The sequence below is a fragment of the Jiella mangrovi genome (assembly GCF_017815135.1).
In the GTDB taxonomy this organism is placed as follows: Bacteria; Pseudomonadota; Alphaproteobacteria; order Rhizobiales; family Rhizobiaceae; genus Jiella; species Jiella mangrovi.
Genome location: NZ_JAGJCF010000016.1, coordinates 57672 through 115342 on the forward strand (window position 1 = coordinate 57672; position 57671 = coordinate 115342).

The following is a 57671-nucleotide window of genomic DNA, read 5'->3' on the forward strand; positions in this document are numbered from 1 at the left end:
CGACTCCGCCCCTGTCCCGAACCGCAAGCGGGCGGCAAGCGCCGGAGACAGCGGCGAGCTGCCGGACCCCTATGATCCGCCGCCCGGCTGCCCCTTCGCGCCGCGATGCCCGCGGGCGGACGAGGACTGCCGCGCGGCGATGCCACGGCTGGAAGCGAAGGATCGCGGCAAGGAGCACCTCGCTGCGTGTTGCCATCCGACACCACGTCGCGCCTGAGTTGTCTCCGTTTGCCAATCACACCTAATACCACCTCTTAAAGTTGTGATTTGATATTCTTTCCTGCCTAAATTATCAGACGCGTGGGGCTGAAGTCGATCGAACCGGGAGGTTTACGCATGGCCGTGCTGTCAGCATTCGAGATTCTCGCCGAAACTCTCGTACCCGATGGCCTCCTGCCGCCTGGCGCGAGCAACCCGGTCATCATCCAGGGCTACTGGGTGCAGATTTCCGTTGCACAGGGCTATTCATCGGCGAATTTCAATCTCATTTTTCAGGAGACGACCGACTTCGATCAGGGCATTGGCAAGAAAGCTCTGAACGCCCAGATCATCGACGCCAAAGGCGAGGCCAACGTCTATCCACAGTCGTCGTTTTTCGCTTCGACCGGACGCGGCTTCCTCGGCCAGACGATCGTGGCGAACCAGACGCTGATCTTCGGCGTCCAGGCGCTTCCTTTCTCGCGCGGCGAGGAACTCGCCGCAATCCCTCAGAACGGTACCGGATGGCGCGGGACGGTGCGCATCGAAGGTCAGCAGCCAGGCTCGCTCATCGCGACGCCGACACAGCGGCTCATCTACTACCGCCAGAAGGACACGACCTTTTCGGACTTCGTCGATGCAACGGTCTACCCGGTTCCGACTGTTAGCGGCACGACGCAGATCTGATGGCGAAGGAACAATTCACCGCCTTCTGGCTGGGTTACCGGCCGTCCGGCCCCGGCAAGGCGCCGCCCCTTCAGGCGACGCCGGATTACATCGACGTTCTCGTCCTTGCCTTCTCCAACATCTTCCCAGGCAATACAACCTGCGAAGGTTTTCTGCAGAAGTCGCACACGGCCGATGAACTGCATGCCGGCATCGCTTCCCTCCGCCAGTCGAACCCGAACACGAAGATCCTCCTGTCGATCCAGGGCACGCCACAGCCTCCGGTCGGCTGGAATACCGGCATCACCGATCCACAGGCCTTCGGCGGATGGCTCGGATACATCATTGACACGTGGAATCTCGACGGATTCGACGTCGACAACGAAGACCTCGACAGCTTTCCGGGCCAGCAATTCGTCGATGCGGTGATCGGCATGCGCAAAGCGATGCCACAGGCGATCATCACGCTCGACACATACAAGTTCGATCGCGACAAGGAGGTCATCAAGGAGCTCGCGCCCTATCTCACGAGCATCAATACGATCGCATATTTCCTCGACTACGACGACATGACGTCGCTCGTCGAGCAGTATGCGACCGTCATCGATCACGCGAAGATTTCCATCGGCGTCAAATCCGCCGAGGTCGGCCCGATCAGCCAGGGAACCTCGGTGGACGATACGGCGAAACTCTGTACGTTCGAACCCTCGCAAGGCAGCAAGCTCGGCATGACGCTCTGGGACCTCAGTGAGGACATTACGAGCGTCACGGGCAAGCCGGACGGCACCTGGACGCGAACGATCCACGAGCATCTGCCATGACGAGCGCGGCGGCAGCCGTCGACGACGCGCAGCTGATGACCCTTGCCGGCATCGCCTATGGCGATCCGGCGCGCATTGCCGGATATCTCGCCGAGGCCACCGTGCTCGATGGGGCATGGTCGCTCGGCTGGCTTCCGGTTCCGCCCGATCCGCCGGTGAACTTTGCTTTCGCGGCACGCAACATGGAAGCGGACGTCGCCGTCGTCGCCATTCGCGGCACCTATCCCAACCCCCTGTCGCCCGCCTACTGGTCGGACGCATCGCAGGACAGCCCCTTCGGCCCGATGAGCCCCTGGCCCGGCTCGGGCGATGCCAAGATCGGCGGTGGAACGGCGGCCGGCCTCAAGGGGCTTCTCGAATTGACGGACGGCAGCGGCGCGGCGCTGCAATCCTTTGTCGGATCGCTCCCGCCCTCGACCACCCTTGTAGTGACAGGCCACAGCCTCGGTGGCACCCTGGCGCCCGTCCTGGCGCTCATACTCGCAGAGACCTTCCAGGATCGCCCCGTCGCCGCGACGAGCTATGCCGGCATGACGCCCGGAAACGCGGCCTTCGCGGCGCTCTTCGGGCCGGGATCGCGCCTCGATGGCAAGGTCCGCCGGGTGTACAACACACTCGATACGGTCGCCTATGGCTGGGACGCCGTCCTACAAACGCGCGGGTTCTACGATCCCGCGCCGAAGGGCGGCGCGGTCGTCGATGCCTTCCTGCTGGCGACTGCCGCCCGGCTCGATGCCGGCGGCTATGACTACGGCGCTGTCGGGACGCCTGTTCCGCTCGAGGGCACCCTTCGCCCCGAACAGCCAGACTGCACGCTGATCGCCTACATGCTGGAGAACCTCCACCAGCACCTGCCGGACACCTATCTGGCGCTGCTCGGTGCCCCGCCTCTGCCCTTCTCGATCCTGTTCGGAACGATCGTGGCGGACAAGCCGGCCACTGAACTGGCGAGGGCCGAAACGGGATTGCCCGTCGCTTACGCGAGCACCGCCTGACGTCGGCGTTCACGCAAGAAGACCTGTGGGCGGCCCCGCCCACCCCTGGTAAGAGGTGCGGGCGACGCCGGCAGCCAGCCGGTCGGTTCGATCACAGAGCGCCGCTGCGCTGCTGGATCATCATGAAGGTGTCGAAGTTGTATTCGGCGAGCTGCTCCCAGAGATAGCTCTCGCCGCGAAACTTGGTCTGGCTGTCATAGAGCGCCTTGAAGGTTTCGTTCTTCGCCGCGATGTCGTTCAAGACCTCCTTGGAGGCCTTGAAGCTCGCCTGCATGATCTCCTGGCTGAACGGGCGCAGCTGCGCCCCCTCGCCGACGAGGCGCTTGATCGCCTTCGGGTTCTCCCAGTCATAGGTGGCGAGCATGTGGCCGTTGGCCGCCGCGCAGGCGGCCTTGAGGATCGCCTGATAGGGCTTCGGCAAGCCGTTCCACTTGTCGAGATTGAACATCGCATGGGTCGCGGCGCCGCCTTCCCACCAGGCGGGATAATAGTAGTAGGGCGCGACCTTCACGAAGCCGAGCTTCTCGTCGTCATAGGGGCCGACGAACTCGACCGCGTCGAGGGTGCCCTTTTCCAGCGCGGCGTAGATGTCGCCGGCGGGGATCTGCTGGGGCACGACGCCGAGCTTGGCCATCACCTGGCCGGCGAGGCCCGCGATGCGCATCTTCAGCCCCTTCATGTCGTCGAGGGAGTTGATTTCCTTGCGGTACCAGCCGCCCATCTGGGCCCCGGTATTGCCGGCCGGCCGGGCGAAGATGCCCTGCTTTTCGAAGAATTTGTCGAGCAGCTCGTTGCCGCCGCCGACGTCGAACCAGGCGTTCTGCTGGCGGGCGTTCAGCATGAAGGGCACCGTCGTGCCGAAGGCGAAGGACGGGTCCTTGCCGACGTAGTAATACGAAGCGGTATGACCCATTTCGACCGTGTCGCCCTGCACAGCGTCTAGCACCTGACCGCCGGGGACGATCTCGCCGGCCGCAAAAGGCTGGATCTCGAACTGGCCGTCAGTCATCTCCTTCACGTAGTTCGAGATATATTCCGCTGCGCCGAAGAGCGCCGGCAGCGAGCGCGGGAAGGACGAGACGCAGCGCCACTGAAGATTCGGCTTGTCCTGGGCGATGGCTGGAGCTGCAAGGCTCGAAGCCGCACCGAGGCCGGCGGCGCCGGTGGCGACACCGCGGATGAATTTGCGTCTGTCCATGGAACTCTTTCCTACAAAACCGGCGCCGCCCACGAGGCAGCGCCCTGAAGCTCGTCGTCGGTCCGAAGCCGGACCGGTTGGCGGCGGGACCATAGGCCTGGCTGACGAAAATGCAACAGTTTGACGATGGTACCGGATCGCGTCGATCTGGAGGCAATTATGTCATCTCCGTGTCATCTGCCCCGCCTAGTCGCCGCGCAGTGACAGGGGGACAGATTCACATGACGAGACTCGTTGCAGGCGCCAGCCTCATTGCCATAGCCGTTTGCCTCGGCCTGCCGAATGCGGGCTCTGCAAGGGCGGACAGCTTCAGCATCGACAGCGGCACCGAGACGGAGGCGCAGACCGTCACGGGGACCGACACCGGCAGCGTCGCCGCCGGAGCAGCCCTCACCACCAAGAAGGACCCCGCCATCACCTGGACGGGCGTCTCCGACGACCAGGGTGTGGTCATCACCAATGCCGGAACGATCTCCTCCACGAAGGATCGCGGCATCGACACCGACGACGCCAGCGGTTCCTTTACCCTCGACAATCTTGAGGGCGCGACACTTTCGGCCGACGACGACGCCTTCCGCATCAAGGATGACGCCGACGTCACCGTGGTGATCAACAATGACGGCACCATCACCTCCGACACCGGCCAGGCGATCGACTTCGGCAAGCTGGAATCGGCCGATGCCTCCGTCACCATCAACAATGGCGCCACCGGCGTGATCGAAGCCCTCGACAACGACGCGATCCGCCCCGGCTCCGGCACGATCGTGATCGACAATGCCGGGCTGATCGACGCGACCGCCGGCACCGACCGCGGCATCAATGTCGAGAACTACACCTCGATCGTCTCGCTGATCATCACCAACGAGGAAGGCGGCACGATCAAGGCGACCGGCGATGCGATCCGCGTCACCGAGGACGACGACGACGCCGACCTCGATGCCGCCACCGGAACGTTCGTCATCGACAATGCCGGCACCATCGCCTCGACCGGCACGGGCGACGACAGCGGCCAGGCGATCGATCTGAACAATCTCGAATCGCCGTCGATCGGGGCGACGATCATCAATCGCGAGACGGGGGTGATCACCGCCGCCGACGCCGATGCGATCCGCCCGGGCACCAACGGCACCGTTTACAACTCCGGCACGATCTATGGCGGCACGGCCTCCGACGAAGGCAATGACGGCATCGACTTTCAGGACGATACCGGCGGCGTCGTCACCAACACTTCGACGGGCACGATCACCGGCACCCGCCACGGCATCACCGGCGACGAGGCGGTGACCGTCTATAATGACGGCACGATCACCGGCCTCGCCGGCTCGGGCATCAACATCGACAACGGCATCTACGATCCAGACAATGACGAGGCCGTCATCGCCTCCAACGGCACGGTGGTCGTCTACAATTCGGGAACCATCACCGGCACCGCCAATGGTGGCGACGGCGACGGCATCGATGTCGACGGCCTGCTCTATCTCGAAAACTCCGGCACCATCCAGGCGGTCGGCACCTCGGAAGACCAGATCAACGAGGGCCTTGCGATCGGCGGCGGCACCATCATCAACACCGAGACCGGCGTCATCACCGGCACCGGCCGCGCCATCACCGTCAATGACAGCGATCTCGGCGACGCGGTGGGCGCAACGACGATCACCAATGCCGGCTCGATCGTCGGCGGGACCGACGGGGCGATCAAGATCACCGGCCCCTATGCCGATACATTGACCAACAGCGGCACGATCAGCGGCGACGTCTGGCTCGGCGCCGGCGACGACACGCTGAACGCCTATACCGGCTCGAGCATCGACGGGACGGTCGACGGCGAGGACGGCGAAGACACCGTCAACCTCGAGGGAACCGGCACCGGCACCCTGTTCGACACGGTCGATTTCGAGGTTCTCAACGTCAATGGCGGCAGCTGGACGGTCGATACCGACCAGAGCTTTTCCAGCGGCACGACCATTGCCGACGCGGCGTCGCTTTACGCCGATGCCAACCTCGACAGCGTCGTCACGGTGAACAGCGGCGGCACGCTCGGCGGCACGGGCACCGTCTCCGGCCTCGATGTCTCCGGCACGGTCACGCCCGGCGACACTGACGGCGACGTCGCCAGTTTGACCGTCGCCGGCGACGCCGCTTTCCAATCCGGCTCCACCTACGCCGTCGACATCTCCGGCACGACAGCCGACAGCATCGCCGTTTCAGGCATCGCAACCCTTTCCGGCGGCACGGTCGTCGCCGGCGCTTTGACCAATCCAGACGCGACCTATGTGATCCTGACCGCAGACGGAGGCGTCACTGGCACCTTCGACGCGGTGACAGCCGACGAGGACTTCCTCTTCCTCGATCCCGCCCTCACCTATGCCGCGACCTCAGTATCCCTCGGCCTCGACCGCAACGCGGTGGCCTTCGCCGACCTTGCCGTCAGCGACAACGGCCGCAGCGTCGCCGCGGCGCTCGACACCGCCGCGTCCGGCGATCTCTACGACGCGCTGCTGGCTCAGACGACGGCCGCCGGTGCCTCACAGGCTTTCCAGCTCGCCTCGGGCGAAGTCTATGCGGGGATCGGCAGCGCGCTGATCGGCGCCGACCAGGCGAGCGGCGACCTGATCCTCTCGCATCTTCGCTCCATCAAGCCCGGCCAGGCATCCGGCCCGGCGGCGGCGCCGCTCGCCTATGACGAGGCGTCCGATGTGGATCGCCGGTTCTCGCGCTTCGGCTACCCGTCCCGGCCAAGCCTCGGCGGCGTCGAGATCTGGGGCACCGGCTATGGCGACTGGACGGACTATTCCGGCGACGACGTCGCCGATCTCGACACGAAGACCGGCGGCTTCCTGGTCGGTGTCGACGGTGCGATCGGCGACTGGACAGTCGGGCTTGCCGGTGGCTACGCCCATACGGACATCGACGCGGACAGCCTGGCGAGCAGCGCCGATGCCGACAGCTACCAGATCGCCGTCTATGGCGGCCGCAGCTTCGGCGCCGTCAATCTCGCCTTCGGCGGTTCCTATGCCTACCACGATATCGACGTTTCGCGCCGCGTCGTGTTTCCGGGCTTTTCGAACGACCTCTCGGCCAGTGTCGATGGCGACAGCGCGCGGCTCTTCGGCGAGGTCTCCTACGACCTCGCTTTAGGCGGCATCGCGGTCCAGCCCTTCGCCGGCCTCTCCTATACGCATTTCTCCCTCGACGATTTCACCGAGACCGGCGGCTCCGCCGCGCTGGAGAGCGACGGCTACGACCAGAATGTCGGGGCATCGACGCTCGGGCTGCGCCTTGCCACGAGCTTTTCGGCCGGCGAAATGACGTTGAAGCCGCGGGCGATGATCGGCTGGCGTCACGGCTTCGGCGATGTCGACCCGGACGTGACGCTTTCCTTCGCCGATACTGGCGCAGACTTCAGCGTCTCCGGTTCGCCGATCGCCCGCAATGCGGCTCTCGTCGAGGCGGGGCTGGACGTCGAGATCGCGCCGAACGCCACGCTCGGCCTCTCCTATCGCGGCAGCTTCGCCAGCGACGCCACCAGCAACGGCGTGACCGGCCGCTTCGCCGTCAAGTTCTGACAGGGACGGCGGGCCGCCATGAGCACCCCTGCCGGAAGCTGCCGGGGGAAGTCGATAGGGACTTTCGGAAAGGGTGCAAGCGATCCGCCTTGAGGCCCGATGGCCTGTCGTAACGCTCTGCGGCCGACATGTTTCGACTCCGCTTGCGAGCCCCCGCATCGGCCGATGCAGCGTTGCAGCACGAGCGACCACACCACCACTTCGTCATCCCGGCCCCCGCGCCGGGATCCATTCCAAATCATCGATCCCGTAAGAGCGGCTGACCGCTACCACCTTGTTTCAGCTACGGTGAAAGCTTTTTTCCGGTCGAGGGGATAGGTTTTCCACGGCTGAGGAATGGGTCCCGGGTCAAGCCCGGGATGACGAGGCTGAGATGTTGCCGCTCATGCTGGTGACGATGTCATCGGACAAGTCGGTGTTTCAGATTCGCGCAGCTGTATATGAGAAACGTGTCGAGACACAGCCGAGACAGCGCTGAATTCCGGGGGCCTCGCCCGCAATGGCATGGGTGCGGCCAGTCTTCACGACAGTCTCGTCGAACGGCGCATATCGAGTGCCTGACACTTTGGGATCAGGCGTCCGCTTTTATCGCAACCGTCATGCTCGGGCCCCGTCCCGAGCATCCAGTGCGCTGAGTAAACTTCTGCTTTGTCGAACATTTCTGGATTCGCGGGACAGGGTCCGAGAATGACGAAGCGTCGAATGGCGCGCCTTCTCGATCGAGTCGTGGCCGGCTCTCGACGATCGTGTCCTGCAGACTGGGTGAAGCCCCGAAAGCGCCGTTGCCCTACAACGCGAAACAGGCCGCCCTCGCGGGCGGCCTGTCGTCGTCTTCCCTTGAATGTCCATACGGGCCAAATCCGCCCGCCCAGGACGCCTGGATGATCAGAGCGTGCCGTTGCGCTGCTGGATCATCATGAAGGTGTCGAAGGTGTATTCCGACAGCTGGGCCCAGAGATAGGCGTCCTTCTTGAAGGCGAGCTGGTTGTCGTAGATCTCCTTGAACGACGCATTCTTCGACGAGATATCGGCATAGACCTCCTTGGCGGAATTGTAGGAGGCCTGCATGATCTCCTGGCTGAAGGCCCGAAGCTGCGCGCCCTGATCGACGAGGCGGCGGATCGCCGATGGGTTCTTGTAGTCGTAGGAGGCCAGCATATCGCCGTTGGCCGCCTGGCATGCCGTCCTCAGGAGAGACTGATACCGGCCCGGCAAACCGTCGAATTTCTCCTTGTTGATGAAGGCAGCAACCGTCGGGCCGCCCTCCCACCAGCCGGGATAGTAGTAGTAGGGCGCGACCTTTACGAAGCCGAGCTTCTCGTCGTCATAGGGCCCGACCCACTCGGCGCCGTCGATGACGCCCTTTTCGAGCGAGGGGTAGATGTCGCCGCCGGCAATCTGCTGCGGCACGACGCCGAGCTTCGACAGGATCTGGCCGGCGAGCCCTGCGATGCGGAACTTCAGGCCCTTGAGATCGTCAAGCGTATTGATCTCCTTGCGGAACCAGCCGCCCATCTGGACGCCCGTATTGCCCGCCGGAAAGCCGACGAAGCCCTGCGTGGCATAGAACTTGTTCATCAGGTCGATGCCGCCGCCATAGTAGTGCCAGGCATTGGTCTGGCGGGCGTTGAGGCCGAAGGGAATGGCCGCGCCCATGGCGTAGGTGACGTCCTTGCCGACGTAGTAATAGGGCACCGTGTGGCACATCTCGACGGTGCCCGAAGACACCGCGTCGGCGGCCTGCAGACCGGGAACGATCTCGCCGGCGGCAAAAACCTGAATGTCGAAGTTCCCGTCGGTCGCCTCGCGCACATATTTCGCGATGGTCTCGCCGCCGCCATAGATCGTGTCGAGCGACTTCGGGAACGACGAGGTCATGCGCCAGGAGATCTTCTGGTTCTCCTGGGCGATGGCCGGAGCGGCAAGTGTCGAGGCGGCGGCAGCGCCGGCGCCGATGCCCGCCTTGGTGATGAATGAACGACGATCCAAAATGATACTCCTCCCAGATGGATTCTGCCTGTGTGTCAGGGCCGGGCTTTCCGCCCGCAGCGGATTGCCTCCCGATCCGACCGCAACGCCTTTTTATTTAAAGCATCGGCAGGGAAAGTGGAATTGGCATTTGGAATGACAGCGCCGGTTGCATCGCGCCTCTCCGTCGCGGCCAAATGCGATCGACCATCGGTGGCATCGAAAACGAGTGGGCACCCCCGTGCCCAAAGCCGCGGCCACTCCAGATAAAAATGCTCTCTAAGGGACCCCTGGAGTTTGCGCCCGGCGCCGACCGCTCAAGCGGGACGACGGCCACTTTAACGGCCGGTCCGACTGTGTCATCGGTGGACCGTCCCGGTCGCCCGCGGGCGGCGGCGGTTTTTGAAGGTTGCCATGTCCTCTCCCATCCTCGTCGCCGTGCCGGCCGATGTCCACGACCATTCGAACTATCGCTGGCACGCCAGCCCCGACACCTATCTCAAGGCCTTGATCCGCGTCGCCGGCGCGACCCCCGTCATCGTGCCCGCGCTGACGGACGAGATGGATCTTTCCGTGATCCTCGAACGCGTCGACGGCGTCCTGACGACGGGCGCCGCCTCGAACGTTCACCCGGAGCGCTTCGGCGTTTCGCCGAGCCCGTCCTTCGAACCCTATGATCGCGATCGTGACCGGCTGACCGAGCGCCTGATCGGCGAAAGCATCGAGCGCGGCTTGCCGCTTCTCGCCATCTGCCGCGGCCACCAGGAGCTCAACGTCGCCCATCACGGCACGCTGGCGACAGAGATCCAGGAAATCCCCGGCCGCATGGACCACCGCGCGATCACCCATGAGGACCAGCGCGAGCGCTATGCCACCCGCCACGACGTCGCGGTCACCGAAGGAGGGCTGCTCGCATCGATCGTCGGCCCGGGGCCGATCCGGGTGAACTCGCTGCACCGCCAGGCCATCGACCGGCTCGGCGACGGTCTGGTCGTGGAGGCCAGCGCCCCGGACGGCACGATCGAAGCCGTCTCCGTCGCGGGCGCGAAAGCCTTCGCCCTCGGGCTTCAGTGGCATCCGGAATTCTGGGCGGAAAGCGACGCGCCATCGGCGGCGATCTTCGAGGCCTTCGGCGCCGCCTGTCGGGCCTATCGCGAGCAGCGGGGCTGAAGGCGGCGATCGGCAGATACGGGGGACCTCGTCAGAGCGTCGACAGTGCCCCGCCGAGAAGACCGACGCCGATGAAGGTCAGCAGCGCGGCGCCCGAGATTTCGAGCCCGACGCCGACGAGAGCGGCGCGGCGGGCATGGCGCCCCGCCCGCTCGACCGCGCCTCTGGCGACCACGGCAAGGGTCGCCAGAGCCGAGACCGTGATTGCCGTTCCGGCCGCCATGGCAAAGACCGAGACGAGGCCGCCGAGATAGAGCTCGTTCAAAAGAGCAAATGTCAGGACGACGATCGCACCCGCGCAGGGCCGCAGGCCGACCGAGGCGATGAGGGCGAGCGCCGTGCGGATCGTGAGCGGCCGTCGCAGGGTCTCGGGGCTGGCGATATGCTGGCGGCCGCATCCGCAGTCGTCCAACGCTTCCTCGCAGACGACGTCTTTCGGCAACGCCTCGGCACGCGGCATCAATGGCCCGCGAGCCGATTGGGACGGCGTGGAAAAAGCCAGCGCCCCAACCACGCCGCCGCTATGCACGCGCGGCGCAGGCGACAGCGCCCAGCGGCGAAGGCCGGGTTGCCATCGTCGCCAGATCTTGGTGACGGCACGCGCAAGCAAAGCGACACCGAACAGGGTGACGAGAGCGTAGGAGGCGATTTCCAGCCAGTCGGTGGCATCGCTCATCGCGATCCCGGTGCCGCGCAAGAGATACCAGCCGGCGCCGACGACCAAGATCGCCGTTCCCGCCTGCATGGCCGAGGACGCGAAGGCCAGCATGATCCCGCGCCTCAGCTCCGCCCGGCTCGCCAGCATGTAGGACGATATCACCGCCTTGCCGTGACCCGGGCCCGCCGCATGGAAGACGCCGTAGGCGAACGAGATGCCGACGAGGAAGAGCAACGCGCCCTCATCGGCCTTCAGCCCGACGAGGGCCTTGCGAAGCGCCGAAAAGAACTCGCGCTGGCGGGCGGCGATCTCGATGAACAAGGCCGAGAACATGCCGTTGCCAGGCGCCGTGATCGCATCCGAGGTCCCGATGCCGATCGATGATCTGGCCAATGCCGGCTCTGCCGAAAGCCAGACGAGAACCATCGCCAGACAACAGCCGGCTCCGAGCCGCGCGACACCACTCGCGCCGGGAGCCCCTGCTGCCGACGAGCCATGCCCGCCCGCCATGAACCTCGCCGGGCTAGGCGCCTGATCGAAGGTCAGCTCGGGCGCAGGCATGCGACCTCCAGCCTCGTTGCGAGAATGTCGGCATAGGCGTTCGCCTGGTCCTGCGGCACCTCTTCATCGGTGCCGAGGCCGGCGATCGTGTTCATCCACTGCTTGGCCGCATCATCCTCGTCGGGGACGTTCAGCTTCTTGGTGCAACCGGCCGGCAGGTCGATCAGCTGGAAATCATCGGCGTTCTTGAAGTCGAAGGCGACGAAGAAACTGTCGTCGAAATTCGACACCTTGACCTTGTGCTGCGTCAGGTCGATCGGCTCCTTCACCGGCATCTCGAAGAAGAAGATCAGCTGGCCGTTCTCGAAGAGCGTGTGGAGTTTGGTCGGCGCCACGAGCTTGACGTCCTCGCTGCCGATCTCGGCGAAGGTATAGAAATTCCACTCGGCGATCGACTGGCGCACCGTCTCGCCGACGGCGTCGAGTTCGTCCGGATCGAGAATACCGTTGGCGTTAGCGTCGAAATCCACGACGACCGAGGAGGAGAACAACTCGTCCATCCGCCAGACGTTACGAATGGCGGTGAACTGGCCTTTCGCGTTGCCGACGATCTCGACATGGGGTTCGACGAAGACATGCGGATGGGCGAAGGCGACCGCCGGCATGGCGATCAGACCACCGAGGCTCGCAAAAAATGCCCCAAGACGATTTCCCACCGGCACTCCCCTCTCTGCATCCCCGGAAGATGCCAAAGCCGAGAAGAATGGCCGAAGTTTGAATTCGGCCGCTCTTCGCGGTGAGTTATCGAGGAAAGCTTGCGCCGGGCAAAAACCGGCTGACGGCGAGAGATCGACCTGCGACGGGCCTTCTCGAGCATCGGTCCGAAAATCGGATTCGATTTTCGGAAAGCACGGCGCGGTGATTCAAGAAGTCAGAGCGTCCTTTGTGCGTCCATTCGCACGAACGCCCATCTAGCGCTCGACATAGACCTGCGCGCCGACATGAACGCGCTCGTAGAGATCCTTGACGTCGGCGTTTCGCATGCGGAAGCAGCCCGAGGAGGCGGCGCGGCCGATCGAACGGGGCGAGTTCGTCCCGTGAATGCGATAGGTCGACCAGCCGAGATTGATCGCCCGCTGGCCGAGCGGATTCTTCGGGCCGGGGCCGACGAACTGCGGCAGGCTGGGATTCTTCGCCCGCATGTCCGGCGTCGGGATCCAGGTCGGCTTCGGCCGTTTCATCGAAATCCAGCTCGTGCCGAACCACTGCTCGCTCGGCTTGCCGACGGCGATGTCATATTGTAGCGCCCGACCGTTGCCGGTCAGGAGATAGAGCTTTCGCTCCGAGGTCTTGATGACGATCGAGCCAGGGGCGCCCGCCGCGTCGATGGTGGTTTCGCGTGGCCCGCTTTTGGCGAGCACCGGTGCTGCGGCCGCCGTCGAAAGGGCGAGGGCAAGGATGGCGGAGGCGAGAAACTGACGCATGAAACAACTCTGGCACACTCGAACTGAACGCCGCGTTAAACGACGGCACCCAGCCGGAATTCAGCCATGTTTTCGCAATGCCTTCAATCGCCGCCGGATCCCTCCCCCGCTTTTGATCGTCACGTGATGCCGGGAAGAGACGGCGGTCCGGCTTCGTGCACGATCGCCTCGTCGCTGCAACAGCATCGGCTTGCCCACACACCTAATGGCGTGACGGCCGCGCCTACTCGATCTTCGCCATGGCCAGCGGCACGGCGAATTCCTCGCACCAGATCCAGACCTCGTCATAGGCGGCGACATCGAGCCTTGCGGGAACGTCGTAGGACTGCCCGCCATTGTCGGCTTTGAGCGGGCCCATCAGCGTCGCCGGGTCGTAGCCGGCCTTGCCGAGGGCGATCTTCGGGTCCGGGGCACCGTCGAAGGAAAAATCCGGGCCGAAGCGCAGAACTGTCCGGTTCCCCTCACGCTCGATGATGACGCTGCCCGAGACCGCATGACCGCTGGCACCGGCAAAGCGCCCGCTCTTCAGCGTCTCGGCAAAGCTTGCGCCTGCCCCGGAACCGACGATGAATGTTGCTATGACACCCGCTGCGGCGGTACGTGATAGACGATGGCGAAATGTCGAGACCATCACGATGTTGCTCCTGACCTTGTTGCCCCAAGGTCAGATTCGCATCTCGGCTGCTTTTTGAAACAGGGTCGGCGTGTTTTTTAGGGGCCGCGTTCAGGCGACGCGGTCAGATTGCGCCGGCTCGGTTTCGCCGGATTTCCGTGGCGCCTCGCCCATCTGGCGCCGGTTGCACTTCTTGAACCACTCGGCGAGGAAATCGACGAAGACGCGCACCCGCGCCGGCAGGTGGCGGCGATGGGGGAACACCGCATAGATGCCCGCCTCGCTCGACATGTATTCGTCGAGCACCGTCACCAGCCGGCCGTTCTCCAGATCCTCGCGCACGACGAAGGACGGGCTGAGCGCAAAGCCGAGACCGGCAAGCGCGGCGGCCCGCACCGTGACCGGGCTATTGGCCGTGAACTGGCCGGACACGGCGACGGCGATCTGCTCCAGGCTCTGGGGATCCCTGAACATCCAGTTGGAAAACATGCGGGAATTGGAATCGATCACCGCCGGATAGTCGACGATGTCGCTGGGATGAGTCGGGCGGCCGAGCCGTTCGACGAGATCGGGGCTGGCGACGATGACGAAATCGAGCGAGGCGAGGCGCCGGGCGATCATCGCCGAATCGTTCAGCCGCGTCATGCGGATGGCGACGTCGAAGCCTTCCTCGACCAGATTGACGAAATTGTCGTCGAGATGGATGTCGAGCGCGATCTCGGGAAAGGCCTTGGCGAAATCGACGAGGCTGTGGCCGAGTTCGGCATCGCCGAAGGTGCGCGCTGCCGAAACGCGGATGCGGCCCTTGGCCTCGCCGGTCGCCTCGCGAGCCTCCTCGTTCAAACTTTCGAGATCGGACAGAATCACGCCCGCCCGCCTGACATAGACCTCGCCGGCGGCGGTCAATGCGATCTGGCGAGTCGTGCGATTGATCAGGAGGACGCCCAGCTCGTCCTCGAGCTCGCGCACATATTTCGACAGGAGCGCCTTCGAGCGCCCGGTCTTGCGGGCCGCGGCCGAAAAGCCCTCATTCTCGATGACGGCGAGAAAGGCCCGCATTCTGGTCAGTGTGTCCATGGCGTAAAGCTTGCTCCAACCTGACCCGATGTGGCGGCGTTGCCGCAGCCGTCTCCCTTCCTTCAACGCCAGCGTCAAAAAATCAACCAGGGGCGGCTTTGGGTCTTGTGTATGACGAAAACTCGGCATACATCGCCGCTTGCCCCATGTCGCACGTGCCTGTGGGCGTCCACCGGTCCTCAGATGCGAGGGTAGCCGGTACGGTACCTGGACGTAACACACCCAGTCGATTTCGCGAGCCGCGCGATGTCGAGGACGCCTTGAAGCAACGACGGTCCGGGCCTTTCTGGTCTCTCCTGGTCTCCAAAGCCGGGAATACTGCAGAGGCACACCATCCTTGCCTGAAGTGCGGCGGGTTCAAGCCCTCCAAGCCATGGCAGACGAAAGCGGAATGCTCGCGTTTTGTCGCGCGGGTTTCCGACCAAGTCGCGTCGCGAAACTGCGTCTTCCGTTAGGCCTCAAGCCGCTCGGGAGCGAGTTCGCGCACGCTCCCTGTCGACCCTTTTCTGGTCCCGCGGAGGCACCCATGGTCACCCAGCGCATCAGCGACTTCCTCGCCACCCGCCGTCCCGACGGCCCCTGCCTCGTCGTCGATCTCGACGTCGTCGAGGAGAACTTCCGCGCCTTCCGGCGCGCGCTTCCCGACTCCGCGATCTTCTACGCGGTGAAGGCCAATCCGGCCCCGGAGATCCTCAAGCTTCTGGCCTCGCTCGGCTCGAACTTCGACTGCGCCTCGGTCGCCGAGATCGAGATGGCGCTCGACGCCGGCGTGACGCCGCAGCGCATCTCCTACGGCAACACCATCAAGAAGGAGCGCGACGTCGCCAAAGCCCATGCGCTCGGCGTCTCGCTCTTTGCCGTCGACTGCGTCGAGGAGGTCGAGAAGATCGCGCGTTCGGCCCCAGGCGCCCGCGTCTTCTGCCGCGTCCTCACCAATGGCGAGGGCGCCGAGTGGCCGCTGTCGCGCAAGTTCGGCTGCGTTCCGGCGATGGCGGTCGACGTCCTCGTCGCGGCGAACCGGCTCGGCCTCAAGGCGACCGGCGTCTCCTTCCATGTCGGCTCGCAGCAGACCGACACCAATGCCTGGGACGCGGCGATCGCCGATGCCAAGTTCGTCTTCGACGCCTTGGCCGAGAAGGGCATTGTCCTCACCCTCGTCAATATGGGCGGCGGTTTCCCGACCCGCTACCTCAAGGACGTTCCGGCCTCGTCCGCCTATGGCCAGGCGATCTTCCAGAGCCTGACCAAGCATTTCGGCAACCAGCTGCCCGAGACGATCATCGAGCCCGGTCGCGGCATGGTGGGCGACGCCGGCGTCATCAAGACCGAGGTCGTCCTCGTCTCGAAGAAGTCGGCAACCGACGAGAACCGCTGGGTCTTCCTCGACATCGGCAAGTTCGGCGGTCTCGCCGAGACGATGGACGAGGCGATCCGCTATCCGATCGTCACGCCGCGCGACGGCGACGCGATGGAGCCCTGCGTGCTGGCCGGCCCGACCTGCGATTCGGCCGACGTGATGTATGAAAAGACGCCCTACCCGCTGCCGGTCTCGCTGACCGTCGGCGACGAGCTTCTGATCGAGGGCACCGGTGCCTACACGACCACCTACGCCTCGGTCGCCTTCAACGGCTTCGAGCCGCTCCGGTCCTACGTGATCTGAGGATGGCGATGACGGCCGCAACCATCATCCGACGACGGGACGGGCGACGAACGCCCTTCCAGCTCCGGCGCGGAACGCCCCTCTAAGCCCCGGCCCATCGGGGCAATCAGGGGCAAAGGCGCCGGGCCAGTCCGCCCGCGCGCCAGAACCCTCACGGCACGCGTCTCATCAACCTCCTCTTTTCCGTTTCCGGGAGGTTTTCATGACCGCATTCGCTTCCGCCACCGCCTTTGCCGACGCCGTCCCCTTCGCCGCCATCGTCGAGGAGACGGCCGCCCACGTCCCGGCGCGCGAGGCCCTTCTCGACGCCGCCATGGGGCCGGGCCGCACCCGCAAGTCTTCAGAAGCGATCCGCGCCGGCCGCCTGCCCGCCGAGGGCCTCGCCTTCTCGGCCATGCGCCCGGACGGCTCGCTGGTCGGCACCGTCCGCCTGTGGAATATCACCGCCGGCTCCAAAGACGGCGCGACCGTCCCCGCCCTCCTCCTCGGCCCCCTCGCCGTCGCCCCCGACACGCAGGGCACCGGCCTCGGCAGCCTGTTGATGCGCCACGCCATCGCCGAAGCCGCCGCGCACGGCCACGGCGCGATCATCCTCGTCGGCGACCCGGAATATTACGCCCGCTTCGGATTTTTGGCAGAAAAGACCGCCGGTCTCGCCATGCCGGGCCCGTTCGAGCCGCGGCGGCTCGTTGCGCTGGAGCTCGTCGAGGGAGCGCTGGACGGCGCGCAGGGTGTCATCGCGCCGACCGGGCGGTTTGCGCTGGAGGAGACGGCGGCGGTGGGGCTGGCGGCGTGACGTGAGCGAGCGACGGCTGGCCTTGGGGATACCGAGGACCAGCCTCGGGGCGTCTGCGACAGATTTGTCAATTCTCGTTCATATTTGGCCGGAAGGCGTTCGGCAGGTTTCGACCCAAACAAGACGTTCGAAGGGTGCGCAGCCGGGGACCGTATGGAGGCTTAGGGGACAGCTTCGAGCGCTCCCTCAATAGGTAATTTCGACCACGCGCGGAGAGACGGATGGCGGTCCGAGCCGCATCACTTGGTAGCCTTCTCATGGTCCTCCGCGAACTGGCGTGCGGCAAGCAGGACCGGCATCAGCGCCTCGCCACGATCCGTCAGGCGGTATTCGACCCGGGGCGGCATTTCGCCGAAGTCCGTCCGCTGGATCAGTCCATCGGCCTCGAGTTCGCGCAGGTGCTGGGTCAGCATTTTCTGCGACACGTCGGGGATGTCACGTAAAAGCTGCCGGCTTCGCAGCATCTCGTCCGAGTAAAGGCGAAACAGGATCGCCAGCTTCCATCTCCCGCTGATCATCTTGAGGCAGCGGGTCACGTGTGCGACCGCGCCATACGGTCCAAGGCAGGCGCGGCGATCCTGGTCGCCGACAGGCACCTTTTGGTGCGTTCTTGCAGTGTCCATCGCGGCTCTCCTACATCGCGGGCTCACAACAGGAGATGCCCGATCATGGATCTACGGCTCGGCAAAAAGATCGCCCTCGTCACCGGAAGCAGCAAGGGCATCGGCGCCGGCATTGCCCGCGGTCTGGCCCGGGAAGGTGCGACTGTCATCGTGCATGGACGCGATTTTGACAAGGCACGCGTCGTGGCGAAGCAGATCGCGGACGAGGGCGGGACGGCGCATGTGGTGACCGGCGACCTCATCGACGACGAACAGGTCGATGCGATGCTGAGGCAAGTGCGGAACGTCGCCGGAGATGTCGAGATCCTCGTCAACAATGCCGGCGGCTCGGGTGGCGCCTCCGACTGGAGCACGACCGCCCCCGAAGCCTGGGCGGCAAGCTACGATGCGAATGTGCTGGCAGCCGTGCGCATGGCAAAAGCCCTGCTGCCGGCAATGCGTCGTAAGCGGTGGGGACGGATCATCAACATCTCCAGCCTTGCCGGTTTGATGCCACCCGCGCGGAACCCGGACTACTCCGCCGCCAAAGCGGCGATGCTGGCAATGTCCACGTCCATGGCCAAAGCGGTGGCGGCCGAGGGCGTGACCGTGAACACGGTCTCTCCCGGCACGATCCACAGTGAAAAGCTGGACGGCAAGTTTCGCGAGGTCGCTGAGAGCAAAGGCCTGGCGCAAGACGCATCTTGGGGCGAGGTCGAGGCCGCGATCCTTCCGCTCTTTGCGCAGGTTCCAGTCGGACGGGTGGGCACGCTGGACGAGATCGCCGATGCCGTCGCCTTTCTGGCCAGTCCGCGCGCCGCCTACATCACCGGTTCGAACATCCGTCTGGACGGGGGAATGCTGCCGACGACCTGAAACGAGCGTGTGACGGCCGGAAATCGAAAGGACTGGCAGCATGAGCATCTTTGATCATCTTAGTCTCAGAACCACCCGGCTTGAAGAGATGCAGCGCTTCTATGAAGCAGCGCTCGCACCCTTGGGCATAGACAGGAAATTCCTCGTCGATCGCCCGGACGGTGGCGTCGCCGGTTTTGGTCGCGATCGCGTCGAGTTCTTCCTCGGTGCCGTGCAGGGGACGGAGCCCACCCCGGCGCACATCGCCTTTCGCGCTAATGATCGCGAAGAGGTATCGGCCTTTTACGCGGCCGCCTTGGCTGCTGGCGGCACGGACAACGGCGCACCGGGCATACGCCCGAAATATCACGAAGCCTATTATGCCGCCTTCGTCATCGACCCGGCTGGAAACAACGTGGAAGCGGTTTTTCAGGGGCCTGCATAAGCGGTGGGCTTTCCAGACAATCAGGCCGTCGTGGAGGCACCCAGAGCGAATGCCCGCTCCGTGACGCATAGCTGCCTTTGGTTAGGGGTACCGCGAATGGCCGCTCTCCATCCATCCCGGTCGTTTGAACTCTCGTTTCTAAAACACTTTCATTGCATTCTATCGCAAATTTCTAGGCCCATCCGTTCATCCCGGTTTTGTCTCTCGCGCTCTGGCGGACCGTCGGCTCGGCGCACTTTGTTGCCCTGCGCCTGTCGGCCCCCCTCTGTCCTGCCGGACATCTCCCCCACAAGGGGGGAGATCAGCCGCTTCGACGGCCTCGGCTTGCCTCCCAACCTTCGCGCCCGACTCACCGTCTCAAGATGGTCAGATCCAGGCGCGCGAGATCGATCTCCCCCCTCGTGGGGGAGATGTCCGGCAGGACAGAGGGGGGCGCGAAGGGCGCGACGTCAGCTTCGACGAGCCGAAATCCTACAGATGCAGTCCCCACTGATCAGCCCCGAAAGCCCAAGCCGACCGATCCGCAGGCTCTCACCCATTCATCGGCGCCTGACGCCCCATCTCTTCGACGAGTGACGCGTCCACATTCGGCAACTCCAGCCACGCCGCCATCCGCCGCAGCTCCGTTAGCAACGCCTCCACCGCATGCGCCGGCGCGCCCGGTTCGAGGCTCGCCTGCTGAACGACCAGCGTTCCTTTATGCCGGTCGGCCTTGAGATCGACCCGCGCGACGAGGGCGCCGTCGAGGAGGAAGGGCAGGACGTAATAGCCGTGCTCGCGCTTGTGCTGCGGCGTGTAGATCTCCAGGCGGTAGCGGAAATCGAACAGCCGCTCGGTGCGCGGCCGGTGCCAGATCAGCGGATCGAAGGGCGAGAGGAGAGCCGCGCCGGCAAGCTTGCGGCCGGCTTTGGCGCTCGCATGGAGATAGGCCTGTTGCGGCCAGCCACGGACCTTGACCGGCGTCAGCGTGCCGTCCTCGACGAGCTGCCGAAGCGGCTCGGCCAAATCGGTGGCGGGCAAGCGGTAATAGTCGCGCAGGTCCGCCGCCGTCGCGATGCCGAGCGCGCGGGCTGCGAGGGCGAGCAGTTGCCGCTGGGCGTCGACGGGCGCTGGTGTGGGCACCTCCAGCACCTTTCGCGGCAACACACGTTCGGGCAGGTCGTAGACGCGCTCGAAGCTGCCGCGCCGGTGGGTCGAGGCGACGAGCCCCGCCCAGAACAGCCATTCGAGCGCGTGCTTGGCCTCGCTCCAGACCCACATGCCCTTTTCCGTCGCGGCGCCCGCAATGTCGGAAGATGCTAAAGCGCCCTCATTCGCGATGCGTTCGAGCAGCGCGTCGGCCTCGCTTCGCCGCGTCGTCGCGAAGGGCTCGAGCCGGCCCCAGACGCCCTTGCCGGCCCGCGCCCGCTCCATGCGCCAGCGCAGCAGCGGCTGGCAGTCGACCGGCAGGAGCGAGGCTTCATGGCCCCAATATTCGAAGAAGCGGCGCGGTCGCTCCACCATGATTTTGTCGAGCAACGAGCGATCGTAGCCGCCGAGGCGCGAGAACAGCGGCAGATAATGGGCGCGCACGAGAACGTTGACGCTGTCGATCTGGAGGAGGCCAAGGCGGAATATCGTCTGGCGCAGCTTTGCGAGGCTCGCGGTCCCGTCGCGATCGAGGCCGTTGAACCCTTGCGCAGTCAGTGCGATCCGCCTTGCCTCCGACGCAGAAATTTCCACCGCCAAGTCGCCTCCCCCCGTTCCGCGACGCCGTCCAATAGCGCCCGATGACGCGCCGTTGCGGCCGTCCCGACGAGGTGCCGCGCGTCGGTTTTTCGCAAGCCGGCGTCTTGGCCTCGCCCCGGCCGGCCTACCACCTATCCTTCATCGCTGAAAACATCTCAGCCGAGGGAAACATGCCCCATGCTCACCGTCCACAGCCTCGCTTATTCCCGCGCCATGCGCATCGTCTGGCTGCTCGAGGAGATCGGCCACCCCTATGAGGTCGTCCGCTATGAGCGCACCGAGGCCTATCGCGCGCCGCCTCAGCTGAAAACCATCCATCCGCTCGGCAAGTCGCCGGTGATCGTCGACGGCGATCTCACTCTCGGCGAGTCGGCGGCGATCCTGCGCTATATCGACGGGCGCTATGGCGATGGCCGGTTCTCGCCGCCTGTCGGCAGCAATGACGCAGCACTGCATGACGAGTGGCTGGACTATGCCGAGGGCACCCTCGCCCGCCCGATCGCCGCGGCCTTCTGGGCGAAGCGCAACGGCACCGATCTCGAGCCGCGCATGGGCGAGGAGCTCGGCACCCATTTCCATTATCTGACCGGGTCGCTCGAGGACCGACCGTATCTGATGGGCCAAGCCCTCACCCTCGCCGACATCCAGCTTTCCTATCTCCTGGCGATGGCCGAACTCTCCGGCGTCGTCGGCGACTGGCCCGTCGTCACGGACTACTGGCACCGGCTGCGAGAGACGCCCGCCCTCAAGCGGGCGCTGCAAAAGACCGGGCCGATCATGCCAGCGGCCTGAACCGCCCCCGGCACGCTCGGGCTGGCCGCATCAACGCGAGCTGATCTCCCTCTCCCGGCGGCGATCGCGACCTCGGCGGTCGCGCCTGTCCATCAGGCCCCGGCGTGAATCGCGCCGTCCACCCCGGCGCGCCTCAGGCCGTGCGCCACCAGCCGGTCGATCACCTGCGGATAGGGCACGCCGCTCGCCGCCATGACCTTGGCGTACATGCTGATGTCGGTGAAGCCGGGAATGGTGTTGAGCTCGTTGACCAGAAACCGCCCGTCTGGCGTGACGAAGAAGTCGACGCGGGCCATGCCATCGCAGCCGAGCGCCCGGAAGGCCCGCGCCGCGAAATCCTTCAGCGTCGCCTCGACCGTCTCGGGAAGCTCGGCCGGCACGATCAGAGCGGCGCCAGCGGCGTCGACGTATTTGGCGTCGTAGCTGTAGAAGCCGTGCATCTCCGCCGGCACGATCTCGCCCGGCCGCGAGACGAACAGGCTGCCGTCGGGATTTTCGAGCACGGCGAATTCGATCTCGCGCCCGGCGACGAACTCCTCGGCGAGGAGTTTGCGATCGTGCCGGAAACCTTCTTCGCAGGCGCCGGCCAGCTCCTGCGACGCGGAGACCCTGCTGACCCCGACGGAGGAGCCCTGTCGCGCCGGCTTGATGAAGACCGGCAGGCCGAGCTCGGCTTCCAGTGCGGCAAAGCTCGGCGGCGCGTCGGCTCGGATCGTCATCCACCGCGCCACCGGAATGCCGGCGTCGCGAAGCAGCCGCTTGGCGATGTCCTTGTCGAGGGCCGTCGCGGAGCCGAGGATACCGCAGCCGGCAAGCGGCACCATTGCCACCTCGCACAGCCCCTGCGCGGCCCCGTCCTCGCCGGGCAGACCGTGCAGGACCGGGAAGACCACGTCGATCTTCGCCAGCGGCCGCGCCGAGCCATGCTCGTCAATGCCGATTGCCCGCCCGCGCCCGCCCGGCATCAGGCAGAGTTCGGTGCCATGGGCGGGCGTTGCGAGCCGGCCGTCCTCGAAGCTCGAGATGAGCCAGCGCCCATCACGCGTCACGAAGACCGGAACCGGGTCGTATTGCGCCGGATCGAGTGCCTCCATGACGTTCTGAGCCGAGCGGAGCGAGACCTCGTGCTCGGGAGAGCGCCCACCGAACAGGACGGCGATCCTCAGGCGGTCTGGCGTCGATGACATGGCGGCTCTCCTCTTGTCGTCGGCGCGCGCCGTCGCGGTGGCGCCGGGCCGAGGTTATCGGCGGCTTTGGCGAAACGCGACCAGGAAACCCGTCATCCGGACAATTCTTCGGCGCGGTCCTCGGCCGTTCCCCTGCCCCGGCCCTCGCGGATCAGCGACGGCGCGGGCACCTCCGGCAGGGGCTCGGGCTCGGCCAGATGCGGATGGCTCCGATAGACGAGATAGGAGCCGATGGCGACGAGGCCGAGGCCCGGAATGACGATCTGCGTCGCCAGGACCGGCTCTCCGATCAGGGCGCAGATCACTCCGCCGAGGAGGCCGGAGCCCATCTGAATGAAGCCCATCATCGCGGACGCTGCGCCCGCCATATGCGGGAACGGCGCCAGAGCGGCGGTGGTCATGGCAGGCATGACGAGCGCGATGCCGAAGGCATAGAAGGCAACCGGCGCCATGATCGACAGGTAGGTGATCGGCAGGAACTGGATCGAGACGGCCATTGCCGCCGCGCCGATGCCGATCAGGGCAAGACCGACCGGGACTAGGCGAAAGGCGCCGAAACGCGCCATCAGGAACCGCGCCGCGACGGAACCGGACAGGTAGCTGCCCGACTGGGCCAGCATGCCGATGCCGTATTGCGTCGGCGTCAGTCCGGCGACGTCGATCAGAACGAAGGGCAGAACCGTCGCAAGCGTATAGAGCGCGCCGACCGAGCCGGCCACGGTCAGGCTCGTCGCCAGAAAATGGCGGTTCGTGGAAAGCTCGCCATAGGCCTTCAGAATGGCCTTCGGCCGGATCCGCGACGGGTCCGGAATGATCGTCTCGCGCATCGCGCCGACTGTCACGGCGATCACCGCCAGGCCGAATCCGGCCATCATCAGGAACAGCGAGTACCAGCCCGAAAGTTCAAGCATCAACCCGCCGATCGTCGGCGACACCGCCGGGCCGATGGCCAGAATGATGCCGATCGTGTTCATGATTCGCGAAGAGGTCTCGCCGACGAACTGATCGCGAACGATCGCCCGGGCCGTCGCAACGCCGACCGATGCGCCGATGCCCTGCAACAGACGCGCCGCGACGAGAAGGTCGATGGTGGGGGCGAAGACAGCCAGCATCGAGCCCGCGAGATAGATCACCATGAAGACAATGGTCGTGATCCGCCTGCCGAAGGCGTCGGACAGCGGCCCGCAGATGAGCTGGGTGAAGGCGAAACCGGCGAAATAGACCGCCAGCGAGAGCTTGACCAAGGCTTCGGTCGTGCCGAACTCGAGCACCAGCGTCGGCATCGCGGGCGTATAGAGCGCCAGAGAAATCGGCCCGATGGCGACGAGGCATCCGCCGATCAGGCTGGTCCGCCTCTCGGACATGCGGCGGTCTGTCGATGGTGGCGCGGACACGGGGGGTTCCCTGGGGCGGGTGGCGACATTCACCCTTCCTTATGGGATTCTGATCCGACGCGAAAGCACAGTGGCTCGCAGCGATCGAGCGGGGCGCGCTGACTTCGCCTGTCGGACCGGCCGGTGCTCGATGGCACGCGCGGCGCTCGGCAGCCGGTAATCGAGAATGCTTCGGACTTGATATGAAGTCCGAAGGAGCCGGTCCATCGGTCGCGCCGCTCCGAGATCAGACCAACGCCGCGTGCTGAGCGCCCGTGACCGCCATCATGCCAGGCACCCGGGCCTCTTCGTTACGGCCGGCAGCCCTCGCGGCGATGAGCCACGAGGATCTGCGGATGCGTTCAAAGGCTGCGATACATTCCGGTCTCGGATCGCGCAGCGTCGCTCGGCACGGAGAACTTGCCCTCGCCGATGGTCTGCAGGTCGGCCGTCAGATTCTGCCGGATCCGAATCAGGAGATTGTTGACGACCTGACGCTCCTCGTCGCTGAAACCGCCGACCAGCTTCTCGTACATGCTATTGGCAAGCGGCTCGATCTCTTCGAACACGGACGTCGCTGCGTCCGTCGTGCTGACGACTTTCGCGCGCCGGTCGTTCTTGTCCACGGCGCGCTGGACAAGCCCGCGCCCCTCGAGCCGGTCGAGATAAGCCGACATCGTCATCGGCTCGACCCCCATGCGCTCGGCAAGAACCGCCTGACGCGAGCCCTCGAAACGCCAGACGTAAATCAACGCCCGGATTTCGCCTGGCGTGAGCGTGAGGCCCGCCTCGACGACGGCCCTTTCGAATTCCTGTCGAAACAGGCGGGCAACGTCGACCAACAGGAAACCGAGGGAATTGCTCGAGGCTAATTTTTGCATTTATCGACCTTCAATCGACGGATTTAGCCAGTGTGTCGCAACTGACTCTTGAACAGCGTGTACCACGGCCGTCATACACCTACGGCAGTCCTGACGCATTACTTTCACAGTCAATTAACGCCTCAATGCGTCGTTATGACACACGGTTTTGCGGCCAATTCAAAGATGATCTTTACAGTAGATTTTAGCATACGCTGGAATTCGGTTGTAGATGCATCAATAATCAGCCGCCTAAAAGAAAAAACAGCCGCCCCAATTACAGGTAGCGACTGTTTCAGTCGATTCGTTTTTTAATGCTGCCCGGAAGCAGAAAACAACGACACGCTCTCAAGCCGTATGGAGCCGGAGGCTATCCGTCTTGTCTTGGAATGATCATTCCAGGCAGCCCCCGTCCGCTCCTCGTTGCCGGATCACGCCGACTGGGAAGCCTTCTTCTCGAGCCGCCGGCGGTGCAGCGTGGGTTCGGTATAGCCCGATGGCTGTTCCCGCCCCTCGAACACCAGATCGCAGGCGGCCTTGAACGCGATCGATTCATCGAAGCGGCCGGCCATCTTCTCGTAATTCGGATCACCCGCATTCTGCGCATCGACCTTGGCCGCCATCTCCTTCATGGCCTCCATCACCTCGTCGTTGGACACGACACCGTGATGCAGCCAGTTGGCGATGTGCTGGGACGAGATTCGGCAGGTCGCCCTGTCTTCCATCAGCCCAACATCGTTGATGTCGGGAACCGTGGAACAGCCGATACCCTGGTCGATCCACCGCACGACGTAACCGAGAATGCCCTGCGCATTGTTGCGGATCTCGGCCTGGATCTGCTCCTCGGGCCAGTTGGCACGGTTGGCGAGCGGGATCGTCAGGATGTCGGCGAGCAAGGCCCGGCCGCCCTTGGCCGCGATGGACTCCTGCCAGGCCAGGACATCGACGCGGTGATAGTGGGTCGCGTGGAGCGTTGCCGCCGTCGGGCTCGGCACCCATGCGCAGTTGGCGCCGGCCTGCGGGTGTCCGACCTTCTGGGACAGCATGTCGTTCATCTTGGCGGGCGCCGCCCACATGCCCTTGCCGATCTGCGCCTTGCCGCGGAAGCCGCAGGCGAGCCCGACATCGACGTTCCAGTTCTCGTAGGCGTTGATCCAGGTGCGGTCCTTCATCACCGTCTTGCGCACCATGGGCCCGGCTTCCATGGAGGTATGGATCTCGTCGCCGGTGCGGTCGAGGAAGCCGGTGTTGATGAAGAACACCCGGTTCTTCGCCGCACGGATGCACTCCTTGAGGTTGACCGTGGTGCGGCGCTCCTCGTCCATGATCCCCATCTTCAGCGTATAGCGATCGAGACCGAGCGCATCCTCGACGCGGGCGAAGATCTCGCTCGAAAACGCCACCTCGGCAGGTCCATGCATCTTCGGCTTGACGATGTAGACCGAGCGCGCGCGCGAATTGCGCATGCCGCCGGTCTTCTTCAGGTCGTGCATGGCGATCATCGACGTGATCATCGCGTCCATGATGCCTTCAGGGGCATCCGATCCGTCGGACAGCTTTATCGCCGGATTGGTCATGAGGTGGCCGACATTGCGGATCAGCAGAAGCGAACGGCCCGGGACCGTGAAACTCGTGCCGTTGGGGCTGAGATATTCGCGGTCAGGATTGAGCCGCCTTGTGACCGTTTCGCCGCCCTTGGTGAAACTCTCCGAAAGATCGCCCTTCATCAAACCGAGCCAGTTGCGATAGACGGCCGTCTTGTCCTCGGCATCGACGGCGGCGATCGAGTCTTCGCAGTCGCAGATCGTCGAGACCGCCGATTCCATGAGAACGTCCGCCACCTTGGAGCGGTCGTTCTTGCCGATCCGGTGCGACGCGTCGATCGTCACCTCGACGTGAAGGCCATTGTGCTTCAGGAGCACGGCGGTCGGCGCCGCCGCCTCGCCGCGATAGCCGGCAAAGGCCAGCGGGTTCTTCAGCCGCGCCTTCTTGCCGTCGCCATAAGTCGCGACCAGCGTCTCGCCATCCACCGAATAGGCTTCGACATCGATATGGGAAATCCGGTCCAGCGGCGCGACGCCGTCGAGGAAGCCCTTGGCCCAGGAGACGACGCGCGCGCCGCGGGCGCGGTCGTAGCCCGAGCCCTCCGGCGCGTCGCCCATGGCGTCGGTGCCGTACAATGCGTCGTAAAGCGAGCCCCAGCGGGCATTGGCCGCGTTCAGCGTGTAGCGGGCGTTCATCAGCGGCACGACGAGCTGCGGGCCCGGCACCAGCGCGATCTCGGGATCGACATTCTCGGTCTCGATCCGGAAGTCGGGGCCTTCGGGCACGAGATAGCCGATCTCACGCAGAAAGGCCTGATAGTCCTTCATGTCGATCGTCTTGCCGCGATGGTCGCGATGCCAGGCGTCGATCTCGGACTGCATCCGCTCGCGCTCTTGAAGCAGCGAACGATTCTGCGGCGCCAGCGAGTTCATGATGTCCGAAAAGCTCGACCAGAAGGCCTCCGGCTCGACGCCTGTGCCGGGCAGCGCCTCCTCGTCGATGAAGCGCTTCAGCTCGTCTGCGACCTTCAGGCCGTGAACCTCGATCAATTCGGGCATCCCTGTCCTCCAACGGTGCGTTCCTTGCGGGAAATCGGGCACAGATGCCTCGAAGTCAATCGGAGGGCGAGCTTATGGATCGCGAAACTCTGGCCGAACTCCTTCCCTATCCGTCGGCGTCTTCTGGACTTTTCACACTTTCATTCGGCCGGATCGCGCGGTTCCGCGACAGGACGTGCCGGCCCTTGCACCACGGGTCCAGCTGAGCGAACGTGGCAAGAATTTGATGCCACGGGCTTTTTCGCGTGGCGCCTGGCCAAGGGTTCGCGCGTTTGCAAAGCGGTCTCATCGCCCTCGTGGCGATCGCTTATCTCCTCTGTCTCTTCGCCGTTGCCTGGTGGGGCGACAGGCGCGCGTCGCGGCGTCCGGCAAATGCCAGCCGGCCGGCCGTCTACGCCCTGTCGCTGGCGGTCTACTGCACATCTTGGACATTTCTCGGCTCGGTCGGCGTCGCGGCGCATCAGGGCTTTGCGTTTCTCGCCATCTATCTCGGCCCGATCCTGGTCTTTCTCTTCGCGCCCGGCTTCATCGAGCGGATCGTGCGCCACGCCAAGGCGGAGAAGATCACCACCGTCGCCGACTTCATCGGCTCGCGCTACGGCAAGAGCCCGGCCGTGGCGGCTCTGGCGACCGTCATCGCACTCGTCGGCACGGTCCCCTACATCTCGCTCCAGCTGAAGGCGATCTCGACCAGCGTCGCGACCCTGGTCTTCCACTACCGGCCAAATCTCGCCGTCCCGCCGCTGTTCGGCGATCTCGCCTTGCTGATCACCACCGTTCTGGGACTGTTCGCGATCCTGTTCGGCACCCGCCATGCCGACGCCACCGAGCATCAGGACGGGCTCGTCCTGGCCGTGGCGATGGAATCGCTCATCAAGCTCGGCGCGTTCCTCGCCGTCGGCATCTGGACCACCTTCTTCCTGTTCGAGCCATCGGAGCTGTGGGACGCTGCGATGGCCAGCACAGCGGTGAAAGGCGCCTTCACGACACCGCTCGCCGGCTCCTTCTTCGCCAGTCTCGGCCTCTCTGCGCTGGTGATCCTGCTGTTGCCGCGGCAGTTCCACATGACCGTCGTGGAAAACCGCACACGCGGCGAAATCCGCCGCGCACGATGGCTGTTCCCGATCTACCTGGTCGCCATCAACCTCTTCGTCGCGCCGATCGCCGCCGCAGGCCTCATTCGCCTCGGCCCGCAATTCGACGCCGATCTCTACGTGCTCGCCCTGCCGCTTTCCGCCGGCGCCGACCTTCTGGCGATCGTGGCTTTCGTCGGAGGACTTTCGGCGGCGACGGCAATGGTCATCGTCGCGACAGTCGCGCTGGCGATCATGATCTCCAACGATCTCGTCCTTCCGGTCCTTTTGAACCGGCGAGGAAGAAGGCCGGAAAGCCCCGGCGACGAAACCCGGCTGATCCTGAAGGTCCGCCGCTCGGCGATCCTTCTCATCGTCTTTTTCGGCTACGTCTATTACCGCTTCGCCGGCGATGGCTCCGGCCTTGCCTCGATCGGCCTTCTCTCCTTCGCCGCAATCGCGCAGCTCGCGCCGGCGCTGTTTGCCGGCCTTTACTGGAAACGCGCCAACGCCAGAGGCGCGATTGCGGGCCTTTCGTCCGGGATCACGGTCTGGGCTCTCACGCTCCTGTTTCCCGCCCTTGGCCTCACGCTGCCCGTTTCCGCAGCCTTCTTCGGCGCCGATCGGCAGCAGGCCCTCGACCCGCTCCTCGTCGGTGTGGTTCTCAGCCTGTCCGTCAATTGCGTCGGTCTCTTCGCCGGCTCCCTCAGCCGCCAGTCGCGGCCGCTCGAGCGCATTCAGGCCGCCGTCTTTGCCGGGCGTGACGGCTTTGCGCCGGCGCCCGGCCGGCGCATGCGCACGGATGTGCGCGTCGCGGACCTCAAGAGCACGATCGCCCGCTATCTCGGCGCCCAGCGGACGGATCGCGCCTTTGCCGCCTTCGCGCGCGACCACGAGGACGTTCTCGACAACGAAGCGGCCGCCGATGGCGCGACGATCAACTTCTCCGAACAGCTTCTCGCCTCGGCGATCGGTTCGGCTTCTTCGCGCCTCGTCCTGTCGCTCCTGTTCCAGCGCCACACCGATTCCAGCAAGACCGCGCTGCAGCTTCTCGACGATGCCTCCGAAGCGCTGCAATACAATCGCGATCTTCTGCGCATCGCTCTCGATCAGGTCGATCAGGGCCTTGCCATTTTCGACGGCGATTTCTGTCTGACCTTCTGGAACCGCCAGTTCCGCGATCTCGTCGGGCTTTCGGCCGAATTCGGGCAGGTCGGCACGCCGCTGACCGCGGTCTTCGACCAGCTCCTGCGCGACGGCGAGATCGACGCGAACGAATATGCGCGAAGCTTCGATCAGCTGACCCGCCCGCCCGCGCAACGGCAGATCGCGCTCTCGCGCTCCGGCCGCACCTTCGAGCTGCGCGTCAACACCATGCCGGACGGCGGGCTCGTCGCCACCGTCTCCGACATGACCGAGCGCGTCCGCAGGGCCGCTGCCTTGAGGGAAATCAACGAGACGCTGGAAGAGCGCGTGCGCCAACGCACGGCAGAGCTGACAGCTGCCAACCGGCAGCTCGCCGAGGCGCGGCAGGCGGCGGAGGCCGCGAATCTTTCCAAGACCCGGTTTCTCGCCGCCGCCGGCCACGACATCCTGCAGCCGCTCAACGCCGCAAGGCTCTACGTCTCGGCGCTCGAGCAGCGCCATGCCCACTCTCCGGGCGCCGATCTCGCCGGCAATATAGGCTCGTCGCTGGAAGCGGTGGAGGCGATCATCGGCGCCGTCCTCGACATATCGCGGCTCGATGCGGGGGGCATGCAGGTCAAGCTCGCCGAGTTCCAGCTGCAGCCGCTGCTCCGGCAGATCGAGACGGATCTGAGGCCGCTCGCCGAGGAGAAAGGCCTGTCGCTGCGCTTCGTCGGCACCAGCGTCGCGGTCCGGTCCGATCGCAACCTGTTGCGCCGCCTGATTCAGAACCTCGTCTCCAATGCGGTCAAATACACCAAGCGCGGCAAGATCGTCGTCGGTGTCAGACGGCGCTGCGACGGCCAGATCGAACTCGAGGTGGCCGACAGCGGGATCGGCATTCCCGACGACAAGCTGCAGACGATCTACGAGGAATTCGTCCGGCTCGACGAGGGCACACGGGCGGCAAGCGGCCTCGGCCTTGGCCTCTCCATCGTCGACCGGATCGCCAGGGTCCTCGACCACCCCTTGTCCGCGCGCTCTCGCCATGGCCGGGGCACGTCGTTCCGCATCGGCCTTCCGCGCGCCGCGCCGGGCGCGATCGCCCTGCCCGCATCGGCATCGCCGCGCAATCAGATCGGCCTTGCCGTCACCGGCACGCGGGTCCTTTGCATCGACAACGACGCTGCCATTCGCGACGGGATGAAGGTGCTTCTCTCCGGCTGGGGTTGCCGGGTCGAGGCTTTCGCCTCGGCGCAGGATGCGCTCTTGGCTCTCAAAGCGTCCGATTTCGCACCGCAGATCGCCCTCGTCGACTATCATCTGGACGGTGGCACGGATGGCCTCGTGGCCATCGCCGAGCTGCGGCGCGGGCTCGACCAGGGTCTCGTCGCCATCCTGATCACCGCCGACCGGTCGGTCAACGTCCGCGAACAGGCGCTCGCAATCGGCGTTCAGGTGCTGACGAAACCGTTGAAGCCAGCCTCGCTTCGCGCCGCCATGGCGAGCGTCATTCAGCGCCTCGAAGCTGCGGAATAGCCGAGGGAACCCGGGGCTGCCGTCACCAAGCTCAGCTGGCGAAGCCCCGTTCGGGGTCGATGCCGAGCTTTCCGAGCTGGATCACCGCCTGGGTCCGGCTGTCGACGCCCAGTTTGAGCAGAACGGCCGAGACATGGGCCTTGATCGTCGGTTCGGAGACCCTGAGTTCGTAGGCGATCTGCTTGTTGAGGAGACCGCGGCCGAGCATCGAAAGGACCTTGGTCTGCTGCGGGGTCAGGGTCTTCATCCGCGCGATCAGATCCGCGACCTCCTGGTCGCCAGGCGTATCGAGAGAAACATCCTTGGGCAGCCAGACATCGCCGGAGAGCAGGGTCTCGACGGCCTCCCTGATCTCGTCGAAGCCCGCCGATTTCGGAATGAATCCCGAGGCCCCGAGATCGAGCGCACGCGCGATGATCTGGCTGTCTTCGCTGGCCGAGACGATGGCGATCGGCACCGAGGGATGTTCGGCGCGAAGCAGGACCAGCCCGGACAGGCCGCTGGTGCCCGGCATGGCGAGATCGAGCAGAAGCAGGTCGGCATCGCCGTGTTTCTCGAGCGCGGCCGCGGCCTCGCCGAAATCCGCCGCCTCGACGATCTCAGCGCCCTGCGGAAGCGACAGGAGGATCTCCTTCAGTGCTCCGCGAAACAGCGGGTGATCGTCGGCGACGATGAAAAGCGGGCGCATCGGCCTCTCTTGATGAGTGTTCGCGGGGTGAATTTCGAACGCGTCAATCGGCAAGCCGTCACCCTACAGCGACTGAAAATGGAAAAGCTCATGCCCGGCGAGCTTTACAGAATTGACCGTTGCGTTGCCAAGCCGCCGCACGGAAGACGCGCAACAAAACCAGGCGGGATGCGAAAGCCGCGCTGCCTCATGCCCCGAGGCCGCCACGCAGACCTTCAGGCTTTTTCGTGCACCGGCGCCTGAGTCATGGCGATCGGCGAGCGCAGATGGAGATAACGCGGATCGAACTCCCCGAGCTTGGCGAGACCGCTCCAGTCCCGGATCTTCATCCGCGAACGCTCCCGATCGACGAGGCCCTTCAACCGCATGTCCCGCAACACGCGATTGACGGTAACGACGGTCAGACCGAGCGCGTCGGCAAGCTCGTGCTGGGTCAGCGGAAGACGGTAGACGTAGTCCGGGGCGAGACCGACCGCCCGCATGCGCATGGCGAGCTCGCACAGAAGATGGGCCGTCCGGCTGTGGCCGGAGAGACGCCCGAGCCCGACGATCCATTCGCGGAAGATCGCCCCGTCGATCAGCGTTTCGCGCCAGAGCGCGGCAGCGACCCGCGGCCGGCTCTTGCACAGCTCCCAAACCGCCTCGTGCGGAACGAAGCCGATCCGGCTCTGCGTCGTCGCCGCAAAGCTGTGATCCATGTAGTTCATGTGCAGGCTGTGAAGGTCGGGAATATCGCCGGACACGTGGAAGGCGATGATCTGGCGCTTGCCGTCGAGGGTGTGCCTGTAGCGATAGGTGAAGCCGTCGATGAGGACGCAGCAATTGGTGACGTATTGGCCCTCGGAGACGATATCGATCCCCGCGTCGATTTCGCGGACCGTCACCGGCAGCTTCAAGAGAGCGGCCTCGTCGTCCGCATCGACATCAGCCACCAGCTTCAATCGCTTCAAGAGAATGGTGTGGGCGGTCCTGTCCAAACGGTTTCTCCAGCTTGATCTTCCGGCAAACGTCAGACGCTGCCGTCGCCCGGCCCTGGCATGGTCTCCGATTCTTTCGGATTCAGACGGGCGATTGGGGCCAAAGGCGTCAGCGCGCCGTTGACGTTGTCACCATAGGACATCGAATCGAGCGAAGGAAAGCGCCCTGGACGTGTCGCGTCCCGATTCGGCTGTCGCGGTGAACCGGCGTCTCTCGCCGCCCGCAGCCGCGGCTCGACCATCCGTTGCCCTGATGCCCGCGGCAGCGAGGCGCTCGCGAAGCTCAGTGCGCCATGAGAAGCGGTAGCGGACAATCGCGGATGAGCTGGCGTGTCACCCCGCCGAAGAGGTATTCGCGCAGACGGGAGTGACCGTAGGCGCCGGCCACGATCAGCTCGGCGCCGACGGCCTTTGCCTCTTTGATCAGGCCCTCGGCGGGATCCTTCCATACCGGCAATTCCCGGATCTCCACAGCAACACCGTGGCGCGCGAGATGCCGGGCCATGTCGTTTATAGGCTCGACACGGCGCTCTTCGCGGGCTCCGTCCTCGGCGATGCTTGCCAGGATGACCGAGGCGGAGCGCTCCAGGAACGGCAACGCGGCAGCGATCGCCCGGGCACATTCGGGCGTTTCCCGAAAGCCGATCAGGATGGTCGAGGGCAGCGAAGCAAGCCGCGTCGCATCGTCCGGCACGAGAATGATCGGCGATCGCGCCTCGAACAGGATCGCCTCGAAGGGCTGCATGTCATGCGCCTCGACGACCGTCGACCGCGCCTGGATCGCGAGATCGGCAACCCCGCACTGGCGAATGATGGCCGCGCAGAGCTCGCCGAGCGCACCCTGCGACCGGCGCAACTCCCAGGAAGGCGCAAGCCGCTCAAGTCTCACCCGGAGCGCCGTCTCGGCCTCGCTGCCAACCGTTTCGGCCTGCCGCCAAAATTCCGCCGCCAGCGCCTTGGCGCCCGGCGAGGTGGCCAGGATCGGTGTCGGAATGGGGTTGAGGAAGTGGCAGTCGAGGTGAGCCCCGAAGGCGGTCGCCAGCGTTTCGCCATAGGCGATGGCGCATTCGTCGCGGGGCAATCCCGACAGGAAAACCGCGATATCGGCAATGCTGGTGCCACCGGATCCGGCGACTGCGGGAGACTTGTCGGGCTCTGTGAAGGTGGTGGGCGATGACTTGGCGACCATGACCGGAGTTCCCTTGCGTTGAAAACCGAGCCCGCCAAAGCCTTTGTCGAAGGCCGGCGGTCCGATCGGGATGATGAACCCGACATTCGGACCTTTTTAGAACGGGCGCGCCGGGCATCCCGAAAAGCCGGGCCTTGGCTTATGGACGATGATCGGGCAGTTCTATCCCTCATTCAACCGATCCATGCTGCGTGCGCCGTGCCGCGATGGATCGTCATGGGATAGCTGGCTCATGTATCTCCTGTTTCGAGCCGTCGGCCTACTCGTTCTTGCCGTCGGAGTCGTCTTCGCCGTCGGCGACATTGCCCGCTCGCTTGCGGACGAGACCACCCGGCTAATCTCCGTCGATCAGGCGCTCGCCTCGATGGGGCTCATTCTCGCCAACGCCGCGCCGGACAGTCGCACGGTCGCGGTCATCGGCTCGTGGTCGATGTCGATCACCTGCGGCGGGATCGGGTTTGTCCTCCTGCTTCTCGGCCATCGCGGCCGGCGGCGGGAGCCGGCCATCCGCCGCAATCCGTGATCGGCATCTCAGGCTTTATGCCTTGATGGCGCCTTCGGCCCGACCGAACTAACGCCTTGGCCAGATGATCCCGCGCGGCGATGCCCAGTATCGCTCCGGCATCCATACGACGTCCGACGATCAGGCCGAGGCCGCGAACGCCTCGAAGGAGCGGCATCAGGAGGCGTTGCGCAAGGCCGGCCACAGGGGCGCGATCACCGCCGAGATCCTGTCCGATCCGGAAGTCTACTACGCGGAGGACTATCACCAGCAGTATCTCGCCAAGAATCCCCGCGGCTACTGCGGCGGCGGCGGCGGCACCGGCGTGGCATGCCCCATCGGCATTCAGGGCGTGCCCGCCGAGTGAGCACGGCGCGCCCGCTTTGGGCAGACGCGGAGCGGAAGGCCGGCGAGCGATGCTTTTCACAGCCCGATCGCCCGGATCCATCTGATTTTACTTCATTTGGGCCGCGCCCCATGCAAAGCTGCCGATCGGTTCGGGTATCGTCGTTCCAGCCCGGCCTTCGCTGTCCGGGCGTCGGCCGATACTCGACGACGAACCGCCTATTCGCCAACAGGGATCCTGACATCGATGAAACACTTCCTGGCCGGAATTCTCGCCGCCACCGTCCTCACCGCGACAGCCGCCTCGGCCGCCGACTTCAAGCCGGCGATCCTCTACGATCTCGGCGGCAAGTTCGACAAATCCTTCAACGAAGGGGCCTATAACGGCGCCGAGAAGTTCAAGAAGGAGACCGGTACCGAATATCGCGAGTTCGAGATCGTCAACGACGCCCAGCGCGAACAGGCCCTGCGCCGCTTCGCCCGCGATGGCGCGAGCCCGATCATCTCGGTCGGCTTCTCGCAGGCCGCTGCGCTGGAGGCCGTCGCGAAGGAATATCCGGACACCCAGTTCGCCATTATCGATTCCGTCGTCGACCTGCCAAATGTGCGGTCGATCCTGTTCAAGGAAGAGGAAGGCTCGTATCTCGTCGGCATCCTGGCGGCGATGAAATCGGAGGATGGCAAGGTCGGCTTCGTGGGCGGCATGGACATTCCGCTGATCTCGAAGTTTTCCTGCGGCTACAAGGGCGGCGTGAAGTCGGTCTCCAAGGACGACGTCGTCTTCGAGAACATGACCGGCTCGACGGGCGCTGCCTGGAATGATCCGGTGCGCGGCGGCGAACTCGCCAAGGCGCAGATCGACAAGGGCGCCGACGTCATCTTCCACGCTGCCGGCGGCACCGGTATCGGCGTTCTCCAGGCGGCGGCGGATGCCGGCAAGTTCGGCATCGGCGTCGATTCCAACCAGGACGGTCTGTTTCCGGGCCACGTCCTGACCTCGATGGTCAAGCGCGTCGACAATGCCGTCTACCAGGCATTCATGGATGCCAAGGACGGCAAATGGACGTCGGGCATCCAGACGCTCGGTCTCAAGGAGGACGGCGTCGGCTATTCGGTGGACGAATACAACAAGGATCTGATCACGCCCGAGATGAAGGAAGCAGCCGAGAAGGCCAAGCAGGACATCATCGCCGGCAAGATCAAGGTCCACGACTACACGACCGATTCGATCTGCCCCTACTGACGGAGCTTTCAGGCGAGTCATCCTTGCCTGGAGACCCGGACTACAATTCAGAGCGTCGCCGGCTTGCCGGCGGCGCTTTTTTCATGAGCTCCTGCAACGCGGTCCAAGCGTCGCAGAAACGGTTGCAAATGATATCCTTTTGTCTGGCGTGCTTTCTTTAATTTTTCTCATGATGATCAATCCGACTGAGCATCTACCGAAGAATTTCCCATGATACGATAGTCGAATCACGGTTGCCTCTTGTGGTCTTCTGCACCTACTCTGCTGAAATCGGCGTCGAAGCCGGGAGGAGACAGCTTCGACCCCGCGAAAACGGGAGGCAATATTGACCAGCAAACCCATTGATCGCAGAGCATTTCTCGGCCGCTCGGCGCTTATCGGCGGAACCGCTGCGGCCGGTCTGGCTGCGCCGCATGTCGCGCGGGCGCAAGGCCAGACGACAACATGGCGGGTGCAGACGTCCTGGCCGGGCGGCATCGGGCTCACCACCTTCAAGGACTGGTGCAGCACGATCAAGGAAAAGTCCGGCGGCGAACTCGAATTCACCGCCTTCGGCGCCAACGACGTCGTCGGCGACTTCCAGCTCTTCGACGCGGTGAAGAACGGCGTGCTCGAAGCGGTGAACCCGTTCACCATCTACGCCCAGGGCATCATCCCGGCGGCGGTGTTCCTCACATCCTATCCGCTCGGCCTGCGCAACCCGCACGAGTTCGACACCTTCTATTACGGTCTCGGCGGCCTCGAAATCGCCCGCGAGCTCTATGCCGCGCAGGGCATGTATTTCGTCGGCCCGATCCAGCACGACGCCAACATCATCCACTCCAAGGTGCCGATCCGCTCGATCGACGATTTCCGGGACCGCAAGATGCGCCTGCCGGGCGGCATGGTCGCCGAGGTGTTCCAGGCGCTCGGCGCCAAGACGACGGTGCTGCCGGGTTCGGAGATCTTCCCGGCACTGGAGAAAGGCACCATCGACGTCGCCGACTTTACCGGCCCGGCCGTCAACTACGCCCTCGGCTTCAGCCAGGTGACGAAATACATCTCCATGGGCCCTCCGGGCTTCATGTCGCTCTATCAGCCGGTCGATCTGATGGATCTGACCGTCGGGATGGACGCCTGGAACAAGCTGTCGCCGCAGATGCAGCAATTCGTCGAGATGGAGACGCATGCCTATTCCGACATGCACCATGCGGCGATCCAGAAGGCCAATCAGGAGGCCTGGAAGAAGTTCGAGGCCGACGGCACCGAGGTCACCCGCCTCACCCAGGACGACGTCGCCCTGATGACCGAAGTCGCCGTGCCGATCTGGTTCAACTGGGCGAACAAGGACGCGAACGCTGCGAAGGTGTTCAAGATCCAGCTCGATTACATGCAGTCGGGCTCGCTCGGCTATGTCGATCCGAGCCTCATCGAGGGGCTGGAACTCACCAACCTTTGAGCGCGACCGCTTCGCGCTTTCGCCGATCCGCGCGCCGGCCTGCCCGCATGATCCGCCACGGGAGAAATCCCGTGTGCGGCCGGATCGTGCCGGGTAACGGGGCTGGCGCGCGCCGCGCCTTACCTTCCTCCGTCATTCAGGACGAAACCCCATGCCGAGTTTGACCTTCGTACTGCCGCACTGGCTGTACTGGGCGCTGCTCTTCGTCTTCCCGGTCGTCGCCATGGTGCTGGCGCGGCGCGGTCGACGCGAGGGCCCACGCGTTTATTCCCTGCCGCTGGCCTATTTCATCCTGATCACCGGCGGCATGCTCGGCCTGCATCGGTTCTATCTGAAGAGCATCGCCTGGGGGCTGATCTTCCTGCCGCTGTTTGCGGCCATTCTCTACGCCAACGCCCATCAGCGCGACGCCCGCGCGGCCTATTCGGATGCGGCCAACATCGTGCGGGTCTCGAAGGGCACGATCGAACGCGAGGAGCCGCGCCTTGCCGCAGCCGACGCCTCGCTCGCCGCCCTGCGAGCGCAGGTCGCCGAGGCCGAGGAAGGCTCCTTCACCAAGCGGGCGGCGGAACGCAGGCTCCAGCGCGAGGAACGGCGGCTCGAAAGCTCGCGCACGCGGCTCGAAGCCGCCCGCAACGATCTTCAGGAGCAGCAGGCGATCGCCGACACATCCGGCGCGAACCGCGACTTCTGGGAAAGCGTCGCCTTCTTCGCCTTCGTGGCGATCGCCGTCCTGATCGTCGTCGACGCCCTGCTGATGCCCTTCCTCGTTCGCCGCGCCAACCGGCGCCTCGCAGAGGACGAGACCGCCGACGAGGAGCCCCTGCCAAAGCTCTCCGGCGAATTCGTCAAGGATCGCGCCGCCATCCACGCCGGCCCGACCGGCTGGATCGACCGCCTGTCCTTCTATACCGGCGAGTTCGTCTCCTACTGGGCGGTGATCGCCGTCTTCGTCTATTACTACGAAGTCGTCGCCAGATACGTCTTCAATTCGCCGACCAACTGGGCCCATGAAGGCATGTATCTCATGTTCGGGATGCAGTACCTGATCATGGGCGCCTATGCGATGCTGTCGGAAAGCCATGTGCGCGTCGACATCTTCTATGCGCCGCTGTCGCCGCGCCGAAAGGCGCTGGCCGACATTCTCACCTCGGTGTTCTTCTTCATCTTCGCCGGCACGCTTCTCGTCACCGGCTGGATCTTTGCCGCCGATGCGACGCGGGTGAACGAGGTCTCCTTCACCGAATGGCAGCTCGCCTACTGGCCGTTCAAATGGGCGATCGTCGTCGGCGCCGCGCTGCTCATCCTGCAGGGCGTCGCCAAGCTCGCCCAGGATTTCCGGACGCTGGCGACCGGCACGCCGCAACCCACCTTGCGGGAGGCCTGAGCCATGGGTCTCGAAATCGGTATCGGCTGGCTGACGCTGATCATGTTCGGCAGCCTGCTCCTGCTGCTCATGGCCGGGCTGCCGCTCGCCTTCGTCACCGGCGGTCTCGCCTGCGTCTTCCTCTTCGTCCTCGGCGACTGGCAGACGCTGAACATCGTGCCGTCGCGTATCTTCCCCTTGATGACGAACTACCAGCTCTCGGCGATCCCGCTCTTCATCTTCATGGCGGCGATGCTGGAGCGGGCCGGCATCATCAACGACATGTTCGACGTCATCTACAAGGTGCTCGGCGGCGTGAAGGGCGGGCTCGCGGCGGCGACGATCATCGCCTCGACCATCCTTGCCGCGATGGTCGGCGTGATCGGCGCGGCGGTCGTCACCATGGGCATCATCGCCCTGCCCGCCATGCTGAAAAGGCACTACAATCCCGAGATCGCCATGGGCTCGATCATGGCCGGCGGCACGCTCGGCATCCTGATCCCGCCGTCGATCCTTGCGATCATCTACGCGGTCGTTGCCGAACAGTCGGTGGGCGAGCTGTTCATCGGCGCGGTGTTTCCCGGCCTGCTGCTCTCCGGCCTCTACATCTTCTACGTCGTCGCGCGCTCCTACATCAATCCGGAGCTCGGCCCGCCGGCGCCATTGGAAGAGCGCATCTCGTTTCGCGAGAAGCTCCACGTGATGTCGAAGATGTCAGCGCCCGTCGCCCTCATCGTCGTCGTCCTCGGCGTCATCTTCTCTGGCGTCGCGACACCTGTCGAAGCCGCTGGTATCGGCACCTTCGGCGCCTTCATCGTCGCGGCGATCCACCGCAAGCTCGACTGGCCGACGGTTCAGGGCGCGTGTCTGACGACGCTGAAAGCCACCGCCATGGTCATCTGGATCATGTTCGGCGCGACGATCTTCGTCGGCCTCTACGTCCTCGAAGGCGGCCAGCAATTCGTCGCCGGCGCCATGCAGGGCATGGGGCTCGGGCCCTGGGGCATCCTGATCTTCATGCAGATCATTCTGGTGTTCCTCGGCATGTTCCTCGACTGGGTCGGCATCCTGCTTCTGTGCGTGCCGATCTTCGTGCCGATCATAAAGGGCCTCGGCGCGGCCGCCTTCGGTCTCGAAAGCGGCGACGATCTCGTCCTGTGGTTCGGCGTTCTCTATCTCGTCAACATGCAGATGAGCTTCCTGTCGCCGCCCTTCGGCTACGCGCTGTTCTATCTCAGAGGCGTCGCACCGCCGGAAATCCCGATGACCCGGATCTTCAAGGCGGCAATCCCCTTCCTGACAATCCAGGTGATCGGGCTGGTGCTCTGCATGGTCTTTCCCGAGATCATCACCTGGCTGCCGAACGTAGTCTATGGCTGAGACACACCGACGTCTGGTGCCCGGAATCCGGCGGCTCTGATCGCTGCGAAGCCGCCGGCTGTATACAGACATGCACCGACGCCGGCATGACGGGAACGGTCGCGGCGGCAACACTGTGATAATTTTGGCCGATTGACACGATTTGAGAGTGGTTCCACCTTGGCTGTATACAGCTTGGGAGGAAATCATGCTGGAAAGCCGTTATCCGCTGAATGTCTGGTACGCTGCGGCCTGGGACACGGACATCAAGCGCGCGCTGTTTCCGCGCACCATCTGCAACAAGAAGATCGTCTTCTACCGCAAGTCAGACGACAGCATCGTCGCCATGGACGACGCCTGCTGGCATCGCCTGGTTCCCCTCTCCATGGGCAAGCTCGACGGCGACCGGGTAACCTGCGCCTATCACGGGCTGAAATTCGGCCCCGACGGGCGCTGCGTCTTCATGCCCTCCCAGGAGACGATCAATCCGTCGGCGGCCGTGCGCACCTATCCGGTCGTAGAGAAGCACCGCTTCATCTGGATCTGGATGGGCGATCCGGCCCTCGCCGATCCGGCCACCGTCCCCGACCTCCACTGGAACGACGATCCCGACTGGGCGGGCGACGGCGCCTATATCCACGCCAAGGGCGAATACCGCCTCGTCGTCGACAATCTGATGGATCTCACCCACGAGACCTTCGTCCATGCCGGCTCGATCGGCAACGACGCCGTCGCCGAAGCGCCCTTCGTGACCACCCATGGCGACCGCAAGGCCCAGGTGACGCGCTGGATGATCGATGTCGAGGCGCCGCCCTTCTGGGAGATGCAGCTGCAAAAGCCCGGCAATGTCGATCGCTGGCAAATCATCAATTTCGAGGCACCGGCGACCATCGCCATCGATGTCGGCGTCGCGCCCCATGGCACCGGTGCCCCCGAAGGCGACCGCAGCCAGGGCGTCAACGGTTTCGTGCTCAACACGATGACGCCGGAGACCGACAGCACCTGCCATTACTTCTGGTCCTTCGTGCGCAACCATCACCTGACCGAGCAGCGCTGGACGACGATGATCCGCGAGGGCGTCAAGCGGCTCTTCGGCGAGGACGAGGTGATCTTCGAGGCCCAGCAGAAGGCGATGGAAGCCAATCCCGACAAGGTCTTCTACAATCTCAACATCGATTCCGGCTCGATGTGGGCGCGGCGTCTGATCGACCGGATGGTCGCCGAAGAGCGCGGCGAGACGCATATCAGGGAGGCGGCGGAGTAATCCCTTCATGGTCTCGCCGATCACCCTAGCCGAGCGCTCCCAGTCCCAGACCACCAAGGCACTGCTGGCGCTGCGCGATCTTCTCCTGTCGGGACAGATCGCGCCCGGCGAGCGGCTCTCTGAGCTGCCGCTGGTCGAGCGGCTCGGGGTCTCGCGGACGCCGGTGCGCGCGGCGCTGGCGCAGCTGGCGAGCGAAGGCTTTCTCGAGCGTCTCGCAGGCGGCGGCTATCAGGTCAAGCCGATCACCGAGGAGGACATCTTCGACGCCATCGAGGTGCGCGGTACGCTTGAGGGCCTCGCCGCAGCCAAGGCCGCGCGCCGCGTCTCCAAGGGCGCGGACATCGCCCCCTTGCGTTCAGCGCTCGCCAGGATCGAAGACGTTCTCGCCGAGCCGAGCCTCGATCTCGACCGCTACATTACAGCGAATGGGGCCTTTCACACCGGGCTTTGGGAGCTAGCCGGCAGCACGGTCCTTTCCCGCGAGATCGAGCGGGCGAATGCCCTGCCCTTTGCCGGGCACAACAGCTTCGTCGAGGCGCAGGGCACGCTCAGCGAGGCCCGCGCGATCCTGACCATCGGCCAGGACCAGCACCGCCAGATCGTCGAGGCCATCGCGGAGGGGGACGGTCAGCGGGCGGAAAGCGCGGCGCGCGAGCATGCGCGGCTGGCGATCCGCAATCTGCGCCTTGCGACGGCAACGAGCCGCGCGCTTGAAGATCTGCCCGGCGCTTCGCTGATCGTGCGCGGCGACACCAATGCCGGATGAGCGGCAGCCGAGCTGCCAGGGAGGATAAGCCATGAAATACGACCGCGACTGGGTCGATGCCCGCGTCATCGCTACCAGCGACGTCGCCGAGGACGTCCGCCATTTCGAGATCGTGCCCGATGCCGGACCCGCACCATCCTGGAGCCCGGGGAGCCACATCAATCTTCAGGTGATGATCGGTGAGCGCACCGATACGCGCAGCTACTCCCTGGTCGGCGAGCCCGACCGTACGGCCTATCGCATCGCCGTGCGCCGCCAGGCCGAGAGCCGGGGCGGCTCGGCGTATATGTGGAGCCTGAAGCCCGGCGCCCGTGTCAGGATCACCAACGCCAACAACCTCTTCGAGCTCGATCAGAGCAGCGAGGAATATCTGCTGGTCGCCGGCGGTATCGGCATCACCCCGATCCTCGGAATGGCGCTGACGCTGAAGAAGCGCGGCGCGCCCATGCGCCTCGTCTATACCGGCCGCAGCCGGGCGGCGATGCCCTTCGTCGATCTGTTGAGCGAGCGGCTTTCGAGTGACCTTGAACTCGCCGTTTCCAGCGAGGGCCAGAGGCTCGATATCGCGGCCGAGATCGAACGGCTCGGGCCCGATGCCGCGCTCTATATCTGCGGACCGATGCGGCTTCTCGATGCCGCCCGCAAGGCCTGGGCCGCGGCGGGGCGCCAGCCCCATCGACTGAGATACGAGACCTTCGGCTCCAGCGGTTCCCATGCAGCCGAGGCCTTCTGGGTGAAAATTCCCGAGCTTGGCGTCGAAGTGTGCGTGCCGGAAAATCGCACCCTCCTGCAAAGCCTCGAAGAGGCCGGCGTCGGCGTGATCTCCGACTGCCAGCGCGGCGAATGCGGGCTGTGCGCGCTCGACATCGTCTCGCTCGACGGTGTCGTCGATCATCGCGACGTCTTCTTTTCCGACCAGCAGCGGCAGGAGAATGCGCAGCTTTGCGCCTGCGTGTCCCGCATATCCGGCGGCGGCGCCGTTCTCAGCGTCGGATACCGGCCCGACTGATCCGTCTTTGCGAGACTGCGGTCGGGTCAAGGGCCGGGCGCAGCTTGAGCTGCGCCGAACTTTTGCCTGCTCGCGAATGGCCAACGGACGATTTCCCCCTATGTGGAGAGCTGCGCTGCGTCGCAGCATCTTCCGATCGTCAGCTGCCCGAGAGAATTGCCGCAAGATATGCTGGAGTCCCTCTATGTCCTGATCCTGGTCGGGACCATCCTCATCGTCGTCGCTGCCTTCTCCAGTCTCCTCGCCTTCCGCTTCGGCGCCCCGCTGCTGCTCCTGTTCCTGTCGATCGGCCTTCTCGCGGGGGTCGACGGCATCGGCATCGATTTCGACAATGCCGGCCTTGCCTATTTCGTCGGGACGATCGCCTTGGCGATCATCCTGTTCGATTCCGGGTTCGGAACCCGCATTTCCACCTTCCGCCTCGCGGCGGCGCCAGCCTTGACGCTGGCGACCTTCGGCGTTCTCGCAACGGCCATCCTCTTCGGCTTGGCGGCGAGTTATCTTCTCGGGCTTTCGCTGGTCGAAGGCTTGCTGCTCGGCGCAATCGTCGGCTCGACCGACGCCGCCGCCGTTTTCTTTCTCCTGCGGGTCGGCGGAATCACGGTGCGCGAGAGGGTGCGCTCGCTGCTGGAGATCGAATCCGGCACCAACGATCCGATGGCGATCTTTCTCACCGTCGCTCTCGTCGAGACGATCCGCGCGGGCTCGGGGCTGGAGTCCGTCGGCATCGACGTTGCTCTCGGCCTCGTCGGCCAGATGACGATCGGCCTGTTCGGCGGCCTGATGGGCGGCATGATGATCGTCTCGGTGATCCGCCGGCTCGCCATCGACCGGGGCCTTCTGCCGATCATCACCCTCGCCCTCGCTCTGTCGGTCTTCGCCGCCGTCGGTGCCGTCGGCGGATCGGGCTTTCTGGCGGTCTATGTCGCCGGGCTTTACGCCGGCAACGCCAAACTTTCGGGCGGCCCGACGATCAAGCGCTTTCAGGACGGGCTGACCTGGCTCGCCCAGATCGTGATGTTCCTGATCCTCGGACTTCTCGCGACGCCTTCGCAGTTCGGCGAAATCCTCTGGCAATCCCTGGTCCTTGCCGCGTTCCTGATCTTCATCGCACGCCCCATCGCCGTCTGGCTCTGCCTCCTGCCCTTCGACTTCCAGCGCCGTGAGATGGCATTCGTCTCATGGGTCGGGCTTCGTGGCGCCGTCTCCATCCTGCTTGCCATCGTGCCGCTGATCGGCGGGCTCGACGAGTCGCGCCTGTTCTTCAACGCCGCCTTCATCATCGTCCTCGTCTCGCTTCTCGTTCAGGGCTGGACCATCGCCAACGTCGCGCGGCGTCTCGGTCTCGTGGTGCCACCGCAGACCGGCGCGATCGAAAAGCACGAGCTGGAACTGCCCGGCTCGCCGGACCATGAGCTCCTGTCTTACCGCGTCGTCGACGGCAGCCCGGTCGCACGCGGCGAGCGCATCCCGCGCTGGGCCCGGCCATCTCTCGTCATCCGCGACGGACGCTCCATGCGCTACCAGTACGCCGGCAGGCTGCAGGCAGGCGACTATGTTTTCCTGTTCATCTCGCCGCGCTATCCGCCCCTTCTCGACCGGCTTTTCGCACGCCCCGCCGATCTCAGCCCCGACGATGCGGAGTTTTTCGGGGAATTCACGGTCGATCCCGCGGCCAATGCCGGCGCGCTCGCCGAGGCCTACGCGATCCCGCTCCAGCCGGAGGAAGCGGCAATGACGGTCTCCGAGTTGATGATGTCGCGGCTCGGCGGCGAGGCCGACTATGGCGACCGCGTCTCGGCCGCGCCGGTCGAATTGATCGTCCGACAGGTCGGCCTCGACGGAACCGTCGTCGCCGCCGGGCTGTCGCTCGAGCCCGAGCGCGGCCGCGGCAGTCACATTCCGCTGTTCTTCAGCCGCCGGGATCTCGTTGCGGGCGTGCGGCGACTGTTCTCGCGACCAGGCAGGCAACCCTGACGGCGCACTCGAACTTTGCTGACCTGGACGCTGCCACGCCGGAGCGATACGACACGGGCAACGAACAGGCGCGGGCTCGATCGAGCCGATGACGGGCGAAGCCGGCCCGGCAAAAAAATTATCCGCCGCTGACCAAGGAGATATTGCGTGACCACCTTCAAGACCCTCGACGACGCAGACACGGCTGGCAAGCGGGTGCTTCTGCGCGTCGATCTGAACGTTCCGATGAAGGATGGCGTCGTCACGGACCGGACCCGTATCGAACGCGTGCTGCCGACGATTCGGGAGATCGCCGAGAAGGGCGGGCGCGTCATCCTGCTGGCGCATTTCGGCCGGCCCAAGGGCAAACCCAATCCCGAAATGTCACTGGCGCCCGTCGCCCCTGTCTTGAGCGAGATGCTCAAACAGCCCGTCGGCTTTGCCGACGACTGCGTCGGACCTGTGGCCGAGGGTGTCGTTTCGGGGCTGAAGGATGGCAATGTCGTGCTTCTGGAGAACACCCGTTTCCACGAGGGCGAGGAGAAGAACGCCGACGAATTCGTCAACGCCCTCGCCTCGCTCGGCGACATCTACGTCAATGACGCCTTTTCGGCCGCCCACCGCGCCCATGCCTCGACCGAGGGGCTCGCCCATCACATGCCGTCCTTTGCCGGACGCACGATGCAGGCCGAACTCGAAGCCCTCGAAAAGGGGCTCGGACAACCCGAGCGCCCGGTCGCTGCCGTGGTCGGGGGCGCCAAGGTCTCGTCCAAGATCGACCTCCTGCAGAACCTCGTCGCCCGTGTCGACGCCCTAGTCATCGGCGGCGGCATGGCCAACACCTTTCTCGCAGCCCAAGGGGTTTCGGTCGGAAAGTCCCTCTGCGAACACGACCTCGCCGACACGGCGTTGTCGATCGTCAGGGCCGCCGAGGCGGCCGGCTGCACGATCGTCCTGCCGGGCGACGCGGTCGTCGCGCGCGAATTCAAGGCTGGCGCTGCCAGCAAGACCGTCGATATCGGCAATGTGCCCGAAGACGCGATGATCCTCGATGCCGGGCCGAGAAGCGTCGAGGCCGTCAACGGCTGGCTCGACAAGGCCAAGACGCTTGTCTGGAACGGCCCGCTCGGCGCCTTCGAGATCGAACCCTTCGACAGGGCGACGGTGGCTGCCGCCCGGCACGCCGCGGAGCTCACCAAGGCCGGCAGGCTGGTCTCCGTCGCCGGCGGTGGCGACACGGTTGCGGCACTGAACCAGGCTGGCGCCGCCGCCGACTTCAGCTATGTTTCCACGGCAGGTGGCGCTTTCCTCGAATGGATGGAAGGAAAGGCCCTCCCCGGCGTCGAGGTTTTGAAGACATGACGACACCGCGAAGTCAGGTTTCCGGCCCCGCTTCGGGGAGCTTCGACGAGTTCACCGGCGATTTCGATCCGGGCGGGCTCGCCGCCTCGTTCAAGACCGGCTTGGTCTCGTGGCTGCTTCTGCCGGTCTATGTCTGGCAGGGGATAGCGACGCGGCGAAGGGTTTTGCGGATGTTTCCGCCTGCGGGCGCAACGAGCGGCCTCTTCGGCGCGAAGGACATCAGCGAAGCGGGCGTGAAACTCCTCGTGATCGGCGATTCGTCGGCTGCCGGCGTCGGGGTCGACATGATCGACGACTCGCTGGGGCCCAAGCTTGCCGAACGCATCGTGGCGCTGACCGGTCTTTCGGTGTTCTGGCGCGCCGCCGGGGCCAACTCGGCCGTATCGGCCGAGATCCGGGACCATGTCGTCCCCAATCTCGCGCGGGAGGCCTTCACTCACATCGTCCTGATGATCGGCACCAACGACGCCAAGAATTTTCATGGCGCCCGCCGTTTCAAGAAGAGCTTCGGAAGCCTTCTCTACGCCTTGAAGTCCAAATGGCCCGAAGCGCGCATCGTCTGGTCTCCTCCGGTGGACCTCAAGCGTGTCCCGGCCCTGCCGCGGGGCCTTGCCCATGTTCTGGAGCTGCGGGCGAGGATCGTCAGGAAGATCGGCGCCAGGCTCTGCGCCGAGCGCGGGGCGATCGTCGCAACCACGCTGCCACGGGTCGAGCCCGCCGGGTTCTCACGGGACGGCTTCCACGCCTCAGTGGAAGGTTACGCCTATTACGCCAGCCATCTCGTGAACTACGTCATCGGCCGGCGGTAAGTCGCCGACGAAGCAAAGCATGCCTTTGCCGCGACATTAGAGCGCCGTGCGTCCGAATGGACGCACAAAGGACGCTCTAACTTATTGAATCACCGCATCGTGCTTTCCGAAAATCAATTCCGATTTTCTGGCCGATGCTGTAGACAGGCGACGGCGAGCTGCACGCAGTCACCAGGGAACAGCTTGCGCCAGAAAGCATCTTGCCGGCGGCAATTGCAATCATTGCGCGAATGACGTTGCATTCACGGCGCTGCATTGCCGCGGACGGCGACCGGATGCCAAGGTTTTATGTGAGGTGGATCGCGATGCCGCCGGCTCGCAGCTTTTGGGGCAAGGATCGGCGATCACAAGCCCCGCGCGTTGCGGACGAGACCTGCCCGAAGGCTTGCAACTGATCAATCAATCGAGGAAACACGCGGAAAGCAGTTCGGCTCGACCACGGAACCGGGATGCCCGAAAGCAAACCGGGTTCGCGCGATCAGAGCGAGCGATATTGCGCCTCAGCGGCCGCGACGGCGCTTGTGGCCGAGGCCCATCTGCTTGGCGAGCCGCGAGCGCGCGGCCGCATAGTTCGGCGCCACCATCGGATAATCCGGTGCCAGATCCCACTTCTCGCGGTATTCTTCCGGCGTCAGATTGTAATGCGTCATCAGGTGCCGCTTCAGCGACTTGAATTTCTTTCCGTCCTCCAGACAGATGATATAATCGTCTGTCACGGACTTCTTAACGGAGACTGCTGGTTTCGGTTTTTCCGCCTGCGGAGCCGCAGGCACGGTCGTCGTGCGGCCGAGTGCTCCATAAACATCGGCAATCAAGCCGGGGAGTTCCGAAACGGGCAGAGAATTATTGCTCACATAGGCGGCGACGACCTCAGCCGTAAGCTCCATGAGCATCTCGTTGTTGTCGATTGCCTCGATCTGATCCAATTTATCACCCGATCGTTGATATGACGGCAGTGCCACAAACAAAATTGCGCGGTCAGTCTGAAAGCACTGCCGACCTTCAGTGAACGCGCAGGAGCACAAAATCAGTGCTGCGCCATGTCCACCTGTATTTATGCCGATTTACTTGCTGTCAATAGCGTATTTCTGCTTTTTAATGATTGTCCCCTAGCAAGGACGGTTTCACCGGCGCAGGACCAAGCAAATTTTATAGAGACTTTGCCGCGAAACGACCGATATCGCGCTCTGCATATCCATAAGTTCGCTGAGCTGACACAACCAAAAGCTGATATTACCTGAATCCGGCGGGAGAATTCGTGGTTTGAGGTCAGTAGCAGCCATCCATTCACTTGGATTTTACGAATGGGACGCTGGGAGATTGCTGATCAGGCCGGGGCCGTGTCGACCGAGGCTGTCGTGGCTGGCCTGAAATCCCAGGGATCCGTAGCGTAAGCTTTTCTCCGGCACCATGGAAACGGCAGGAAGAACTGCACGAACGCAGGTCGGTTCGCCCTCCTCCCCGCCAAGGTCGCGCCCCTGACGTACCACGATAACTGTGGTTCCCGCGAAGGCAGAAGCTGACAGACCCGCGCGGCTGTCTGCTGATATTGCATCCAGACGCCAAATAGCAGGGGCTGGGACGGGCTTTGCGTTGACGACTGGACAGCGCACAACGCGGAAACGGAAAAATGAGCTGACCGGCCACCCCGCAGCGGTCAGCCGGTCACGACTTCGACAAGAGCGGACACCCTGGCTCGCGCGTCTTGCCCCGTCTTGTCGTGTCTTGGCGGTTCGTGCCGTGAGGTGCTGCGTCATCGAGGGCATAAGACGAATTCAGAGTGCCGTCGTCGGATGGCTTTCATGCGGGCTCGAGGAAATACCCCGTCAATCGGCGTTTTCAGCAACAATCGGAAAGTCGGCTCTCCGGGCAAGTCCGACCGTCAGGCGCCTGGCGCATCGCACGTCCCCCTTGCCCGTTCCCACGGACCTGCGTGACAACGAAGCGGCTTAGCGCTCAATCGACGAAGCGAACCTCCGTCAGGGTGAAGCCTTTCGCACGCAGGGCCCGGCCGAGATCACCGCTCGGATGCTGTCCGGCCTTGTCCGCCGAACGACGGGGCGCCGACACGACGGAGGCAAGAGCAATGCGCGAGGTGATCGTCTCCTGATCGCCTGCGGCAGCCTTCGTCCCGGCCGCAGCCTTTCTGGAGACGGCGACCACACGCCCGCCCTTGCCCGCGATCACCTCGGCCTCGATCGTGCTTTTGCGAGGCTCGACCTCGATCAGCTTGGCGGCGGTCCGGCGCGGTGCGGGCGTCTCGCGATAGGATGCGGCGACGAGGCCCGGCTTCGGCACGTCGCGAGCGGCCACCCTTGGCGCGGCCGGACGGTTCTTCGGAACGACGGCCGCAACCTCATTCTTGTCGCGAGAGGCGAGCGCGTTGATCGCGGCCGCTGCCTCGTCGCGCTTTTCCACCTTCACGCCACCGTTCAGGAGGACATCGAAATTGGGACGATCCGTCGGCGTCGGAACGGCGTAAGCGAGCTGGCCGCTTGCGAGGCTCTCCTCCGGCTTTTCGGTCTCGAGTGCGGCCACCAGGGCGCCGACCTCGCTTGTCGCCGGCTCGGCGGCCGGCGTCGGCGCAACGCGCGCTGCGAAAGTGGGAAGCGGCACACGCGCCATATCGAGGGCAGCGACCTCAGCCGCCGCGGGAGCTGCCGGCGCCGCAGAAGCAGAAGGAGTACCCGTATCGAACGTGTCGGCGACCTGAACGGAAACGCCGCTCGGCAGATCCCGGCTCGGACGGCGCTGGGGAATGACAGCGGCCACCTGGACGGGATCGCGGGCCGGCGCGGCCCGTGCGGGCGCCACGGCCGGCGTCGCGACATCGGCCTCGTCCTCGCTCTCGTCGGACGTGTCACCGCTGCCGAAGAGCATGGCGATCAGCGACTTGCCGCCGCCGGAAGAGCTCGAGGAGCTGGCATTGGCGACCTGGATCTCAGACTGGCTGCGGCGGGACTTGTAGGAGGCGAGCGCCTGGTTGTAGCCCGGCAGCGGCTTGCCGTCCGATGGAACATGGACCGTTCCGCCATTCGGGAACACGGCGAGCAGCTCGCGCCGGTTCATGCGCGGCCAATGGCGGGCATTGCCGATGTCGAAATGAACGAAAGGCGATCCCGAACGCGGATAATAGCCGACGCCGCCAACCTGCATCTTCAGGCCGATCTCGCGCATCTTCTTCAGGGGAACATCGGGAATGTAGAAGTCGAGCGCACGACCGAGCGTGTGCTGGCTCTGCTTGGCAACGCCGGAGGAGCGCGAGCGAAGCATCGCGTTGGTCGCCGGGGAGCGATAACCGCAGATCACGTTGATGTAGCCGTTCGAGCCCGACTGCCGGTAGGCTTCCCAGATCAAATCGAGAAGCCGCGGATCCATCGTCGTGGCCTTGGCCTTGCGCCAGTCGCGCAGGAACCAGTTGATCTTCTTCAGCTGAGACTGGTTGTAGCGGCCGTTCACCTTGTAGGCGAAGGCGCCCTTCTCCTTGGTATGGAGATTGTAGAACTTGAGGGTCCGCGTCTCGGCCGAAGCGGCGCTTGCGAAGGCTCCAGACAGCACTGCTGCGACGGCCATGGCGGCTAGACGCACGGCCAAACGCCTTGCGCCGTCAGTTCGTCCGAACATGCGGCATCCCCCTTCGAATGATGTCCCGCGCCCCCTGTCCCCCGGCGGCGCCCGTTCCGAAAAACGGCTCTTATTTCCTGAGTGAGCTTGCCCAAGACTGCGGCATGAAAATGACAGCGCGGAACTTTTTCAGTCTTACCCTGCCGAAAAATGGTTAAAGCGGCATTAAGGATACGGCAATCCTCGAAGATAGATCCTTGATACAGTTCGGTGATTCGCGCCTGCAGTCCGCCGCGAGCCTGCGTCCCGACAAAGCACGGGGGTGACGCCGCCCGTCAAGCCCGGGAACAGACTGAGAAATGTCCCCGCGCGGCGAATCGGTTCACGCCGGAAAATCGATCCGGTCGCGCAGATAGGCTTCCATGCCGTCGAGCGATTTCTTGCCGACCTCGCTTGGAAATGCCTCGAAGACGTGGACCCCCCCATTGGTCAGGTGCAACTCAGCGGCATTGCCGGCGGCGATCCATCGGGTCGCCATGAAGACGGTGTCGTCGACGAGCAAATCCCTGGTGCCGCAGCTGAAGCGGGCTGGAGGTAGCCCGCCGAGTTCGGCATAGAGCGGCGAGACCTGTGGATCCTTCAGGGAATATTCGTCCGGCACCAGACGCAGAACGTATTCCTTCACGTCGTCGGCATTGAGGATCAGGCGCTCCGCGTCGGCCGCGCGTACGCTGGGCGTCAGGGACAGATCGTAGCAGCCCGCCACGAGCAGCGCCGCGCCGAAGGGACGCAGCTTGTATTCGTCGCGCAGGCGAATGAGCGTCAGAACCGCCAGATGGGCTCCCGCGGATTCGCCTCCGATCGCCAGAAAGCCGCGCGGCGCCGGCAGATTGCCGTTTGCCAGTGCAATCGCGACATCGACGCAGTCGTCCCGTCCCGCCGGGAAGGGATGTTCGGGCGCAAGGCGATAGTCCACCGAAACCACCGTCAGACCGGTCGCGTCGGCGAGCCGGCGCAGCCGCGGATCGGACTCCTCGGCGCTGCCGAAGACCCAGCCCCCGCCGTGAAAATGCAAAAACGTGCCGCGGGTGGCCCCGTCCGTCGGACGGATGATGCGGATCGGGATCTCCCGCCCCGCAGACCCGATGTGAACATGCGATTCCGCCGCCTTGTCCCGGCGCGCATAGGGAAAGATGCCCTTGCCTTCCTTGCGGGCCTGACGAACCTTGTCGAGCGGCAGGGACCAGGGGTCGGGCCGCTGGCGTTGCTCGTTGCGAAGCCACTCCGTCAGCTTGACGAGCTCAGGATCGGTGGCATCGGGATCGAATGCTTCAGGGTCGATCTCCAGTCGTGCCTTTGCCATGCTCATCATCCTGCCGGTCAGTTGCTGTTACGAGTGAAAGCTAGGCGACCTTCGGCGCCGTGGTAGGGTGTCTCGGCGAACGCCGTGCATGTGGCGCAAAAGCAGGGGCAGGCGCGGGCCGCGCCGGGGCCGGCTGGTGTGCCGGCGAAGCCCGTCTGGAAGGTGACGCGATAGACCGCCGCCTCGCCGCGAACACCGAAGCGAGCATGCTCGCGTCACTCCGCGATGATGTGCGGCACGAAACGCGAGAGGTTGCGGGTGATCGGCGAGCGATCCTCGCGCATTCCGAGACCGCAGGCCCGGTCCCCGACGATCCACGATCCGAGGACGGCATAGGCCCCATCAGCCTCGAAAAGATTCGTCAGGGCCTGCACGACATAGCCCTCCTCGCCGTAGGATCCCTCGGTGATCTCGACGCTCTGGCCCTGCTTCAGGACCTCGACATTTTCACCCTCGCGCGAAAACAGCGGCTTGCGGACGGCATCGCTCAGTGATTTCGCCTGCGGCTCGTCGTCGAAGAAGGCCGGCAGGAGGTTGGGGTGGCCGGCATGGCGATCCCAAAGCATCGGCAGGATGCCCTTGTTCGACAAAAGCGTCTTCCAGGGCGGTTCGACGATCGTCGCGCCGGCCGTCGACAGATACTTGGCGAAGGGCTCGCGCAGCATGTCTTCCCATGGATAGAGCTTGAACAGGAGGTCGATCACCCGGTCGTCGGTGTCGGTGAAACGGCCCTGATGGTCGACGCCGATGTCGCGGATGTCGAGAAGTGTGGTCCGATGGCCGGCCTGGACAGCGCAGTCCATCAGATAGGCGGCCGTGCCCCGGTCCTCGTCGCTCTCTGTCCAGGCGGCGAAATGGAAGATCGGGTCCCTCGAGAAAGCCCCGAAGGCTTCGACGAGGCTTTCCTGGATCGAATTGTACTGATCGGCATCTTCCGGCAGCGCGCCGCGCGCGACGTTGTCGGTCAGCCAGTTGTACTGGAAATAGGCCGCCTCGAAGATGGAGGTCGGCGTATCGGCGTTGTATTCCAGAAGCTTCGCCGGCCCGGTGCCGTCATAGGCGAGATCGAAACGGCCGTAGAGATGCCTGTCGCCGCGCTGCCAGGATGCCGCGACGAGGTCGCGCATCTCCTGGGGCACCTTGAGGCGCTCCATCGCCGCCTCGTCGCGCACCACGTCGGCCACGAGATCCATGCACATGTCGTGGAGTTCCTGGGACGGCGCCTCGATCGCCTCCTCCACCTCGGCGAGCGAAAAGGCATAGGCCGCGTCGTCAACCCAGTAGGGCTCGCCATACATTTCGTGGAAGCCGAAGCCGACCGCTTCCGCCGCCTCGCGCCAGTTTTCCCGCTCGGGGATCGCGATCCGTTTCATCGAAACGCGCCCTCCGCGACGAACTTGCGGCCCGGCGCAAGGCCGCCCTCGGCCGCAGCCGGTCCGGCAGACCGCTCACCCACCGAAGAAGCCGCCGCGCGAAGAGGAACGTCCGCCGAAGCCATAGCGCGAGGCCGTGGTCGTGCCGACATTCACGGGCCGGCTGCTGCGCTGGCCGTTGCTGATCGTCGAGGTGACCGTGTTGCCGTTGCGGGTGCGATAGATCGGCGTCGAGGAATAGCCGGACGAATAGCGATAGTCGCGATAGGCGGCGTAGTTCGACAGGTTGGCGATGGCCGAGGAGATCAGATAGCCGGTCATGAACGGCACGAAGAAGCCCGAGCCGGAGCCGCTGGTCTGGCCGACCGAGTTCTGGTCACTGCCGTCGCCGGCCCGAAAGCATCTGCCGGCACCGACCTCCGCTTCGCATTCCTGCAGGTTGGCATAGTGAGGCGCGTCGGACAGATGTTTCTGCAGCGCCTGCTGGTATTCCGCCTGGCAGATCTCCGCATCGACGCCAGCGTCGGCGCATTGCTGCGGCGTCGAGAACGCCATTTCCTTCGGCGTATCGTCGCCGCAACCCGACAGAACCATGCCGGTGGCGGCGATGGTTCCGAGCGCGAGAATTGGCGGTGTGCGCCGGGTGAAGCGTCTTGTCATCCTCACCTCCCTCAGTAGGTCATGCAGGCGGCGTTGAGAATGCCGACGGCAAGCGCGATGCCGCCGCCCCAAAGACCTGCGGCGATTTCACCGTCGGTGATGCGCTGGTGGAGCCCGGTCATCGTGCGCGAGGCGATGAAGAAGGCGAGAATCTGCGCCAGAAGACCGATCACCGCCCAGATGATGAAGTCGACGATGCTGAGCGAATTCGCCGCCGCAGAGGCCAGCGGCAGTGAGAAGCCGAGGATCGCGCCGAGGAACGCCACGACGGCTGCCGTGTTGCCGGCCCGGATCAGGGTGATCTCCTTCTGCGGCGTCAGCGTCGTGTAGATCCATGCGAACAGGGCGTAGAGCACCAGGCCAAGGATGAAATAGGCGAGAAAGGCCGGCAGGCCGGCGGCATATCCAAACATTCAAGTCCCTCTCGATGCGCGGAGCTTTTCGCCCCATGGTGTGTCGTCGCCCCCGTTCCGCGAGGCTTTCCGCCACTTGCAACTCGGCAGCGGATCGGTCGTCCTCACACGCGCCTGACATCGGCCGGCGATAGCCCATAGCCGAGTAGGAACGCCACCGCGCCGCCCTCGCGGCTGGCCCGTTCGGCGATATCGCGCTCGATATTGAGGAGCAGCATCTCCTGCGTCGCGCCGAGCGGCCGCGCATAGAGCATGCAGGTCTGATGGATCTGGCGTACCCGCTCCCCGTCATCGACGTCCTCGACGAATTCCACGAGTTGGGCGCGTCCCGAGCCCTCGCCCCAGTAGCGCTGGAAGATCAGGCCGTCGGCATCGTAGGTCGGCTGGCCGATCAGGCCCGAGGGCCCCGCCCAGCGGTCCCATTCGGCGCGATCGGCCGGCACGACGCTGTCCCAGGCGGAATAAAGGCTGATGTCGGTTATGGCGTCGCCCGGCTTGCCGCTGGCCGAGAGCGTCTGCAGGAGACGGTCGTCTTCGTCGTAATAGCGCGACAGGACCGTCTCGCCGTCGAGCCGCGCCTCGCCATAGGCGACGACGATGAAATTGCCGCCTTCGGGCAGCTCCATGCCGGGTGAGGTTCCGGCCGCGTCGGCCTGCAACGCCAGCGTGTCGATCTCGATCGCGCCGCCGAGCGCGACGCCGAGCGGCCCGCGCTCCACCGGAAGATCGGCCGACTTGTCCTTGCCACCGAACAGCGAGAAGATCATGCGCTTGTCCTCGCGAACGCTTCCCAGGCGATGGCGCCGGGATCCAGCCTCTGGTCGGCGATGTAGTAGAGAACGTCGCCGGAACGAATCTCCATCGTGTCCTTGCAGTTGAGATCGACATTTCCGTGACGGGCCATGCCGACGACGGTCACGGCGTGGCGTCGGCGCATGGCGTGAAGCGCCGTCTCGTAGTTGAAGCTCGTCGTGCCGTCCGGAACCGTCACCGAATAGGCGGTGTCCTGCGTTCCGGCGGACAGAAGCAGATTGGCGATGACCGAGGATCCGGGGTCTTTCGCCGCACGGACCATCAGCTCAGACGAGAGCGACGTCACCGCTTCGATCTGCGGATTCTGCCGATGCAGGATCGTTGCCGTCGATTCGAAGTCGAAATAGGCGACGACATGAGCCTTTTCACAGGTCGCCGATGCGACGAGAGCGGCCGCCAGAGTCTCGTCGTCGGTTTCGCCGCGCACGATGATCGAGCGCGCATTCGCCCCGCCGGCCCGCTCCAGCCCGACCGGATCGGCCAGCCGCTCGACGCGGACATAGTCGATCTTGTCGGGCATGGGATTTTCTTCGAGATCCTTGGAGATCAGCACTGTCAGCGCTTCGCCGGCAGCGCGTTCGGCGACGATCAGCCCGAGCAGCCGCTGCGTCGCCGCCTCGTGCCAGCCCATGACGATGTCGTGCCCCGACCGGTCGCCAAAATTGCCCAGCCCCTTCATCCGGCCTCTCCAGCTGTTGCTCACCGCCGACAGGAGCTTGCCCAGGACGGCGGTGAAAATCGCGATCGCGCCAGGCAGAACGAAGAAGGCGGCAATCAGCCGCCCCGCCCCGGTCTGAGGCGACAGGTCACCGTAACCCACCGTCGTCGCGGTGACGACGTAGTAGTAGACGAAATCGACCGGCCTTGCGACGAAGTCGCTCTCGCCGACAACCATCAGGAGTAGCCAACTTGTCAGGAAATGGCCGATTGCGAGCCCGGCGATCGCTCCCCATGTGAGTTCGGCAAGGGCGACGTAGAAGCGACGCAGATAGGACGAGAACAGTGGCACGAGTGATCCGGTTCAGTCGATTTGTGGCCTCACGCGGCCGAATTTCCCTGGCGTCGATCCTGGCCGCCAACGGTGCGAATCCGTTTGGACAGGCCTTTCGTCGTGATGTAGAACCCCAACCCGAACCTTGGCAACCGAGGGATACCCCGTGCAAAAGTGGAATCTAGCCAGCCTGACGGAGCTTTTCGCGTCAGACCCGGAGGCGCTCGGCGATGTCGACGTCACCGTCGTCGAGACGGGCGACGTGATCCGCGTGACACTGAAGGAGAAAGGCGATCTGGACGTCCTCGTCGCCGCCGGCGGCGACCAGGTGCTCGCCAGCGTGATCCTGGCGCCGGCCGATACCATCCCGCATCGCGAGGCGTTCGAACGGATGATCCTGTCGACGCACAAGCTCGTGCCGCTATCGACCTTCGGCATCGTCACAATCGACGAAACCGAGTATTATGAGCTGTTCGGCTCGCTGTCGGCCATGTCGAGCGCAGCCGAGATGGTCGAGGAAGTCGCGGTGCTCGCCACCAACGCAGTCGACGCGGCCAACATGATCGAGGACTGGAAGAAGCGGGAGAACGGGCAATGAGCGTCTGGAACAAGCTGTTCACTGCCGTTCGCGGCGGCGTCAACGAGGCTGCGGAAGGCGTCGCCGACAC

The 57671-nt window shown here is 64.7% G+C and carries 49 protein-coding genes and 1 pseudogene (2 of these 50 cut by a window edge); 26 read left to right on the top strand and 24 right to left on the bottom strand.

What is annotated here, in order from left to right:
- The 4 genes from J6595_RS17725 to J6595_RS17740 form a co-directional block, all read left to right on the top strand.
- Positions 1-217, top strand: partial view of an ABC transporter ATP-binding protein gene (locus J6595_RS17725; protein ID WP_209596205.1) — the 3' portion only. 770 nt of this gene lie to the left of the window's left edge; 217 of the gene's 987 nt are visible here — the last part of the coding sequence; the start codon falls outside the window, past its left edge; its stop codon occupies positions 215-217.
- A 119-nt stretch (positions 218-336) separates the two neighbouring features.
- Complete coding sequence (locus J6595_RS17730) at positions 337-885, top strand: hypothetical protein (protein WP_209596207.1); 549 nt, start codon at positions 337-339, stop codon at positions 883-885.
- A complete protein-coding gene (locus J6595_RS17735) occupies positions 885-1685 on the top strand; it encodes a glycosyl hydrolase family 18 protein (protein WP_209596209.1) in 801 nt (266 codons plus the stop codon). Before J6595_RS17730 ends, J6595_RS17735 begins: the two co-directional genes overlap by 1 nt.
- Positions 1682-2680 (top strand): lipase family protein, encoded by a 999-nt coding sequence (locus J6595_RS17740; RefSeq protein ID WP_209596211.1) that lies wholly within the window; start codon positions 1682-1684, stop codon positions 2678-2680. Before J6595_RS17735 ends, J6595_RS17740 begins: the two co-directional genes overlap by 4 nt.
- Before the next feature lie 91 nt (positions 2681-2771).
- Here J6595_RS17740 and J6595_RS17745 read toward each other — a convergent pair whose 3' ends face one another.
- Positions 2772-3878, bottom strand: a complete 1107-nt coding sequence (locus tag J6595_RS17745) for a TRAP transporter substrate-binding protein (RefSeq protein ID WP_209596213.1) — start codon at positions 3876-3878, stop codon at positions 2772-2774.
- A 221-nt stretch (positions 3879-4099) separates the two neighbouring features.
- Between J6595_RS17745 and J6595_RS17750 the strand changes: the two genes are divergently transcribed.
- A complete protein-coding gene (locus tag J6595_RS17750) occupies positions 4100-7444 on the top strand; it encodes an autotransporter outer membrane beta-barrel domain-containing protein (protein ID WP_209596215.1) in 3345 nt (1114 codons plus the stop codon).
- An 885-nt stretch (positions 7445-8329) separates the two neighbouring features.
- Here J6595_RS17750 and J6595_RS17755 read toward each other — a convergent pair.
- Positions 8330-9433 carry a TRAP transporter substrate-binding protein gene (locus J6595_RS17755; RefSeq protein WP_209596217.1) on the bottom strand — a complete coding sequence of 368 codons (1104 nt, stop codon included), beginning with the start codon at positions 9431-9433 and terminating at the stop codon, positions 8330-8332.
- A gap of 393 nt (positions 9434-9826) precedes the next feature.
- Between J6595_RS17755 and J6595_RS17760 the strand changes: the two genes are divergently transcribed.
- Entirely contained in the window at positions 9827-10582 is a 756-nt protein-coding gene (locus J6595_RS17760) for a gamma-glutamyl-gamma-aminobutyrate hydrolase family protein (RefSeq protein ID WP_209596219.1), read from the top strand.
- Positions 10583-10613: 31 nt separating this feature from the next.
- Here J6595_RS17760 and J6595_RS17765 read toward each other — a convergent pair whose 3' ends face one another.
- From J6595_RS17765 to J6595_RS17785, 5 genes are all read right to left on the bottom strand, one after another.
- Complete coding sequence (locus J6595_RS17765; protein WP_209596221.1) at positions 10614-11801, bottom strand: nickel/cobalt transporter; 1188 nt, start codon at positions 11799-11801, stop codon at positions 10614-10616.
- Positions 11783-12457, bottom strand: a complete 675-nt coding sequence (locus J6595_RS17770; RefSeq protein WP_425342170.1) for a DUF1007 family protein — start codon at positions 12455-12457, stop codon at positions 11783-11785. Before J6595_RS17770 ends, J6595_RS17765 begins: the two co-directional genes overlap by 19 nt.
- Positions 12458-12712: 255 nt before the next feature.
- Positions 12713-13225 (bottom strand): L,D-transpeptidase, encoded by a 513-nt coding sequence (locus J6595_RS17775; protein ID WP_209596224.1) that lies wholly within the window; start codon positions 13223-13225, stop codon positions 12713-12715.
- Positions 13226-13448: 223 nt separating this feature from the next.
- Positions 13449-13856: a DM13 domain-containing protein gene (locus J6595_RS17780; RefSeq protein WP_209596226.1), complete on the bottom strand. Its 408-nt coding sequence runs from the start codon at positions 13854-13856 to the stop codon at positions 13449-13451.
- Positions 13857-13949: 93 nt separating this feature from the next.
- Positions 13950-14915 (bottom strand): LysR family transcriptional regulator, encoded by a 966-nt coding sequence (locus J6595_RS17785; RefSeq protein WP_209596228.1) that lies wholly within the window; start codon positions 14913-14915, stop codon positions 13950-13952.
- Between the two features lie 526 nt (positions 14916-15441).
- Between J6595_RS17785 and odc2 the strand changes: the two genes are divergently transcribed.
- Both odc2 and J6595_RS17795 read left to right on the top strand, forming a co-directional pair.
- Positions 15442-16575 (top strand): ornithine/lysine decarboxylase, encoded by a 1134-nt coding sequence (gene odc2 / locus J6595_RS17790; protein WP_209596230.1) that lies wholly within the window; start codon positions 15442-15444, stop codon positions 16573-16575.
- A 202-nt stretch (positions 16576-16777) separates the two neighbouring features.
- Positions 16778-17371, top strand: coding sequence for a GNAT family N-acetyltransferase (locus J6595_RS17795; protein WP_209596232.1), 594 nt, complete (start codon positions 16778-16780; stop codon positions 17369-17371).
- Between the two features lie 239 nt (positions 17372-17610).
- Here the strand turns inward: J6595_RS17795 and J6595_RS17800 are convergent, their stop codons facing one another.
- Positions 17611-17994 (bottom strand): winged helix-turn-helix transcriptional regulator, encoded by a 384-nt coding sequence (locus J6595_RS17800; protein WP_209596234.1) that lies wholly within the window; start codon positions 17992-17994, stop codon positions 17611-17613.
- Positions 17995-18039: 45 nt separating this feature from the next.
- On the opposite strand from J6595_RS17800, the gene J6595_RS17805 reads away from it, so the two are divergent.
- A complete protein-coding gene (locus J6595_RS17805) occupies positions 18040-18849 on the top strand; it encodes an SDR family NAD(P)-dependent oxidoreductase (RefSeq protein WP_209596236.1) in 810 nt (269 codons plus the stop codon).
- A 40-nt stretch (positions 18850-18889) separates the two neighbouring features.
- Positions 18890-19273 carry a VOC family protein gene (locus J6595_RS17810; RefSeq protein ID WP_209596238.1) on the top strand — a complete coding sequence of 128 codons (384 nt, stop codon included), beginning with the start codon at positions 18890-18892 and terminating at the stop codon, positions 19271-19273.
- A gap of 531 nt (positions 19274-19804) precedes the next feature.
- On the opposite strand, the gene J6595_RS17815 is transcribed toward J6595_RS17810, so the two are convergent.
- The gene (locus J6595_RS17815; protein WP_209596241.1) at positions 19805-21001 is read right to left on the bottom strand and encodes a winged helix-turn-helix domain-containing protein; all 1197 of its coding nucleotides are present in this window, start codon (positions 20999-21001) and stop codon (positions 19805-19807) included.
- A 177-nt stretch (positions 21002-21178) separates the two neighbouring features.
- On the opposite strand from J6595_RS17815, the gene J6595_RS17820 reads away from it, so the two are divergent.
- Complete coding sequence (locus tag J6595_RS17820) at positions 21179-21793, top strand: glutathione S-transferase family protein (RefSeq protein ID WP_209596243.1); 615 nt, start codon at positions 21179-21181, stop codon at positions 21791-21793.
- A gap of 92 nt (positions 21794-21885) precedes the next feature.
- Here J6595_RS17820 and J6595_RS17825 read toward each other — a convergent pair whose 3' ends face one another.
- The 4 genes from J6595_RS17825 to J6595_RS17840 form a co-directional block, all read right to left on the bottom strand.
- Positions 21886-22980 (bottom strand): D-alanine--D-alanine ligase family protein, encoded by a 1095-nt coding sequence (locus J6595_RS17825; protein ID WP_209596245.1) that lies wholly within the window; start codon positions 22978-22980, stop codon positions 21886-21888.
- 92 nt (positions 22981-23072) lie between these two features.
- Entirely contained in the window at positions 23073-24344 is a 1272-nt protein-coding gene (locus tag J6595_RS17830; protein WP_209596247.1) for a multidrug effflux MFS transporter, read from the bottom strand.
- Positions 24345-24715: 371 nt separating this feature from the next.
- The gene (locus J6595_RS17835; protein WP_209596250.1) at positions 24716-25234 is read right to left on the bottom strand and encodes a MarR family winged helix-turn-helix transcriptional regulator; all 519 of its coding nucleotides are present in this window, start codon (positions 25232-25234) and stop codon (positions 24716-24718) included.
- 410 nt (positions 25235-25644) lie between these two features.
- Positions 25645-27816: a malate synthase G gene (locus tag J6595_RS17840; RefSeq protein ID WP_209596252.1), complete on the bottom strand. Its 2172-nt coding sequence runs from the start codon at positions 27814-27816 to the stop codon at positions 25645-25647.
- 272 nt (positions 27817-28088) lie between these two features.
- On the opposite strand from J6595_RS17840, the gene J6595_RS17845 reads away from it, so the two are divergent.
- Complete coding sequence (locus tag J6595_RS17845; protein WP_209596254.1) at positions 28089-31553, top strand: hybrid sensor histidine kinase/response regulator; 3465 nt, start codon at positions 28089-28091, stop codon at positions 31551-31553.
- Positions 31554-31584: 31 nt separating this feature from the next.
- Here J6595_RS17845 and J6595_RS17850 read toward each other — a convergent pair whose 3' ends face one another.
- The 3 genes from J6595_RS17850 to J6595_RS17860 form a co-directional block, all read right to left on the bottom strand.
- The gene (locus J6595_RS17850) at positions 31585-32241 is read right to left on the bottom strand and encodes a response regulator transcription factor (protein ID WP_209596256.1); all 657 of its coding nucleotides are present in this window, start codon (positions 32239-32241) and stop codon (positions 31585-31587) included.
- Positions 32242-32456: 215 nt separating this feature from the next.
- Positions 32457-33218, bottom strand: coding sequence for a Crp/Fnr family transcriptional regulator (locus J6595_RS17855; RefSeq protein WP_245198770.1), 762 nt, complete (start codon positions 33216-33218; stop codon positions 32457-32459).
- A 283-nt stretch (positions 33219-33501) separates the two neighbouring features.
- Positions 33502-34407 carry a universal stress protein gene (locus J6595_RS17860; protein WP_209596258.1) on the bottom strand — a complete coding sequence of 302 codons (906 nt, stop codon included), beginning with the start codon at positions 34405-34407 and terminating at the stop codon, positions 33502-33504.
- Between the two features lie 232 nt (positions 34408-34639).
- Here J6595_RS17860 and J6595_RS17865 point away from each other — a divergent pair, with 232 nt between their 5' ends.
- From J6595_RS17865 to J6595_RS17920, 12 genes and pseudogenes are all read left to right on the top strand, one after another.
- Positions 34640-34930 carry a hypothetical protein gene (locus tag J6595_RS17865; RefSeq protein ID WP_209596261.1) on the top strand — a complete coding sequence of 97 codons (291 nt, stop codon included), beginning with the start codon at positions 34640-34642 and terminating at the stop codon, positions 34928-34930.
- Between the two features lie 85 nt (positions 34931-35015).
- A pseudogene (locus J6595_RS17870) lies at positions 35016-35276 on the top strand (peptide-methionine (S)-S-oxide reductase); the annotation flags it as partial.
- 225 nt (positions 35277-35501) lie between these two features.
- Positions 35502-36497 (top strand): BMP family lipoprotein, encoded by a 996-nt coding sequence (locus tag J6595_RS17875; protein ID WP_209596264.1) that lies wholly within the window; start codon positions 35502-35504, stop codon positions 36495-36497.
- A gap of 325 nt (positions 36498-36822) precedes the next feature.
- Entirely contained in the window at positions 36823-37935 is a 1113-nt protein-coding gene (gene dctP, locus J6595_RS17880) for a TRAP transporter substrate-binding protein DctP (RefSeq protein WP_245198772.1), read from the top strand.
- Between the two features lie 151 nt (positions 37936-38086).
- The gene (locus J6595_RS17885) at positions 38087-39322 is read left to right on the top strand and encodes a TRAP transporter small permease subunit (RefSeq protein ID WP_209596266.1); all 1236 of its coding nucleotides are present in this window, start codon (positions 38087-38089) and stop codon (positions 39320-39322) included.
- A gap of 3 nt (positions 39323-39325) precedes the next feature.
- Positions 39326-40681, top strand: coding sequence for a TRAP transporter large permease (locus tag J6595_RS17890; protein ID WP_209596268.1), 1356 nt, complete (start codon positions 39326-39328; stop codon positions 40679-40681).
- A 187-nt stretch (positions 40682-40868) separates the two neighbouring features.
- Positions 40869-41924, top strand: a complete 1056-nt coding sequence (locus J6595_RS17895; protein WP_425342171.1) for an aromatic ring-hydroxylating dioxygenase subunit alpha — start codon at positions 40869-40871, stop codon at positions 41922-41924.
- Between the two features lie 7 nt (positions 41925-41931).
- On the top strand, positions 41932-42690 hold the full coding sequence (locus J6595_RS17900; protein ID WP_209596270.1) for a GntR family transcriptional regulator: 759 nt from the start codon (positions 41932-41934) through the stop codon (positions 42688-42690).
- Between the two features lie 31 nt (positions 42691-42721).
- Positions 42722-43699, top strand: a complete 978-nt coding sequence (locus tag J6595_RS17905) for a PDR/VanB family oxidoreductase (RefSeq protein ID WP_209596272.1) — start codon at positions 42722-42724, stop codon at positions 43697-43699.
- Positions 43700-43867: 168 nt separating this feature from the next.
- Positions 43868-45676, top strand: a complete 1809-nt coding sequence (locus J6595_RS17910) for a potassium/proton antiporter (RefSeq protein ID WP_209596274.1) — start codon at positions 43868-43870, stop codon at positions 45674-45676.
- 147 nt (positions 45677-45823) lie between these two features.
- Positions 45824-47017 (top strand): phosphoglycerate kinase, encoded by a 1194-nt coding sequence (locus J6595_RS17915; RefSeq protein WP_209596277.1) that lies wholly within the window; start codon positions 45824-45826, stop codon positions 47015-47017.
- Positions 47014-47826 carry an SGNH/GDSL hydrolase family protein gene (locus J6595_RS17920; protein WP_209596279.1) on the top strand — a complete coding sequence of 271 codons (813 nt, stop codon included), beginning with the start codon at positions 47014-47016 and terminating at the stop codon, positions 47824-47826. Before J6595_RS17915 ends, J6595_RS17920 begins: the two co-directional genes overlap by 4 nt.
- Before the next feature lie 500 nt (positions 47827-48326).
- Here J6595_RS17920 and J6595_RS17925 read toward each other — a convergent pair whose 3' ends face one another.
- From J6595_RS17925 to J6595_RS17960, 8 genes are all read right to left on the bottom strand, one after another.
- Positions 48327-48719: a Ros/MucR family transcriptional regulator gene (locus J6595_RS17925; protein WP_209596352.1), complete on the bottom strand. Its 393-nt coding sequence runs from the start codon at positions 48717-48719 to the stop codon at positions 48327-48329.
- A 1063-nt stretch (positions 48720-49782) separates the two neighbouring features.
- Positions 49783-51450 (bottom strand): peptidoglycan L,D-endopeptidase MepK, encoded by a 1668-nt coding sequence (mepK, locus tag J6595_RS17930; protein WP_209596281.1) that lies wholly within the window; start codon positions 51448-51450, stop codon positions 49783-49785.
- 322 nt (positions 51451-51772) lie between these two features.
- Positions 51773-52753, bottom strand: coding sequence for an alpha/beta hydrolase (locus tag J6595_RS17935; protein WP_209596284.1), 981 nt, complete (start codon positions 52751-52753; stop codon positions 51773-51775).
- A gap of 215 nt (positions 52754-52968) precedes the next feature.
- Positions 52969-54126 carry a glutathionylspermidine synthase family protein gene (locus J6595_RS17940; protein ID WP_209596286.1) on the bottom strand — a complete coding sequence of 386 codons (1158 nt, stop codon included), beginning with the start codon at positions 54124-54126 and terminating at the stop codon, positions 52969-52971.
- Between the two features lie 75 nt (positions 54127-54201).
- The gene (locus tag J6595_RS17945) at positions 54202-54786 is read right to left on the bottom strand and encodes a DUF1190 domain-containing protein (RefSeq protein WP_209596288.1); all 585 of its coding nucleotides are present in this window, start codon (positions 54784-54786) and stop codon (positions 54202-54204) included.
- Positions 54787-54797: 11 nt separating this feature from the next.
- Positions 54798-55199, bottom strand: a complete 402-nt coding sequence (locus J6595_RS17950) for a DUF350 domain-containing protein (protein ID WP_209596290.1) — start codon at positions 55197-55199, stop codon at positions 54798-54800.
- A gap of 104 nt (positions 55200-55303) precedes the next feature.
- Positions 55304-55963: a DUF2491 family protein gene (locus J6595_RS17955; RefSeq protein WP_425342172.1), complete on the bottom strand. Its 660-nt coding sequence runs from the start codon at positions 55961-55963 to the stop codon at positions 55304-55306.
- The gene (locus J6595_RS17960) at positions 55963-57021 is read right to left on the bottom strand and encodes an ion channel (RefSeq protein ID WP_209596293.1); all 1059 of its coding nucleotides are present in this window, start codon (positions 57019-57021) and stop codon (positions 55963-55965) included. Before J6595_RS17960 ends, J6595_RS17955 begins: the two co-directional genes overlap by 1 nt.
- Positions 57022-57169: 148 nt before the next feature.
- Between J6595_RS17960 and J6595_RS17965 the strand changes: the two genes are divergently transcribed.
- On the top strand, positions 57170-57601 hold the full coding sequence (locus tag J6595_RS17965) for a YjfI family protein (RefSeq protein WP_209596295.1): 432 nt from the start codon (positions 57170-57172) through the stop codon (positions 57599-57601).
- Positions 57598-57671: the beginning of a PspA/IM30 family protein gene (locus J6595_RS17970; protein WP_209596298.1), read on the top strand. Its footprint extends 673 nt past the window's final position; only the first 74 of its 747 coding nucleotides appear in the window; it begins with the start codon at positions 57598-57600; its stop codon lies off the right edge, out of view. The genes J6595_RS17965 and J6595_RS17970 overlap by 4 nt, the downstream gene beginning before the upstream one ends.

What these genes read in the sequence shown, in the direction of transcription:
- J6595_RS17730 (WP_209596207.1), top strand. Translation starts at nt 337, where the DNA reads ATGGCCGTGCTGTCAGCATTCGAGATTCTCGCCGAAACTCTCGTACCC.
- J6595_RS17735 (WP_209596209.1), top strand. Translation starts at nt 885, where the DNA reads ATGGCGAAGGAACAATTCACCGCCTTCTGGCTGGGTTACCGGCCGTCC.
- J6595_RS17740 (WP_209596211.1), top strand. Translation starts at nt 1,682, where the DNA reads ATGACGAGCGCGGCGGCAGCCGTCGACGACGCGCAGCTGATGACCCTT.
- J6595_RS17745 (WP_209596213.1), bottom strand. Translation starts at nt 3,878, where the DNA reads ATGGACAGACGCAAATTCATCCGCGGTGTCGCCACCGGCGCCGCCGGC.
- J6595_RS17750 (WP_209596215.1), top strand. Translation starts at nt 4,100, where the DNA reads ATGACGAGACTCGTTGCAGGCGCCAGCCTCATTGCCATAGCCGTTTGC.
- J6595_RS17760 (WP_209596219.1), top strand. Translation starts at nt 9,827, where the DNA reads ATGTCCTCTCCCATCCTCGTCGCCGTGCCGGCCGATGTCCACGACCAT.
- J6595_RS17765 (WP_209596221.1), bottom strand. Translation starts at nt 11,801, where the DNA reads ATGCCTGCGCCCGAGCTGACCTTCGATCAGGCGCCTAGCCCGGCGAGG.
- J6595_RS17775 (WP_209596224.1), bottom strand. Translation starts at nt 13,225, where the DNA reads ATGCGTCAGTTTCTCGCCTCCGCCATCCTTGCCCTCGCCCTTTCGACG.
- J6595_RS17780 (WP_209596226.1), bottom strand. Translation starts at nt 13,856, where the DNA reads ATGGTCTCGACATTTCGCCATCGTCTATCACGTACCGCCGCAGCGGGT.
- J6595_RS17785 (WP_209596228.1), bottom strand. Translation starts at nt 14,915, where the DNA reads ATGGACACACTGACCAGAATGCGGGCCTTTCTCGCCGTCATCGAGAAT.
- odc2 (WP_209596230.1), top strand. Translation starts at nt 15,442, where the DNA reads ATGGTCACCCAGCGCATCAGCGACTTCCTCGCCACCCGCCGTCCCGAC.
- J6595_RS17795 (WP_209596232.1), top strand. Translation starts at nt 16,778, where the DNA reads ATGACCGCATTCGCTTCCGCCACCGCCTTTGCCGACGCCGTCCCCTTC.
- J6595_RS17800 (WP_209596234.1), bottom strand. Translation starts at nt 17,994, where the DNA reads ATGGACACTGCAAGAACGCACCAAAAGGTGCCTGTCGGCGACCAGGAT.
- J6595_RS17805 (WP_209596236.1), top strand. Translation starts at nt 18,040, where the DNA reads ATGGATCTACGGCTCGGCAAAAAGATCGCCCTCGTCACCGGAAGCAGC.
- J6595_RS17810 (WP_209596238.1), top strand. Translation starts at nt 18,890, where the DNA reads ATGAGCATCTTTGATCATCTTAGTCTCAGAACCACCCGGCTTGAAGAG.
- J6595_RS17820 (WP_209596243.1), top strand. Translation starts at nt 21,179, where the DNA reads ATGCTCACCGTCCACAGCCTCGCTTATTCCCGCGCCATGCGCATCGTC.
- J6595_RS17825 (WP_209596245.1), bottom strand. Translation starts at nt 22,980, where the DNA reads ATGTCATCGACGCCAGACCGCCTGAGGATCGCCGTCCTGTTCGGTGGG.
- J6595_RS17830 (WP_209596247.1), bottom strand. Translation starts at nt 24,344, where the DNA reads ATGTCCGAGAGGCGGACCAGCCTGATCGGCGGATGCCTCGTCGCCATC.
- J6595_RS17835 (WP_209596250.1), bottom strand. Translation starts at nt 25,234, where the DNA reads ATGCAAAAATTAGCCTCGAGCAATTCCCTCGGTTTCCTGTTGGTCGAC.
- J6595_RS17840 (WP_209596252.1), bottom strand. Translation starts at nt 27,816, where the DNA reads ATGCCCGAATTGATCGAGGTTCACGGCCTGAAGGTCGCAGACGAGCTG.
- J6595_RS17850 (WP_209596256.1), bottom strand. Translation starts at nt 32,241, where the DNA reads ATGCGCCCGCTTTTCATCGTCGCCGACGATCACCCGCTGTTTCGCGGA.
- J6595_RS17860 (WP_209596258.1), bottom strand. Translation starts at nt 34,407, where the DNA reads ATGGTCGCCAAGTCATCGCCCACCACCTTCACAGAGCCCGACAAGTCT.
- J6595_RS17865 (WP_209596261.1), top strand. Translation starts at nt 34,640, where the DNA reads ATGTATCTCCTGTTTCGAGCCGTCGGCCTACTCGTTCTTGCCGTCGGA.
- J6595_RS17875 (WP_209596264.1), top strand. Translation starts at nt 35,502, where the DNA reads ATGAAACACTTCCTGGCCGGAATTCTCGCCGCCACCGTCCTCACCGCG.
- J6595_RS17885 (WP_209596266.1), top strand. Translation starts at nt 38,087, where the DNA reads ATGCCGAGTTTGACCTTCGTACTGCCGCACTGGCTGTACTGGGCGCTG.
- J6595_RS17890 (WP_209596268.1), top strand. Translation starts at nt 39,326, where the DNA reads ATGGGTCTCGAAATCGGTATCGGCTGGCTGACGCTGATCATGTTCGGC.
- J6595_RS17895 (WP_425342171.1), top strand. Translation starts at nt 40,869, where the DNA reads ATGCTGGAAAGCCGTTATCCGCTGAATGTCTGGTACGCTGCGGCCTGG.
- J6595_RS17900 (WP_209596270.1), top strand. Translation starts at nt 41,932, where the DNA reads ATGGTCTCGCCGATCACCCTAGCCGAGCGCTCCCAGTCCCAGACCACC.
- J6595_RS17905 (WP_209596272.1), top strand. Translation starts at nt 42,722, where the DNA reads ATGAAATACGACCGCGACTGGGTCGATGCCCGCGTCATCGCTACCAGC.
- J6595_RS17910 (WP_209596274.1), top strand. Translation starts at nt 43,868, where the DNA reads ATGCTGGAGTCCCTCTATGTCCTGATCCTGGTCGGGACCATCCTCATC.
- J6595_RS17920 (WP_209596279.1), top strand. Translation starts at nt 47,014, where the DNA reads ATGACGACACCGCGAAGTCAGGTTTCCGGCCCCGCTTCGGGGAGCTTC.
- J6595_RS17925 (WP_209596352.1), bottom strand. Translation starts at nt 48,719, where the DNA reads ATGCTCATGGAGCTTACGGCTGAGGTCGTCGCCGCCTATGTGAGCAAT.
- mepK (WP_209596281.1), bottom strand. Translation starts at nt 51,450, where the DNA reads ATGTTCGGACGAACTGACGGCGCAAGGCGTTTGGCCGTGCGTCTAGCC.
- J6595_RS17935 (WP_209596284.1), bottom strand. Translation starts at nt 52,753, where the DNA reads ATGGCAAAGGCACGACTGGAGATCGACCCTGAAGCATTCGATCCCGAT.
- J6595_RS17940 (WP_209596286.1), bottom strand. Translation starts at nt 54,126, where the DNA reads ATGAAACGGATCGCGATCCCCGAGCGGGAAAACTGGCGCGAGGCGGCG.
- J6595_RS17945 (WP_209596288.1), bottom strand. Translation starts at nt 54,786, where the DNA reads ATGACAAGACGCTTCACCCGGCGCACACCGCCAATTCTCGCGCTCGGA.
- J6595_RS17950 (WP_209596290.1), bottom strand. Translation starts at nt 55,199, where the DNA reads ATGTTTGGATATGCCGCCGGCCTGCCGGCCTTTCTCGCCTATTTCATC.